Annotated in this window: 54 protein-coding genes (2 of these 54 running past the window's edge); 16 read left to right on the forward strand and 38 right to left on the reverse strand. The window is 61.0% G+C overall.

The window, feature by feature from the left end; genetic code table 11:
• Positions 1-242, reverse strand: partial view of a lysophospholipid acyltransferase family protein gene (locus P3T17_RS18785; protein ID WP_074266314.1) — the 5' end (the start) only. It extends 469 nt beyond the left edge of the window; the window shows 242 of its 711 coding nt (coding positions 1-242); its start codon is at positions 240-242; its stop codon lies beyond the left edge, outside the window.
• A gap of 457 nt (positions 243-699) precedes the next feature.
• On the opposite strand from P3T17_RS18785, the gene P3T17_RS18790 reads away from it, so the two are divergent.
• The 3 genes from P3T17_RS18790 (at position 700) to P3T17_RS18800 (ending at position 2,157) form a co-directional block, all read left to right on the forward strand.
• Positions 700-1,374, forward strand: coding sequence for a response regulator transcription factor (locus tag P3T17_RS18790; protein ID WP_429286098.1), 675 nt, complete (start codon positions 700-702; stop codon positions 1,372-1,374).
• Between the two features lie 145 nt (positions 1,375-1,519).
• Positions 1,520-1,789 (forward strand): DUF4148 domain-containing protein, encoded by a 270-nt coding sequence (locus P3T17_RS18795; protein ID WP_074266316.1) that lies wholly within the window; start codon positions 1,520-1,522, stop codon positions 1,787-1,789.
• A 92-nt stretch (positions 1,790-1,881) separates the two neighbouring features.
• Positions 1,882-2,157: a DUF4148 domain-containing protein gene (locus P3T17_RS18800; protein WP_429286099.1), complete on the forward strand. Its 276-nt coding sequence runs from the start codon at positions 1,882-1,884 to the stop codon at positions 2,155-2,157.
• A 173-nt stretch (positions 2,158-2,330) separates the two neighbouring features.
• On the opposite strand, the gene P3T17_RS18805 is transcribed toward P3T17_RS18800, so the two are convergent.
• The 5 genes from P3T17_RS18805 to P3T17_RS18825 form a co-directional block, all read right to left on the reverse strand.
• Positions 2,331-3,011 (reverse strand): response regulator transcription factor, encoded by a 681-nt coding sequence (locus tag P3T17_RS18805; RefSeq protein WP_429286100.1) that lies wholly within the window; start codon positions 3,009-3,011, stop codon positions 2,331-2,333.
• A 13-nt stretch (positions 3,012-3,024) separates the two neighbouring features.
• Positions 3,025-4,488, reverse strand: coding sequence for a sensor histidine kinase (locus tag P3T17_RS18810; protein WP_429408450.1), 1,464 nt, complete (start codon positions 4,486-4,488; stop codon positions 3,025-3,027).
• A 580-nt stretch (positions 4,489-5,068) separates the two neighbouring features.
• Positions 5,069-6,214, reverse strand: a complete 1,146-nt coding sequence (locus P3T17_RS18815; RefSeq protein ID WP_074266319.1) for a porin — start codon at positions 6,212-6,214, stop codon at positions 5,069-5,071.
• A gap of 338 nt (positions 6,215-6,552) precedes the next feature.
• Positions 6,553-6,864: a DUF4148 domain-containing protein gene (locus P3T17_RS18820; protein ID WP_429408452.1), complete on the reverse strand. Its 312-nt coding sequence runs from the start codon at positions 6,862-6,864 to the stop codon at positions 6,553-6,555.
• A gap of 260 nt (positions 6,865-7,124) precedes the next feature.
• Positions 7,125-7,427 carry a hypothetical protein gene (locus P3T17_RS18825; protein ID WP_429408454.1) on the reverse strand — a complete coding sequence of 101 codons (303 nt, stop codon included), beginning with the start codon at positions 7,425-7,427 and terminating at the stop codon, positions 7,125-7,127.
• 365 nt (positions 7,428-7,792) lie between these two features.
• On the opposite strand from P3T17_RS18825, the gene P3T17_RS18830 reads away from it, so the two are divergent.
• From P3T17_RS18830 to P3T17_RS18840, 3 genes are all read left to right on the forward strand, one after another.
• On the forward strand, positions 7,793-9,808 hold the full coding sequence (locus tag P3T17_RS18830; RefSeq protein WP_074266322.1) for a bifunctional DedA family/phosphatase PAP2 family protein: 2,016 nt from the start codon (positions 7,793-7,795) through the stop codon (positions 9,806-9,808).
• 111 nt (positions 9,809-9,919) lie between these two features.
• Entirely contained in the window at positions 9,920-10,966 is a 1,047-nt protein-coding gene (locus tag P3T17_RS18835; protein ID WP_429408456.1) for a VTT domain-containing protein, read from the forward strand.
• A 111-nt stretch (positions 10,967-11,077) separates the two neighbouring features.
• The gene (locus P3T17_RS18840) at positions 11,078-11,281 is read left to right on the forward strand and encodes a cold-shock protein (RefSeq protein WP_074266324.1); all 204 of its coding nucleotides are present in this window, start codon (positions 11,078-11,080) and stop codon (positions 11,279-11,281) included.
• 95 nt (positions 11,282-11,376) lie between these two features.
• On the opposite strand, the gene P3T17_RS18845 is transcribed toward P3T17_RS18840, so the two are convergent.
• Positions 11,377-11,991, reverse strand: coding sequence for an H-NS family nucleoid-associated regulatory protein (locus P3T17_RS18845; protein WP_429286105.1), 615 nt, complete (start codon positions 11,989-11,991; stop codon positions 11,377-11,379).
• A gap of 261 nt (positions 11,992-12,252) precedes the next feature.
• Here P3T17_RS18845 and P3T17_RS18850 point away from each other — a divergent pair, with 261 nt between their 5' ends.
• The gene (locus tag P3T17_RS18850) at positions 12,253-13,542 is read left to right on the forward strand and encodes an Nramp family divalent metal transporter (protein WP_429408458.1); all 1,290 of its coding nucleotides are present in this window, start codon (positions 12,253-12,255) and stop codon (positions 13,540-13,542) included.
• Positions 13,543-13,557: 15 nt separating this feature from the next.
• On the opposite strand, the gene P3T17_RS18855 is transcribed toward P3T17_RS18850, so the two are convergent.
• Together P3T17_RS18855 and P3T17_RS18860 are read right to left on the reverse strand one after the other, a co-directional pair.
• Positions 13,558-15,378 (reverse strand): diguanylate cyclase domain-containing protein, encoded by a 1,821-nt coding sequence (locus P3T17_RS18855; RefSeq protein ID WP_429408460.1) that lies wholly within the window; start codon positions 15,376-15,378, stop codon positions 13,558-13,560.
• Positions 15,379-15,885: 507 nt separating this feature from the next.
• The gene (locus tag P3T17_RS18860) at positions 15,886-16,827 is read right to left on the reverse strand and encodes a LysR substrate-binding domain-containing protein (RefSeq protein WP_429286199.1); all 942 of its coding nucleotides are present in this window, start codon (positions 16,825-16,827) and stop codon (positions 15,886-15,888) included.
• A 392-nt stretch (positions 16,828-17,219) separates the two neighbouring features.
• On the opposite strand from P3T17_RS18860, the gene P3T17_RS18865 reads away from it, so the two are divergent.
• Positions 17,220-18,806, forward strand: a complete 1,587-nt coding sequence (locus P3T17_RS18865) for an inorganic phosphate transporter (protein ID WP_074266328.1) — start codon at positions 17,220-17,222, stop codon at positions 18,804-18,806.
• Between the two features lie 109 nt (positions 18,807-18,915).
• On the opposite strand, the gene ppk2 is transcribed toward P3T17_RS18865, so the two are convergent.
• The gene (gene ppk2, locus P3T17_RS18870) at positions 18,916-19,842 is read right to left on the reverse strand and encodes a polyphosphate kinase 2 (RefSeq protein ID WP_074266329.1); all 927 of its coding nucleotides are present in this window, start codon (positions 19,840-19,842) and stop codon (positions 18,916-18,918) included.
• 307 nt (positions 19,843-20,149) lie between these two features.
• Here ppk2 and P3T17_RS18875 point away from each other — a divergent pair, with 307 nt between their 5' ends.
• The gene (locus P3T17_RS18875) at positions 20,150-21,196 is read left to right on the forward strand and encodes a S1C family serine protease (RefSeq protein WP_429408462.1); all 1,047 of its coding nucleotides are present in this window, start codon (positions 20,150-20,152) and stop codon (positions 21,194-21,196) included.
• A gap of 129 nt (positions 21,197-21,325) precedes the next feature.
• A complete protein-coding gene (locus P3T17_RS18880; RefSeq protein WP_429408464.1) occupies positions 21,326-21,595 on the forward strand; it encodes a hypothetical protein in 270 nt (89 codons plus the stop codon).
• Positions 21,596-21,686: 91 nt separating this feature from the next.
• Here the strand turns inward: P3T17_RS18880 and ggt are convergent, their stop codons facing one another.
• The 6 genes from ggt to P3T17_RS18910 all read right to left on the reverse strand — a co-directional run bounded on the left by ggt (position 21,687) and on the right by P3T17_RS18910 (position 28,441).
• Positions 21,687-23,411 (reverse strand): gamma-glutamyltransferase, encoded by a 1,725-nt coding sequence (ggt, locus tag P3T17_RS18885; RefSeq protein WP_429408466.1) that lies wholly within the window; start codon positions 23,409-23,411, stop codon positions 21,687-21,689.
• A 109-nt stretch (positions 23,412-23,520) separates the two neighbouring features.
• Positions 23,521-24,924: an MFS transporter gene (locus P3T17_RS18890; protein ID WP_429286110.1), complete on the reverse strand. Its 1,404-nt coding sequence runs from the start codon at positions 24,922-24,924 to the stop codon at positions 23,521-23,523.
• A 224-nt stretch (positions 24,925-25,148) separates the two neighbouring features.
• A complete protein-coding gene (locus P3T17_RS18895) occupies positions 25,149-25,913 on the reverse strand; it encodes an NTP transferase domain-containing protein (RefSeq protein WP_429408468.1) in 765 nt (254 codons plus the stop codon).
• A gap of 13 nt (positions 25,914-25,926) precedes the next feature.
• Entirely contained in the window at positions 25,927-26,943 is a 1,017-nt protein-coding gene (locus P3T17_RS18900) for a flippase-like domain-containing protein (RefSeq protein ID WP_429286112.1), read from the reverse strand.
• A complete protein-coding gene (locus P3T17_RS18905; RefSeq protein ID WP_429286113.1) occupies positions 26,940-27,761 on the reverse strand; it encodes a HalD/BesD family halogenase in 822 nt (273 codons plus the stop codon). Before P3T17_RS18905 ends, P3T17_RS18900 begins: the two co-directional genes overlap by 4 nt.
• A complete protein-coding gene (locus tag P3T17_RS18910; protein ID WP_429286114.1) occupies positions 27,758-28,441 on the reverse strand; it encodes a CDP-alcohol phosphatidyltransferase family protein in 684 nt (227 codons plus the stop codon). Before P3T17_RS18910 ends, P3T17_RS18905 begins: the two co-directional genes overlap by 4 nt.
• 227 nt (positions 28,442-28,668) lie before the next feature.
• Here P3T17_RS18910 and P3T17_RS18915 point away from each other — a divergent pair, with 227 nt between their 5' ends.
• The gene (locus P3T17_RS18915) at positions 28,669-29,109 is read left to right on the forward strand and encodes a hypothetical protein (protein WP_429286115.1); all 441 of its coding nucleotides are present in this window, start codon (positions 28,669-28,671) and stop codon (positions 29,107-29,109) included.
• Between the two features lie 51 nt (positions 29,110-29,160).
• On the opposite strand, the gene P3T17_RS18920 is transcribed toward P3T17_RS18915, so the two are convergent.
• Complete coding sequence (locus tag P3T17_RS18920; protein WP_429286116.1) at positions 29,161-29,697, reverse strand: hypothetical protein; 537 nt, start codon at positions 29,695-29,697, stop codon at positions 29,161-29,163.
• Between the two features lie 630 nt (positions 29,698-30,327).
• On the opposite strand from P3T17_RS18920, the gene P3T17_RS18925 reads away from it, so the two are divergent.
• The 3 genes from P3T17_RS18925 (at position 30,328) to P3T17_RS18935 (ending at position 32,798) form a co-directional block, all read left to right on the forward strand.
• Positions 30,328-31,485 carry a porin gene (locus tag P3T17_RS18925; RefSeq protein ID WP_429286117.1) on the forward strand — a complete coding sequence of 386 codons (1,158 nt, stop codon included), beginning with the start codon at positions 30,328-30,330 and terminating at the stop codon, positions 31,483-31,485.
• A 273-nt stretch (positions 31,486-31,758) separates the two neighbouring features.
• A complete protein-coding gene (locus P3T17_RS18930; protein WP_429286118.1) occupies positions 31,759-32,103 on the forward strand; it encodes a sugar ABC transporter ATPase in 345 nt (114 codons plus the stop codon).
• 176 nt (positions 32,104-32,279) lie between these two features.
• Positions 32,280-32,798 (forward strand): metal-dependent hydrolase, encoded by a 519-nt coding sequence (locus P3T17_RS18935; RefSeq protein WP_429408470.1) that lies wholly within the window; start codon positions 32,280-32,282, stop codon positions 32,796-32,798.
• Positions 32,799-32,831: 33 nt separating this feature from the next.
• Here P3T17_RS18935 and P3T17_RS18940 read toward each other — a convergent pair whose 3' ends face one another.
• From P3T17_RS18940 to P3T17_RS18990, 11 genes are all read right to left on the reverse strand, one after another.
• Entirely contained in the window at positions 32,832-34,037 is a 1,206-nt protein-coding gene (locus P3T17_RS18940) for a PLP-dependent aminotransferase family protein (RefSeq protein ID WP_429408472.1), read from the reverse strand.
• Positions 34,038-34,307: 270 nt separating this feature from the next.
• Complete coding sequence (locus P3T17_RS18945) at positions 34,308-35,480, reverse strand: NAD(P)/FAD-dependent oxidoreductase (RefSeq protein WP_429408473.1); 1,173 nt, start codon at positions 35,478-35,480, stop codon at positions 34,308-34,310.
• Positions 35,481-35,550: 70 nt separating this feature from the next.
• Positions 35,551-37,050, reverse strand: coding sequence for an L-piperidine-6-carboxylate dehydrogenase (amaB, locus tag P3T17_RS18950; RefSeq protein WP_074266357.1), 1,500 nt, complete (start codon positions 37,048-37,050; stop codon positions 35,551-35,553).
• Positions 37,051-37,384: 334 nt separating this feature from the next.
• Complete coding sequence (locus P3T17_RS18955) at positions 37,385-38,272, reverse strand: LysR family transcriptional regulator (RefSeq protein WP_074266358.1); 888 nt, start codon at positions 38,270-38,272, stop codon at positions 37,385-37,387.
• Positions 38,273-38,465: 193 nt separating this feature from the next.
• Positions 38,466-39,233, reverse strand: coding sequence for an alpha/beta fold hydrolase (locus P3T17_RS18960; protein ID WP_429408475.1), 768 nt, complete (start codon positions 39,231-39,233; stop codon positions 38,466-38,468).
• A 170-nt stretch (positions 39,234-39,403) separates the two neighbouring features.
• Positions 39,404-40,810 carry an MFS transporter gene (locus tag P3T17_RS18965; protein WP_429408476.1) on the reverse strand — a complete coding sequence of 469 codons (1,407 nt, stop codon included), beginning with the start codon at positions 40,808-40,810 and terminating at the stop codon, positions 39,404-39,406.
• Positions 40,811-41,078: 268 nt separating this feature from the next.
• The gene (locus tag P3T17_RS18970) at positions 41,079-41,885 is read right to left on the reverse strand and encodes an HpcH/HpaI aldolase/citrate lyase family protein (protein WP_429408478.1); all 807 of its coding nucleotides are present in this window, start codon (positions 41,883-41,885) and stop codon (positions 41,079-41,081) included.
• Positions 41,882-43,258: an MmgE/PrpD family protein gene (locus P3T17_RS18975; protein WP_429408480.1), complete on the reverse strand. Its 1,377-nt coding sequence runs from the start codon at positions 43,256-43,258 to the stop codon at positions 41,882-41,884. Before P3T17_RS18975 ends, P3T17_RS18970 begins: the two co-directional genes overlap by 4 nt.
• A gap of 10 nt (positions 43,259-43,268) precedes the next feature.
• Entirely contained in the window at positions 43,269-44,447 is a 1,179-nt protein-coding gene (locus P3T17_RS18980; RefSeq protein WP_429408481.1) for a CaiB/BaiF CoA transferase family protein, read from the reverse strand.
• 31 nt (positions 44,448-44,478) lie between these two features.
• The gene (locus tag P3T17_RS18985; RefSeq protein ID WP_429408483.1) at positions 44,479-45,642 is read right to left on the reverse strand and encodes an acyl-CoA dehydrogenase family protein; all 1,164 of its coding nucleotides are present in this window, start codon (positions 45,640-45,642) and stop codon (positions 44,479-44,481) included.
• A gap of 67 nt (positions 45,643-45,709) precedes the next feature.
• Entirely contained in the window at positions 45,710-46,552 is an 843-nt protein-coding gene (locus tag P3T17_RS18990; protein WP_429408485.1) for an FAS1-like dehydratase domain-containing protein, read from the reverse strand.
• 230 nt (positions 46,553-46,782) lie between these two features.
• Between P3T17_RS18990 and P3T17_RS18995 the strand changes: the two genes are divergently transcribed.
• The gene (locus P3T17_RS18995) at positions 46,783-47,568 is read left to right on the forward strand and encodes a 2OG-Fe(II) oxygenase (RefSeq protein ID WP_429408487.1); all 786 of its coding nucleotides are present in this window, start codon (positions 46,783-46,785) and stop codon (positions 47,566-47,568) included.
• Here the strand turns inward: P3T17_RS18995 and P3T17_RS19000 are convergent.
• Positions 47,553-48,479, reverse strand: a complete 927-nt coding sequence (locus P3T17_RS19000; RefSeq protein ID WP_429408489.1) for a LysR family transcriptional regulator — start codon at positions 48,477-48,479, stop codon at positions 47,553-47,555. The two genes, P3T17_RS18995 and P3T17_RS19000, sit on opposite strands and share 16 nt — an antisense overlap.
• 141 nt (positions 48,480-48,620) lie before the next feature.
• Between P3T17_RS19000 and P3T17_RS19005 the strand changes: the two genes are divergently transcribed.
• Positions 48,621-49,715, forward strand: coding sequence for a tartrate dehydrogenase (locus tag P3T17_RS19005; RefSeq protein WP_429408490.1), 1,095 nt, complete (start codon positions 48,621-48,623; stop codon positions 49,713-49,715).
• Positions 49,716-49,806: 91 nt separating this feature from the next.
• On the opposite strand, the gene P3T17_RS19010 is transcribed toward P3T17_RS19005, so the two are convergent.
• The 9 genes from P3T17_RS19010 to P3T17_RS19050 form a co-directional block, all read right to left on the reverse strand.
• Positions 49,807-50,208: a helix-turn-helix domain-containing protein gene (locus P3T17_RS19010; RefSeq protein WP_429408539.1), complete on the reverse strand. Its 402-nt coding sequence runs from the start codon at positions 50,206-50,208 to the stop codon at positions 49,807-49,809.
• A 32-nt stretch (positions 50,209-50,240) separates the two neighbouring features.
• The gene (locus tag P3T17_RS19015) at positions 50,241-51,395 is read right to left on the reverse strand and encodes an NAD(P)/FAD-dependent oxidoreductase (protein ID WP_429408492.1); all 1,155 of its coding nucleotides are present in this window, start codon (positions 51,393-51,395) and stop codon (positions 50,241-50,243) included.
• On the reverse strand, positions 51,392-52,768 hold the full coding sequence (locus tag P3T17_RS19020) for an FAD-dependent oxidoreductase (RefSeq protein WP_429408540.1): 1,377 nt from the start codon (positions 52,766-52,768) through the stop codon (positions 51,392-51,394). Before P3T17_RS19020 ends, P3T17_RS19015 begins: the two co-directional genes overlap by 4 nt.
• Positions 52,768-53,073, reverse strand: coding sequence for a (2Fe-2S)-binding protein (locus tag P3T17_RS19025; protein WP_074266368.1), 306 nt, complete (start codon positions 53,071-53,073; stop codon positions 52,768-52,770). Before P3T17_RS19025 ends, P3T17_RS19020 begins: the two co-directional genes overlap by 1 nt.
• Positions 53,070-53,864: an amino acid ABC transporter ATP-binding protein gene (locus tag P3T17_RS19030; protein WP_074266369.1), complete on the reverse strand. Its 795-nt coding sequence runs from the start codon at positions 53,862-53,864 to the stop codon at positions 53,070-53,072. Before P3T17_RS19030 ends, P3T17_RS19025 begins: the two co-directional genes overlap by 4 nt.
• A gap of 87 nt (positions 53,865-53,951) precedes the next feature.
• Positions 53,952-54,608: an amino acid ABC transporter permease gene (locus P3T17_RS19035; RefSeq protein ID WP_074266370.1), complete on the reverse strand. Its 657-nt coding sequence runs from the start codon at positions 54,606-54,608 to the stop codon at positions 53,952-53,954.
• A gap of 35 nt (positions 54,609-54,643) precedes the next feature.
• Positions 54,644-55,450 carry an ABC transporter substrate-binding protein gene (locus P3T17_RS19040; RefSeq protein ID WP_074266371.1) on the reverse strand — a complete coding sequence of 269 codons (807 nt, stop codon included), beginning with the start codon at positions 55,448-55,450 and terminating at the stop codon, positions 54,644-54,646.
• 82 nt (positions 55,451-55,532) lie between these two features.
• A complete protein-coding gene (locus P3T17_RS19045) occupies positions 55,533-56,810 on the reverse strand; it encodes an NAD(P)/FAD-dependent oxidoreductase (protein ID WP_429408494.1) in 1,278 nt (425 codons plus the stop codon).
• A 51-nt stretch (positions 56,811-56,861) separates the two neighbouring features.
• Positions 56,862-57,161, reverse strand: partial view of a haloacid dehalogenase type II gene (locus tag P3T17_RS19050; protein WP_074266373.1) — the 3' end only. 369 nt of this gene lie beyond the right edge of the window; only the last 300 of its 669 coding nucleotides appear in the window; its start codon lies off the right edge, out of view; the stop codon is at positions 56,862-56,864.

Here is a 57,161-nt window from a genome sequence, read left to right on the forward strand (position 1 = left end):
GATTCGTGACGGCACAACAGAATCGACGGCCCATCCGGAAGATGCTCAAGCCCTTCCACCGAACAGGTCACGCCGGGTAGCCAACGCATCCATGCAACCATTGCACGACACCATTGCGCTGCCAGCCAGTAGCGTCCGGACCTTCCCGCGAAAGGAAACAACACGAGGATGAACGCGGAATAGACCGTGCCGCTGCCGAGCAGGCAGACAATGAAAAACCATTTGAGGAACTTGGAGCGCATGAAAAACCGAGTGAATAATGAATGGAGCCGGAATGTGTTGCGTCGCCGCCCGTCCAGATTGCGTGCGAGCCCAAACGCGCGTGTGTGATGTCGCGCGCGGTGGTGTCGTGACTGAAACCTCGACGGCAGGCCATGCAGGCTGGCGGCCGCAGAACCGGTAGCAAGCTAGTCTGACACAAATTAAATCCGAGCCCACGCCTCGCGCGCATTCATTTCGGCTCGGAACACCTTCAAGCCATGGCGGCTCCCGCCTGTAGCGAGCCACTGCATAACGCCACACGTCGCGCCCGGCTCCGTTGCAAAACCATTAAAAACACTTAATCCATGTGGCGACGCCAGGTTACCAGCCGTCGGCGATGATGACCCTGTGATCTGTCCGATGGTCCTCCATGCACGCATTGTCAGCAGTGCGAATGCAGGGTCGACTCGTGCCTCCTTCTTCGTAAACTGATAAGCCATGCCTAAAGTGCTCTCTGTGGAAGACGATGAATTGATGATTCACGAGATTGTGAGCTCGCTCTCGGAGTCTGGCTATGAGGTCGACGTCGCACGCTGCGGGCGCGATGGCATCGCCAAAATCATGGCGTTCCCCTACGATCTCGTCACACTGGATCGCACGCTCCCTGACCTCGATGGCTTGACGATTCTCACGACCATGCGCGACGTAGGCATCGATACGCCCGTACTGCTCGTCAGTTCCATGTCGAATGTCGACGAACGCGTCAGGGGCTTAAGGGCCGGTGGCGACGACTATCTAACCAAGCCGTTCGCGCGCGAAGAAATGGCCGCTCGCGCCGAGGTGCTCCTGCGGCGCAAAACTCCGCAGCGCACGGCTGAAACCAGCCTTCAGGTGAGCGAACTGAAATTCGATCTGCTCAAGCATAGGGCCAGTCATCACGGTGAGGTGCTCGACCTCCAGCCAACCGAACTCAAATTGCTCGAATACATGATGCGCCATTCGGGCCAGGTGCTCACGCGCACGATGATCTTCGAGGGCGTATGGGGTTGCCGCTTTGATCCGGGCACCAATCTGATCGATGTTCATGTGGGGCGTTTGCGCAAGAAGCTCGGCGCTGCGGGAGAAGACCCGCAAATCCGCACGGTTAGAGGCTCCGGTTACATTCTCGGCTAAACATAGCTGCCGATTAAAAATCTCTTCACTTTCATGCTCGCGTTGCGATAGGCCCACCGCTCTATTCTGCTTCTTACCGAGACGCACATTGCGTTGTGCGGTACAGCCCGGACCTAAACCATCTCGTCCTCATAGAGGAGCAGTCATGAAAGCCATCAAGATCGCAGCTCTGCTGGGTATTCTCGCAACCAGCTCGGCCTTTGCCCAAAGCAACCCCGCCACAGCCGCTACATCCAACAACGCCCCGAGCACCGTGGCAATGTCGAACGCCGCGCCGCAAGACGCCGGAACGTGGGTTCCGCCGTCCCAGGCGATTGCACCGAAGACCCGTGCCCAGGTGTACGGCGAACTCGTGCAAGCCGAAAAAGACGGTCAGCTGAACTACCTGAACACGGTCGTCTACGCCCATCCGTAAGCGCGTCGCGGGATGCCGGCGTGCACCGGCTGGCATCCCGCGATGCAATCCGGCTTCACCCGGTTTTGCACTTTCTTAACAAGGAATCCGCCATGAAAACCCTCATGCTGGCAGCGCTCATCGGCCTCGCCGCAAGCAGCAGCGCATTTGCCCAGACCAACACGGGAGCAAACGATCCGCATGCGGCATCGAGCGACTCCAGCTTCACCACCGCAGCAGCAACGCCTGATCAAGCCGGCCAGTGGGTCGCACCTTATGGTCAACCGGTTGCGGGACGAACCCGCGCACAGGTGTATCAGAGACTCGTCACAGCCGAGCAGGACGGGCAACTCGCATATCTGGACCGCACCGTATATGCCCATCATTGAGCAATACGCGCCGGATGACCGGCCCGCTTCAGTGGGCAGACCCACGTAACGCGAACAGGTCAATCCGGCCACCTTAATTCTACGAGATGTTCAGTTATCCTTGTGATGCCCGCTTCGTGCGGCGCCGGGCTGGCCGCTCCTTCTCCTGCCCACGCGGCTTTGCCGTTTAATGTTCAACGCGAAGCCAACTGATAGCCGTAGCGGCTAATCGTCTCGACCCTCGCTCTAAACTCATTCAGTTCCAGCTTGCGCCTCAGACGCGACACCACGAGGTTGACGCTGGAAGGATCGACATCCTCCTTGTCCGGCCATGCATAGCGGATCAGCTGATCTCTCGCGACCGGCGCATTCACCTGACGCAGCAGACATTCAATCAGCAGATACTCGCGCTTGGTCATCAGCACGCGCTTGCCGTCTTCGACCAGATCGCGCGTGAGTGGATCCAGTCTTAGCTGGATTAGCGTGGCCGACGGTTGAGCCGAGCGCGCCACCGATGCCCGGTGAAGCGCCAGCATGCGCTCCTGCATCTCCAGAAACGAATACGGTTGCACGAAACAGGCGTCGGCCCCCGCGCGCAGCACCCTGGCACGATCTTGCGAACTGCCGCTGGCAAGCGCGACGATTACGGCCGGCGCACGTGGCAGCCGCGCCAGTTCGGGTAGCGCGTCGAAGAGCGAGGTCATCAGCGTGACGCCTACAGCGGAAATGACAATCGCATCGAATTCCTCATGCGAGGCAAGATAGAGCGCATAGCGGAGATTGTCCGCTGCCTGGACGCTATGCGCGCTTTCCCTGAATGCCTTATGTAGGTAAACCGTCTCCGCTTCGGAGGAAGAAACCAGCAGGATTCTCATCTATCGTTATGACCTACTGCAAGTTGTGTGGCCAGCAATCGATTGTGATTGTCGTTCCCCGGTCTTCACCACCAATGCGCAGCTCGAAGTCATGCAGCCGGATGATTGCCGAAACGATGCCAAGTCCAAGACCGGTTCCCGGTACGTGACGTGTCTGCTCGACACGGTAAAAACGGTTTAGCACTGCGTTACGCTCGCTCACGGGAATACCGGGACCGTTATCGGCAATCACGAGTTGCGGCCCCGACTGGCTCGACCAGAGATCGACGCTCACCTCGCCGCCGTTGGGCGCGAATTTGATCGCATTGTCGAGCAGGTTACTGAATGCCTCGAACAACAAGGCGCGGTCAGCATGCAATGGTCCGACAGCTGCCGTGCTGGACTTCAGAGTGATCGACTTCTCTTCGGCAAGCGGTTCATAGAGCTCGCACAGCTCGTCGACCAGCGTTTGCAACGAAATCACGTCGAAGCCGCTGCGCCGTTGCAGCGCTCCGATCTCCGAAATACGTAGCATCGCCCCGAAACGTTCGAGAATCGAGTCGGCCTCGACGCGCGCGTTAGCGAGCAGCGAGTCGGCCGCGCTGTCGCCCGTGGCCCGGACCCGCTCGGCGAGGTTGGCCAACTGCAGACGCAAACGCACCAGCGGCGTACGCAGATCGTGCGCAATGCCATCGCACGCGCCTTTGACTTCATTCATGAGGCGCTCGACTTCATCGAGCATGTGATTGACCAGGTGACACAGCATGTCCAGTTCGTCACGACCGCCGGTCGGCAAACGTTGCGCGAGATCCCCGTTGGCGATGCGGGTAGTCACGCGCCGCATGTCCGCCACACGGCGCATCTGACGCAGGCTCAGCAACAGGCCGGTGGCAAGACTGAGTCCGAGACACAACACGCCGCCGACGATCAGCACTTTCGTCAGTTCCTCCCGCACATGCCGCACGTCGGACAGGTTGCGTCCTATGACCAGCTTGACGCCGTTGTCGCGGAGTTCCCCTATCACGCGCACCGTGGGCATCGACGCGTTATCCGGCAGCTCGATCGTGCGTCCCATACTGGTGCTATGGGATTCGCCCGCTTTGTCGAGCTTCAGCCCGGGTGGCATCGTGGCAATGTCCCCCGCGATCCGATGACCGTCCGGAGCGAATACGCCGTAGTAATTGGTGTGCCGGATTTCGCGCTCGAGCCTTTGGTTGATGACGGAGGCAAGCTGATCGTCGGACTTCGAATCGAAGTAACGCATCTGCCAGCGAATCCCACTATCGGCTTCGCGTTCCATCGCCGCACCCACCGAGTATTCGAGAAACCCCAGCAAGGCCACGAAACACAGGGTAAAAATCGCTGCGTACGCCGACAGCCATCTAAATGTAGTGGTATGCCAGCGCTGCCCGGAACGGCGCCTGGCAGCCGTCTCCTGTTTATCGCTGGAGATCGCCTTCCCCCGTACTTTGCCAAAATCCAGAGTGGACACGGTCATCGGCCCCTCACTTGTAGATTTGTTGAAAGCGTGGACTTGATGGACATCCTCGCGACGCTAGCGGTCAGAAGGAAAATGGATTGAGCGTAAGACCACATAGTGAACATCCGAAAGTCATGCGCGTTTTCTGCTATCGATGTCGAAAGCTTCAACATCGCCAAAAACATTACAATCAGGATTCCATAGCTTACAGATTCTGCTATATTTAATTTATGAGGCGTCTCGTCTACGCTTGCCACGACGCGCCTGCATCAGCGTCCATGCGAAGCGCGTCGCCAGACAAAGCCCTGCCAATCTCCTGTTGCGCGCCACCAGGATATGGTCATACTGGTTACAGTCCTGGCATCATAGCCCCGCACGAATAAATACCAGGCCGCACCAAGATGAAAAACCCGTCACGTTTGTACACATTGCATGAAACATCAATGCAAATTCTTTACATTGAGCCAACTGCAGGCCATCAAATGACTCACGGGAGATTGCGTCGAAGGCCACCTAAGCACCAAATGCCGCAACAATGAAAAAGGCACACGCCGGATTCCGGCGTGTGCCTTTTATGCTGAAGCTAAAGTGGGACGTCTTAGAAGCGATGCGTCATCGCGATGCGATACACCATCTGGTTGCCGCTCGACGACTCGCTCGGCGATCCGAGAATGTTCGCATAATCAAAGTCCTGGCCAGTCTTGCCATCAGCATGCTGGTACGCCCCCTGCACGTAAACCGAAGTGCGTGCACTCAGATCGTAGTCGAGCATCAGCGATAGCTGGTTCCAGTTCGGATCCGAACTGCCCGTCACCGTTGAAACGTGCGCGCGCGTAAACGTATAGGCTGCGCCCAGCCAGAAGTCATGCGCAAAGAAGTACTGGCCGTTGAGTTCGATATTGTCGAACTTCCATGAGTTTTGTGTTCCGGGAGCCGGTTGCGTAACGAAGTATGCGTTGGAGGTCGGATTGTAGATATCCACGTGCGAATAGGCCAGCGAGACAATCGCCTTGTCGGCGAACTTGTACGAAAAGGCCGCATCGATGTTTTGCTGCGAGCTTCCAGTGAACACCACTGTCGCGCTCGGCGCCGCGCCACCGGCAGTCGCACCGCCGTTGTCGGTCTTCATATAAGCGGCAACTGCAGTGACCGGGCCCATCTGGTACTGGACCGCTGCGCTGTATACGCGATTGTCGGCGAACCCGCCCGCCTCGTTGCTAAAACCGTACAAGGCCTCGCCGGTGAAGCCCGCAACCGTGGGCGACACATACTTGACCGAGTTCTGGATACGGTAATCCCAGTCCGCGTTGTCGTTGTCGTACGGGTGCGAACCAAGGTCGCCCTCCCAATTGCCGGCCGCGGTGAGAGCACTCCACATATCGACGGTCGGATCGTACTGACGGCCCATCGTGATGGTTCCGTACTGCGCCGACGACAGGCCAACGTAAGCCTGACGTCCGAACAGCAGACCGCCTTGCCCCATCGTGCCGGTGTTGGTATTGAAGCCGTTTTCCAAACGAAAGATTGCGCTCAGGCCGCCGCCAAGGTCTTCGCTGCCTTTCAGGCCAAAGCGGCTCCCGGCCGTGTCGCCGCTCACCATCTGGTAGCCACGGTTGCCGGCGGCGTTGGTGGTGAAATCGAAACCCTCATCGATGAGGCCATAAAGCGTGACACTGCTTTGAGCATGCGCGACATTACACAGCGCAAGTGCGGACAACAATCCGGCCAAACATGGTTTCTTCATTTGCCTTGTACCTGATGAGTGAGGTGAGAGAGTCTGTTTTTTCCTTTGCCCTTCTGCGCTCTGCGGCGCTGTCACTGCTGGTTGCGGCAGCAACATGAAAGTGCAAGCAAAGTTTAAGTAGCCACTTTTCTTGACGAGACGGCACTAAAGAAAGTCAGACTTTCAACAAACGCAAGTACGAAAGGCAGCCGCTCCATCGCCTTTGGTGGAGCGGTCTCGAGTTTCCTTTTTTGAAAAAAATGGCTCGTTTTAGGCGCGCAAGTGTCGTACGACTGCGACAACATCCGTCAAAACAAGCTTCCCGGCTATTGCCGGACACGGTCATGCGCTGCGGGTCGCTATGGCGTCGCCGAGTATTGCGCGGTCGCCACACCGTTCGAAGCCGTGCAGTCCCGTCGATATTCCGCGTTCAGCTTCTTCTGGGCGGCCATGAGATCGGACGGATAGTAGTTGTCGTTAGCGCTCGGGTCATAGCCGACCGCTTCAAGCTCCGATAACTCGTTCATCAATTGCTTATGCGTCACCTCGGTTTTGAGGCGCGTGAACGGATAGTCGTTGCATTGCTGCGGTGTCAGTCCGGGGGATGCCCAGCTAGCCGCGCTGACGGTCAGCAAAACCGCTGCCGCTATTGCCTTTTCGAAGTGTTTCATTTGTGCCCTCCAGGGTTAGAGCCATTGAGCAGGCCTAACGCGAGAAGGACGTTCTTACGTTGGCCTGCTAAACAAGGACCTGCAGGACAAAGTTAATCTTCCCAGCACGTAAACGCCGTTTCGCCAAGATGAAGAATGATTTAGTGTCAACACGTCTGGACATATGAAACATAGATAAGAAAATTATTTATCAGTTATCCATATTAATAAGCGCCGCTGCGGGCTGCGATTTCTTCGTTCGGCTATGGCAGGTCTGGACGTCATCGGCCGCGTAAAATGTTGCATTGCGGGCCGGTGACGCATCGCGGGCCGCCCGACTGTCCGTCGGAATCGACGCTGCCTCCATATGATGAGTTAGTTATAGCGCGCGCCTGCGGCGTGCCGGGCTGCCCCGTTTCGCTATAGGGCATGTCTGTCGCATCTTGCGCGGTCTCGTTCGCGTTCTGCTCCAGGATCGCGCGCCCTCGCGCCTGCATGTCCGGGCGAATCTCCTGCCCGTTTGCTACGCTGGCCGCCAGCAGCAGCCCTGCGCCAGCCAACGGCAACACGATAAGTGTTTTCATCTCGACACTCCTTGCATCCTCAAGCGGGCTCGCAGCATGTCACCGTGGCCCGCTACCCGACTAACGACGCCTGTCGCCCTCCTCATTGCCGGAAGCGACAATGCAGTGCAACAAACGGGCGTCTGAAGTGGTGGATGCCGGTCCCAGACGCAGAGAATGCCCGCACCGCACCTCCGTTATAGGTCAAGTTCGCAAGACGTCAACGGACCGTCCCGCCAGCGCACACTCCCGCAGTCCAAGGCCGTCACATTGTTTGTCGACCGCATGCTTCGGTGCGGCATGACATCTGCTGAGGTTATATTCTGATATGACACGTTTTCCCGTTCGCATTCATTCGTCATAGTGCTGGACCGCCGGAGAGGTAGATGGAGCAAGCGTATGTTCACCTGTTGCACCTGCTCGGCGGCCACGCGGGATGGACGTTGGCGGTGGTGTTCCTGGCGGCGTTTCTGGAGTCGGTCGCGGTCATCGGCACCTTCGTCCCCGGTAGCACGGCCATGTTTCTGGCCGGAGCGCTAGTCGGCACAGGTGCGCTCAACCTCGGCTGGCTGTTCGCCTGCGCGTTCGTCGGCGCCATCGCCGGCGACGGTCTTAGTTATTGGATCGGCCACCGCTACCGCAATACCCTCGTCCAACTCTGGCCGTTCCGCACGCATCCGCAGATCCTGCAGACCGGCCACCAGTATTTCACGCAGCACGGCGCACGCAGCGTGGTGTTTGCCCGTTTCATCGCACCGGTGCGCGCCATCGTGCCAGTCGTCGCAGGCATGCTGGGAATGAGCCCAACGCGCTTCTACGCGATGAACGCACTGTCTGCCGTATTGTGGGCACCCGCGCATATTCTGCCGGGGGTCGTGTTCGGCGCATCCCTGCAACTGGCCGGCGCCGTCTCGTTTCGTCTGGTGGCCGTCATCGCGATTCTCGCCGCCATCGGGTGGTTGAGCTTTCAGGCCATGCGCCACATCGTCTTGCGCGCGCGGGCATGGGCCAACGCATCGCGTCGCGAGCTGGTCGCATGGGCCCGTTGTCACAACGGACGTGCAGCAACTTTTCTGGTGCAGGTGCTGGACCCCCAGAGGCCGGCGATGGGTATCGTCGCCATCATCTCCGTACTGGTGCTGTTGTTCGCTGGGATATTCTTCGGCGTGTTTCAAGGCGTGTCCAATGGCGCCCCGCTGGTTCAGATCGACATGTCGGTGTATCGATTCCTGCAATCGATCCATTCTCCCTGGGCCGACTCGCTAATATCAGGCCTCGCCACGCTAGGCAGCCTCCCTACGCTGGGCGCCGTTGTGGCGACCGTTATCGTCTGGATGACATACGAACGGCGTTGGCTCGCCGTCGCCTACTGGTTGGCGGCAGTCGCCTTTTCGCAATTGCTGATCTTCGCCATCCAGTTGACGGTGCGGCAGGTGTCGCCCGTTTCCACCGGCTTCGAAGCGTATGCCTTCCCTAGCAATCACGTGGCGGCAAGCGCGATCGTCTACGGTTTTCTCGCCTTCCTGCTGTCACGTCGCGTCGGCAAAATCCAAGGGATCCTCGTGACGACGGTCAGCGCAGCGATCGTCGTGGCGGTAGCATTCGCAGGGCTCTACGTCGGGCGCTTCGCGTTTTCCGATGCGGTGGGCGGGGCGGCGTTCGCGGCGATCTGGGTCGCCGTCGTTGCATTGACCGCCGTGTGGCGCAACCCTGACATGCCCACTCCGCGCGAGTTTATGCCCGCTGTGATGTTGCTCGTGATCTGCGCCAGCGCGGCACCCCAGATAGGACTTCACCGTTTGAGCACCGCACCGCCCAGCGAACAGCACCCTCCTCTCGAGGTCGTCACCGAAGCGCAATGGACCGACACGCTCTGGAAAACTTTTGCCTGCTACCGCTCCGACATGACAGGCGACCGGCGCGAGCCGATCACCGTGCAATGGTCGGCCAACCGAGAGCAGATCGAATCGCAACTGGCCGACCGCGGCTGGATGGAGGGCACGCAACTCTCGGTGCGCTCCATCCTCTCGCTGGTGGCCCCCGACCCCGAGGCGACCGCGTTACCCGTTTTGCCAAAGCTCAACAACGGCGAGCCCTCGACACTCGTCTTTACCCGTGCCCGCGAAGCGCGCGACGAACGCGACGTCTTACGCTTCTGGCCCACCACGTATGCCGTGCAACGCAAAAGCGGTGGACCCTCCGCGCAGATCTGGCTAGGCTCGCTGGTCCATGAGCGGTTACGGCGCCCATCGTGGCCGTTCAATGTGCTACGCCCCGACCGGCAAATCGATCCGCTGATCGCCGTCGAAGGACCGAAAGGTCCATGGCGCGAACTTGAAGTCTCCAGCGACGCCGGATGCGAAGGCGTGCGCGTGACGCTGATCGATTCAAACGTAAAATAAAAGCGTGTTGACGCCTGCCCGGGCATCCGGCTTGCGCCTACAACATTCCACGAACGCGGATGCAGCAACGCTGCTGCTGCGCCCTCAGCCGTGACTTCAGGAGCCGCGCAATTGATAGAGTTTCCGCAATCGGAGATTTCGACGTGGGGTGGCGCGGTCGTCTTTCTAAACGTGTTTCTGACCCGTCTCGGCGTGCCTCTGCCCGCGGTGCCCGTCCTGCTCTTCGCCGGTACCGCGATCGCAAGCGGTGCCCTGTCGTTCTGGTACGTATTGCCGGCAGCGGTGCTCGGTGCGTTGCTCGGCGATGGTATCTGGTTCACGGCGGGACGCCTGTATGGCCAGCGGTTGATTAACGCGCTCTCGCGGCTATCGATGTCTGCTGGTGCACGCGTGCGGACTACGCGTTCCCTGTTTGAGCGCTTTGGCGCGCCGATTGTGTCGGTGTCCAAATTCATTCCGGGTCTTGCCCTCGCCACCCCGCCGTTGATGGGAACAACGCGTGTCGACCCAAAGATATTCGCCGCATGGGATCTGCTAGGCGCTGTGATATGGGCAACGTTCTGGCTGCTCGGCGGCGCCCTGTTCCAGAAGCAGTTGGGTCTGTTCGTGCTAGCAGTCAGGGCACATGGCACCACAGTGATCGATCTGGTGCTGGCGGCGTCGCTCCTCTACTTCGTGCTTCGCTGCATCCAGCGCTGGCGCTTTAGACGCTGGCTCAAGCAGGTTCGGATTACCCAGGAACAGTTTGAGGCAACCCTGCATTCGGAGTCGCCGCCGATCGTTCTGGACGCACGGCCGGCGTCCGCGGTGCAGGACGATACCCATCGCATTCCGGGCGCCCGGCGGCTCGACGCGACTTCGGCGGCCGACATCGAAGAGGCTTTACCGGGAAAGCACCGCGTGGTGTATTGCGTGTGTCAGGACGAGGACACAGCCATGCGCATCAGGTTGCATATGCGCCGTAAAGGGTTTACGCGGATTCGCGCGCTCAAGGGCGGGCTCGATTCCTGGGCACGCCGTGGCTACGCCTTCGACCCGTTTCCTTCACGAGCCAGCGCGGCCGCCCTGGCAGCACGGGTGGAGAGTTTGCGCTCGGAGACAGAGGCCGTCACGCTGCGCGGTGTCGCGCCAAGGCGAGAAAGTTCCGGTAAACCGTAGCCTCCCTGGTTGTGGATTGTCATTTTACTGTGGTACAAAGACGCGTCGCGCTCCGTCAACCGTGGCGGCACGACGCCAACACAACACGTCTTTTTTGGAAAACTCAGGAAAATGGCAACAGGTACAGTGAAGTGGTTTAACGATGCAAAGGGCTTTGGTTTCATTACGCCGGACGGCGGCGGCGAAGACCTGTTCGCGCATTTTTCTGAAGTCCAGGGAAGTGGCTTCAAATCGCTGCAGGAAAACCAGAAGGTCAGCTTCGAAGTGAAGCAAGGCCCGAAGGGCAAGCAAGCGGCTAACATCACGCCGCTGTAAGCAGCCGGAACTCGCGTTCCCGCAGAACATTGGCCCGCCTTGGCGGGCCAATGTCGTTTTCAGGCACGAACTGTTGAACGTATCAACAGACGTTGTTACGCAGCGACCGCGCTCGACGCAGCCTTTTTAGCTGCCGGCCGACCCCGTGACGCTTTCTTTGCCACCGGCTTTTTCACGCTTGCTTTCTTCTTCGCGGCGGATTTTTTCGCCGGGGCTTTCGCGGTCACGGCTTTCTTAGCTACGGTCTTCTTCGCGGCGGCTCGCTTGCCGGGCGCTTTCTTTGCGGCCGCTTTTTTCGCCGATACCTTCTTTGCCGCAGTCGTCGCTTTGCTAGCGCCGCTGCCGTTCAATGCGATCTCAGCTGCGCCGTCAATGAGGAAACGGGTACGGTCCTTCACGTCCTTGATCCAGGCGGGCGGCCGTGCGTGACCGCTCCACGTTGCGCCGGTTTTAGGATCACGATACTTCGGTGGGAGCTTGCCCTTGGCGCCGGCGGCAGTCTTCGCAACGCCATTGGAAAGACGGCGCCCCGCTGCTTTAGCTTCACGCCTCGCCTTGGCACGGGCTTCGATATCCGCAGTCGTCAAGCCGTGCTTGATCATCAGTTCGCGGATCTGGTCGACGGCCGCTTGCGCGCGTTTGGCAAGCAAAGCTTCGGCTTGCGCCTGGAGTTTTTTCATACGCGCTTGAATCTGCTCGAGAGTGGCCATACTGCCTCCTTACGTGTGGACGATGGTCGCACTATGCCATGAGCACACAACAAAGCGCTATGGTTTCGCGCACAACGAGACAAGGCATTGCACTTATCGGCGCTGCATCGCTCAAAAAATATCCGCTTGCCGGGCGTTCAAATGTTTCATTAATAGAACTGATCATAGGTCATTCCTATTCGTCCGCCCAAACCCGTGGCACGAATAATGCTGCCCAGCAAAGGGCAACTGCGAACGAGCCGCCACCTTCAAGGAACCAACGTGCCCACTGAACCATTAGATCCAGAGCTTGTGGTCGAAGATGAGGCCGGCCGGTCGTGGACCAGGCGCCTGGGTCCGGGCCTCGTGACGGGCGCGGCCGACGACGACCCGAGCGGTATCGCAACGTACTCGCAGGCCGGCGCACAATTCGGCTTCGGTCTGCTGTGGACCATGCTGCTCACGTTCCCGCTGATGGTCGCGATTCAATCGATCAGCGCGCGCATGGGACGGGTTACCGGCCGCGGACTCGCCACCAATCTGCGCCGCCACTATCCTTCGCAGATCCTTTATGCCGCCGTGATGGTTCTGCTGATTGCCAATACGATCAATATTGCCGCCGACCTCGCGGCAATGGGTGCGGCAGCCAAACTCGTGCTCGGCGGTCCCGTGCCGGTTCACGTCGTTCTGCTGGGCACTTTTTCCCTTTTGCTACAGGTCTTTGTGCCATACGAGCGCTATGCCCGCATCCTTAAGTGGCTCACGCTCGTATTGCTTGCGTACGTTGCGATTGTGTTTGTCATTCCGGTCGACTGGAAGGCCGTTGGCCTAAGCATTGTCAAACCGCACATTCAGTTCTCCGGCCACTACCTGACCACCGTCGTTGCCGTGCTTGGCACCACGATCAGCCCTTATCTGTTTTTCTGGCAGGCCTCGCAGGAAGTAGAAGAGATTCGCTCCGAACCGGGCCAAGAGGCCTTGCTGCGTGCGCCGCAGCAGGCAGAGTCCCAACTCAGCCGCATCACCTTCGATACGTGGATTGGCATGGCGATGTCGAATGGCGTGGCGTTCTTCATCATTCTTGCCGCGGCGACGACCTTGCACGCACATCACATCCAGATCACCACTTCCGCCGACGCCGCAAGCGCTTTAAAACCGATTGCCGGTTCATTCGCATTCCTGCTGTTCAGCCTCGGCATTATCGGCACCGGCCTGCTCGCTCTTCCTGTGCTGGCAGGGTCTGCGGCTTACGCCGCTGCCGGCACGATGAAGTGGCGTAACAGTCTGGCGCTACAGGTTAGCCTTGCCAAGCAGTTTTATGCGGTGATCGCGATCGCGATTCTCGGCGGCGTCATACTCACCTTTGTCAATTTCGATCCGATCGACGCGCTTTACTGGAGCGCCGTTGTGAACGGGCTAGCAGCGGTACCCATCATGGTGCTGGTTATGCTCATGTCGGCGCGCCGGGACATCATGGGCGAGTTTATCGTGACCGGTCTGTTGCGCTGGGTGGGATGGATCGCGACTGCGGTGATGGCGTTAGCGGCACTGGGAATGTTCTGGCCGACGTAACTCTTTAGACAAATATCAGGCAAGCGACCCGAGACCTGCGTCGTCGCTCTCGGACACGTAGATCTGATTGCGGCCTCGCCGTTTGGCAACGTATAAGGCACGGTCTGCTGCCGCCACCAGACCACTCGCGTCGCGACCCTCGCGCGGCTGTTGTGCTGCGACGCCCAGGCTCACGGTCACTACCCCAGCGGGACTCGCCAGGTGCGGCACCTGCAACCCTTCAACCGCCAGACGGATACGCTCGGCAACCCGCCGTGCACCGTGCAGATCGGTGTCCTTAAGGACCAGCGCGAACTCTTCACCGCCATAGCGGGCCACGATATCCGAGGGACGCCGCGCCGACAGGGCAATCGCCTGCGCGATCGTCCGCAGACAGTCGTCGCCGCGCTGATGACCGTAGTGGTCGTTAAAACTCTTATAGGCGTCGATATCGATCATCACGACTGCCATAAAACTGGCGTCATTGGCCTCCGCGAGGTGCCGCCATTGATGCTCCAGTTCGCGGTCGAAATGCCGGCGGTTAAAGAGCCCCGTTAAACCATCGCGATAGGCTAGCCCCTGCAGTTCAAGACGTTCTTCTGCAAGACGTTGTTCGGCAGCTTTGCGTGCGGTGATGTCACGAGCCGTCGCCGTCAGCGTTTCAGGCTGCCCGGAAAACGGATCGATCACCGGACGAAGGTAGGTTTCGAGCCACAGGATCTGGCCGTCGGGTCGTCTGAAGCGGCTCACCTGCGACACCTCGCTCGCGCCGGCGGCCAGCTTTTCGATAGCCGTAGCCAGCGCGTCGCGATCGTCGGCAATCACCAGATCGGGAAAGTATTCGCCAATCAGCTCGTCGGGATCGCGACGCATGACCGTTTGAGCTCGCGGCGAAACATACGTTAGACGGCCATCGAGCGTCACGCTCATAACGATGTCGGTCGCGTTCTCCGCAAGGATCCGGTAGCGCCGCTCGCCCTCGCGCAACAGCCCTACCAGACGGCTGCGCGAAACTTGAGTCGCGCTGATCGGCAGCGCAATGCCTAACGCAGCCAGCAAAAACAGTTGCAGCGAAAAGATGCGCGCTTCCATGTTCGCATACGGATACATCCAGAGCGGTCCGATGCCGTGCATGGTGAACGCCACCGCAATGGCAAGACACAGCATCAGGCCGACCATGACGCTAGCGAGATCGGCCTGAAATGCCAGCAGCATGATTGGCAGCAACGCCCAGTAGAGCAAAGGGAACTGGTTTTGTGCAAAGACGCCGGTCGTTACCGCGCAAACCAGCAGGAGCAGTCCCAAGGTCTTTAGACCCCGCTCCCCACGCAACAGATGGGCACCCTCGCCGCTCCAGAGCACGAGCGCGCCAGGCGTAAAGATAGCCAGACTGAGTGCGTCCGAAACGAACCAGTTAGCGAAATTGGGCAGCAGATTGCCGCTCAGTTGCCCACGCAACAGCACGCTTGCCAGCACGCCGGACACGAGCGGCGCGAGTATCACGCCGCCGGCGATGAATCTGACGAGCGCTTTAGGCCGCAGCAGTTCGGCGATCGAAGTCACGCGTGGCGCAAAGCTAAAGGCAATCAGCACCTCGAGCGTATCGGCAAACGTGTAAGAGAGGGATACCGCAAGGCTCTCGCCAAGCAGATTGGCCGCCATATTGCCTGCTATGCCGCCGGCAAGCACCCAGTAGCGCTGGGCCGGCGCGGCCACCATCATCTGGCCCAGTAACAGCGCATTCGCAAGCCAGATGGCCGCAATTTCGCCTGCCATGCTTTTGAGTGCGCCACTCAGCATACAGGTGAGCATCGTCACCGCGAACGCAAGCAGCGTGGCGCGCAGTGTTGCGCTCACTCTTTGCCGACGTGTTGCATCCGGAAATCCCGGCGATTCTCCTGCTGGTTCTTCGCTTGACTGCCCCATACGCTTGCTCTCAGTTCTTCTTGTTGGCGTAGGCTCGCACGGAACTTCCAGCCGTTCCCCGACGCGCGGCCTTACCTTGTTCTTCAAGACGATCTTGCGATTCGTCCCCGCGGAGCCAGTGTATAGAGATTCGCGCGAATCCAGGGTGGGCACCTTGGGCTGAACGTGCAGAACACCGCAGAACGCGAGCTTTTAAGCGCAATGCTTAACTTACAGGAGCTTAATCAACCCGCTCGGACGACTTGAAGGGTGCCGGTTAGCGCGATTTTATGGAGAGCGCATTGTTCGCAGGCCTAAGCCGTTGGCTCAATCTTATGCGTGGTGGGTAGCCACCAGGCGTGGGCGAACAAAGCGAACAGGGCAGCCAAGGCGGCTAAAGCCCGCTAATGCGGCGTGGGCGACGCTCTCCATTAAAGATCGCCGTTGTCACATCGCGGCTTAATGTCCGCTGGCCAGCCGGTCCGGCGACGATGCCGACGGCTCCTGATTACGTGCGGTAGACCACATTTCGTGCTGCAGCCAGTCGCGAAACAAGGCCAGTTGCGGTAAGTCGTCCTGCTCGGGGCGTGTCACCAGCCAGTACGACTGGTGGCCATCGACGTGCACGTTCAGCACTTGCACGAGTTCGCCGTTTGCGAGTTCGCGCGCGATCATATGGCGGTCGGCGATCGTGATGCCAAGACCGTCGACGGCCGCGCGAATCGCCAGGTCGAGCAGATCGAATTCGTAGCCACCGGTCGTATCGACGCCGACAATTCCCGCTGCTTTTAGCCAGTGCTGCCAGGTCAGATAGCGTTGCTCGTCGCTCGCCAGCACGTGCAGCAACGTGAACTGATTCAGGTCGATGCCCTGTTGTCCCGCATGCCGCGCGAGCAGCGCCGGCGAGCAAACCGCAATATGCCGCTCACTCATCAGCAAGCGATTGTCGAAGCCCTCCCATTCACCGTCACCGAAACGGATGGCACAATCGAGCACGCCCGATTCGGCAAGCTTGTCCTCGACGCGCGTCGACAGACTCAGTTCGAGCTCCGGATGTTCGTCGCGCAGGCGTCCCAGACGTGGCATCAGCCAGCGGCTGGTAAAGGTGGGCGGCGCATTGATACGCAAACGGTTAAGGTGGGTCTTTTCCTGAATGCTGCGCACGGTCAGTTCGATCTTGTCGAACGATTGCTGCAGCGCTTGCAGCAACAGGCGCCCCGCCGCCGACAGCTCAAGATGGTGATGGCGGCGTTGCAGCAGGGATTCCCCGAGTTGCTCTTCCAGTTGACGCACTTGCCGGCTAACCGCGCTCTGCGTGACATTCAACAGTTCGGCGGCACGTGTGAAGCTGCCGGTGCGGCCAGCCACTTCAAAGGCTTTGAGCGCATTGAGCGCGGGCATTTTTCGTTTCAAGGGCGTCTCTGATCGGATGCGGCAAAGCGGAGTGACATTTTACGCGCTCGCCACGCTGGTCCTTTCGCCGCTCACGAGTGCGAAGAGATGCCGGCCACCGCACGCAACATTCAACCGTTCAATGGACAGACAAATTACTTCGTATGACGAATTGATTTGAAAAGGCACGCTTGCTCGTCCGCCAGGCGCCAGAATTTGTGTCGCAAATCGAAATAGTAGTTGAATTCCGTATGCGATTTTCCGATGGGGCCGCCTTACCAGGTAGGGCTTACGCCCTTTCGTTGCTTTCAAAGGGTCCGAAAGACACATCTCTGTCATAAACACGACATATTCGTAAACCAGCATGAAACGTTGACGCGACTACTTTTTGGGGCAACGCCATGCCGGAACTGTCTTACCCGCAAACGCCTGCCACGGGCGGCCGAAACCGCAACATTGGTATGATCATTTTCCTGATCGTGATCGCGATTGGTGCGGTGTACTGTGCCGCCCATCTGGTCAGCGATCTGCAGTCGGTTCAATCGCTCAGCTTTCTGCCTTACCTGTTGCTTGGCGTCGCATTGCTGATCGCGCTCGGTTTTGAGTTTGTCAACGGCTTTCACGATACCGCGAACGCCGTCGCTACCGTCATCTATACCCATTCGCTTGCGCCGAATTTCGCGGTGATCTGGTCGGGCACGTGGAATTTCCTCGGCGTCCTGACATCGACCGGCGCAGTCGCCTTCGGCGTGCTGCAGCTTCTGCCCGTCGAACTGATTTTGCAGGTCGGCAGCAGCGCGGGTTTCGCGATGGTGTTCGCACTGCTGATCGCGGCGATCATCTGGAACCTCGGGACGTGGTTCTTCGGCTTGCCCTCATCGAGCTCGCACACGCTGGTGGGATCGATCATCGGCGTCGGCCTGATGAACCAGCTGATGCACGGCTCCAGCGGCACGAGCGGCGTGGACTGGAACCAGGCGTTGGGCGTCGGCAAGTCGCTGGTGTTCTCGCCTATCGTCGGTTTCCTGCTATCGGGATTGCTGCTGATGGTCCTGAAAGCGGTCGTACGTGTGCCGGCCCTGTATGCCGAACCGAAGGGCAACGAGCCGCCGCCGTTCTGGATTCGCTGCCTGCTCATCCTGACCTGCACGGGCGTCTCGTTCGCGCACGGGTCGAATGACGGCCAGAAAGGCATGGGCCTCATCATGCTGATCCTGATCGGTACGGTGCCGACCGCCTACGCCTTGAACAAGGCCGTGACGCCTGCGGAAACGCAAACCTTCGTCGCCGTGTCGCAACAGGCCGCCGCGACGTTCGGCAAATACACCAATGGCGCACCGCCGTCGGCCCATCCGCGCGCCGACGTCGAAGCGTACGTGCAGACGCATAAATTGACGCCGGAGACGCTGCCTGCGCTCCAGCAGCTGACCACGCAGATTGGCCAGCAGGTTGGCACGTCCGGCTCGATGGCAGCGGTGCCGCAGGATGTCGTCGACAACGTGCGCAACAACATGTACGTCGTCTCCGAAGCGGTTCGCCTGATGGACAAGGCCAAGCAGCCCGACTTTGCCGCAGACGACGACAAGGTGATCGACAACTTCAAGAAGCAGATCGATCGCGCCACCAAATTTATCCCGACCTGGGTCAAGGTCGCAGTAGCGATCGCGCTCGGCCTGGGGACGATGGTGGGCTGGAAGCGCATTGTCGTGACGGTCGGCGAAAAAATCGGCAAGCAGCATCTGACCTACGGGCAAGGCGCGTCGGCGGAACTGGTGGCGATGCTGACGATTGGAGCGGCTGACGTCTACGGTCTGCCGGTGTCGACGACCCACGTGCTGTCGTCAGGCGTGGCCGGCACGATGGCAGCCAACGGTTCCGGCCTGCAATGGAGCACCGTGCGCAGCCTGCTGTTGGCATGGGTGCTGACGCTGCCGGTTTCGATCGCGCTGGCAGCGGGCTTGTATTGGGTGTTCCTGCACGTGTTCTGAAGCTTCAGCGGACGGGGTTGTGGCGGCACGACAGGCCGCCCATCCCGTCAGCCATAAAAAAGCGCGGCTCACGAGCCGCGCTTTTTTTGTCACATCGATCCACTCAAACTCAATACAGTTCAGGCACGATCATATTGGCCGGCACCGGTTGCCGGATGTACTCGCTGTTATGCACACGCTCCGGCAGGTTGATCGTCGGATGCTCGATCTCGTGGTACGGCACCTGGCTCAGCAAATGGTGAATGCAGTTCAGACGCGCGCGCTTCTTGTCGACGGCCTGCACGACCCACCACGGCGCTTCGGGAATATGCGAACGCTGCAGCATCACTTCCTTCGCGTGCGTATAAGCCTCCCAGCGGCGGCGGCTTTCCAGGTCCATCGGGCTCAGCTTCCACTGCTTGAGCGGATCGTGGATGCGGGTCTGAAAGCGGATTTCCTGCTCTTCGTCGGTGATCGAAAACCAGTACTTGATAATCTGCACGCCGCTGCGCACCAGCATCTTCTCGAACTCCGGCACCGAGCGGAAAAACTCCTCGTACTCTTCGTCGGTACAGAAGTTCATCACGCGCTCGACACCCGCCCGGTTGTACCAGCTGCGGTCAAACAGCACCATCTCGCCGCCAGCCGGCAGATGGGTTGCGTAGCGCTGAAAATACCACTGCGTGCGCTCGCGATTGTTCGGCGCCGGTAGTGCCGCAACCCGGCACACGCGCGGGTTCAGGCGCTGCGTGATGCGCTTGATCGCGCCACCCTTGCCTGCCGCATCGCGTCCCTCGAAAATCACTACCAGACGGTGCCCCGTCGCGACGATCCAGTCCTGCAGTTTGACCAGCTCCCCTTGCAGACGGAACAGCTCGCGGAAGTAATGCTTACGCGCCTCGCGATGCTCGGGTGAGAAGCCCGCTTCGCCGTCGCCGATGCGGTCGTCTACCTCCATCTCGAGCTCTTCGTCGTACGCGTCGATGAGATCCTCTTCAAAACGGCGCTGCCGTTCTGCCATCGATGCCGTATCGGCGCTGGGATCCTGCTCTTTCATCGCGACTCTCCTGAAACGGGGAATAGGTAGGCGCACCGCGCGAACCGCTGCGGCAACCGCCCGATTATCGAGTACCGAGGTGTCACTGTTATTACTGGGGCGACATGCGTAGCGCCTGAAGGGCCGCCACGGATGATTTCCGCTCATCCGGACACCGATCTGCGCGCGAACCGTCGTATGCGAACCATGATAACCAGTTTGGCCACCTTTAAATTGGCCTACGGCCAGTTTCTCACGCCCTTTCCCGTGCCTTGAAAACCGGCAGACAGCCCTGCAGTTACGCTCCCGCCTTGTCCGGAGCTTCACCATGGGAAGCCGTCCCCGTTTTATCGACGACCTGTCGCGCGCGGCGTCTGAGCCCGTTGCGCCTGGCGGGTCCACTGGCCCGTCCGCGCTATCCGACGACGCCCTGCTCGACGCCTACTCGCGCACCGTGATCGGCGCGCTGGAGCGCGTCCAGCAGGCAGTCGTCTTCATTTCCGTCGAACACCGAACCCCCGTCAACCCCGGTGGCCGCGGCACGCGCGGCGGCACCGGCTCAGGATTTCTGTTCACACCTGACGGCTACTTGCTGACCAATAGTCATGTCGTGCACGGTGCCGCGCAGATCCGCGTGACCCTCGCGGACGGCAGCCAGTTCGACGCCGATCTGGTCGGCGACGACCCCGGCAGCGACCTCGCCGTGCTGCGGATCGGCTCGGCCGAACCATTGCCGCACGTCGAACTCGGCGAATCCGGGCGGCTGCGGGTCGGTCAGATTGCGATCGCGGTTGGCAACCCGCTCGGCCTCCAGCAGACCGTCACGACCGGCGTGGTGTCCGCCCTCGGCCGCTCGCTGCGCTCGAACTCGGGCCGCATGATCTACGACGTGATCCAGACCGACGCGGCCTTGAATCCCGGCAATTCGGGCGGTCCACTGATCAACTCGGCGGGCCAGGTGATCGGCGTGAACACGGCCATCATCCCCGGAGCTCAGGCCATCTGCTTTGCCACCGCAATCGACACCGCCAAGTGGGTCATCATGCAGATCTTCGCGCATGGCCGCGTGCGCCGTGCGTATATCGGCGTAGCGGGCACCACGACGCCACTGTCGCGGCGTGTACAGCGCTACTTTGGATTGAACTCGGAGACCGGCGTGCGGGTGATGGAAATCGTCAAGGCGAGCCCGGCCGCGCTCGGTGGACTGCGCACGGACGACACGATCGTCGCGATCGATGCGCTGCCCGTCGACGGGGTCGATAGCCTGCAACGGGTGCTGGATGCGTCGCGCATCGACCGTCCAGTCAATATGACGGTGTTGCGCGGCGCGCAGCGGCTCGAGCTGACGCTGACGCCGGTCGAACAGGCGAGTTGAGATTGATGCGAAGAAACGCACCAGTGTCACGGCGATTTTCTATACTGAGGGAACCGACCCTCGAGCGCATTCAAACTGCATGGGATCGGCGCAGGTGCTTTAGCGCCAACGCCGACACAGGAGAGCGATGTGGCAAGCAACTATCAGGTGCGAGTCACGCGGAACACCGCCGACTACGACGACTCCGGCGTGCCGCGTGTGACGAAAACGCCAGCGCGCGTTGAAATTGCCGCATCGCGACGCGAACTGGTGTTTGCCGATCGCGACGCCCTGCAGCAATTTATCGACGCCTGCGTCAAAGCCCGCGAAGAGGCATTCGGCGTCACGTCGAACTCAGCCCTCTCGGAGGCCGATAAGGCCGCCTGGGCACGCTTCCTCGGGCGGTTTACGGAGTTGTAAGCGCATCGCGCGTCACTGCTCGAGCCGTATCGTGCTGCACCGCATGGCGGCGGTGCAGTGCTGAATGCGCGCCCGCCGCCATTTCAAACGCTCACTGAACCACTCGCGTCACACCGCGGCCACGCGGATCGGCAGCCGGCTCCGGCGTATCGCCATTGACCTTGATGACCTGGATATCGCCGCTGAAATCCTGGCCTTTCAACACGTAACCCTTAGCCTCGATCTGCTGCGCGAGATCGCCGGTAATCGGCTTGTACGGCTCCCAGAAGATCGTGTTAGGCGGCAACAACTGGTGATGAAAGCGCATCGCGGCGACTGCGTCGGGCAACGGCATGTTGAAGTCGTAGACGTTGTTGATCACCTGGAAGATCGACGTGAAGATGCGCGAGCCACCCGGCGTGCCGATCACCAGCGACACCTTGCCGTCCTTCGTCAGGATAGTCGGCGTCATCGACGAAAGCGGACGCTTCTTCGGCGCGATCGCATTCGCATCGCTGCCCACCACGCCAAACTGGTTCGCCACCCCCGGCTTGGCGGAGAAGTCGTCCATTTCATCGTTGAGCACGATCCCTGTGCCGTCCACCACGACGCCCGAGCCGAAATAGCCATTGAGCGTATAGGTGTTCGACACCGCGTTACCCCACTTGTCGATCACCGAGAAATGCGTGGTCTCGGCCTTCTCCGGCATCGAGGTGCCGAGTCCTGGCTGCACACTCTTTGTGTCCGATGGAGTCGTGGGGTTAACGTCGGCGGCGCGTTTGGCAAGGTACGCATCGTCGATCAACTGCGCCACCGGCACCTTGTAGAAATCAGGGTCGCCCATGTACTGGGCACGGTCGGCAAATACACGCTTTTCGATTTCCGCAATCAGGTGCACATACTGCGCCGAGTTGAGCGGCACGTCCTTGAAGTCAGGTGCGATATCCGCCTTCATCTTTAGCAATTGCACGAGACCGACACCGCCTGAGCTCGGCGGCGGCGCGGTGATCACGTGATAGCCGTTCCAGTCAGCCTGAACCGGCTCACGCCAGATGGCCTTGTATTGCTGCAGGTCCTGCTTCGTGATCAAGCCATGGCCGCGCATGGATGTGGCGATCAGGTCGGCGGTCTTGCCATCGTAGAAGTCTTTGGCACCCTGATTGGCAATACGCGTCAGCACGGCGGCAAGGTCCGCCTGCTTGAAGGTGACGCCCTGCTTGAGATTACCAAAGTAGGTATCGAAGTTGGTCTTGCCTGCAAAGTCTTTAGCGGCATCGTCACGACGCTGTTGCAACTGTTCGCTCACTTCGAAGCCGTCTGTAGCGTACTTGATGGCCGGAGCCAGCACCTGCTTCCACTTCAGCTTGCCGAAACGGCGCTGCGCTTCCCACATGCCTTCGACCGTGCCCGGCACACCCACCGCGCGATAACCGAACAGGCTCATGCCTTTGACGACCTCGCCCTTGTCGTCGAGATACATATTGCGTGTGGCCGCAAGCGGCGCCTTCTCGCGATAGTCGAGAAAGTACGGTTTGCCGTTGACATACAGCGTCATAAAGCCACCACCGCCAATGTTGCCAGCTTCCGGATACGTCACGGCAAGCGTAAAGGCAATCGCCACGGCGGCGTCGACGGCATTGCCGCCTTCCTTGAAGATCTGCTCGGCGGCATCGGCGCTGAACTTGTCGGCCACGGCAACGGCCGAAGCATCGAGAACGGTGGCTTGCTGAGGGGCCTTGGCATACGCCGGGGCGGTCTCGAGAAAACCGCTCGATACGGTAAAGAATGCGGCTGCTGCAAATGCACTCGCGGACAACTTTACTTTGCCTACTGACATTAACTGTCCTCCTTGACCATTCCCTGACTAAACAAAACCTCTGCCTTGGGCTTATAGCACGCTCCTCAACGTTTGCGAAGGCAAAACCTGTAGTCCTAACTTTGAACGCTTACGCGCGGCCCCGGCTACCCTTTGCGATCTCATCGCCACTACCCTGCGGCAGACGCGCTGTGACAGGAATCGAACCGACCGAGAACAAACCCACTACCAGAAACGCCGGCCAGAAGTCCGACCAAACAATCGCCGGATGACCCTGCAGATGGTGCGAAATCTCCAGCACGATACCGCCGATCGTCACGCCGAGCCCAAGCGAGATCTGCTGGATCACGCTCGCCACGCTAGTGGCACGGCCGATGTCGCGGGCAGGGATATCCGCATAAGCCAGCGTATTCAGCGAGGTGAACTGCAGCGACGGGAAGAAGCCGCCGAACAGCACGATGCACCAGATTGCCCAATGCGGCATGCCGGGGAAAAACAGTCCGTAGACCGCGATCGCCAAGCCCGCCAGGCCCGCATTGACCATCAGCACCTGGCGAAATCCGAAGCGCTCCAGCACCCGCGAGGCGGCCGCCTTCATGAAGAACGCGCCGAACGCTGAAGCACAGGTAATTGAACCTGACACGAAGGCCGTCATGCCAAGCCCTTCCTGCAACGCTAATGGCAGCAGAAACGGCACCGCGCCAAGACCAATGCGAAACAGCGAGCCACCCAGCACGCTTGCATGGAAGCTCGGAATGCGCAGCAGACGCAGATCGAGCACCGGCAGTTCAACACGGCTCGCATACAACCAGTACACGAGCAGCAACGCGGCGCCGGCCACGCACATACCGAGCGACAGACTGTTCGACACCAGTTCGCCGCCGACCAGCGACGCGCCCAGCATAAACAGCGAAGCGCCGGCCGCCGACAATACGAAACCGAACCAGTCGAGCCGTCCCGGATGCGCCTCGTGGACATTGGCGATGTGCTTGTTCGTGAGCCAGATGCCGAGCACGCCGATCGGAATGTTGATGAAAAAGATCAGGCGCCAATGCAGATACGTGGTGATGAACCCGCCGAGCGGCGGTCCAAGCACGGGGCCGAGCAACGCGGGTACCGTCAGGTAGTTCATGGCCCGGATGAACTCCGACTTCGGCAGCGAGCGGAAAATAATGATGCGTCCGACCGGCACCATCAACGCACCGCCAAGACCCTGCACGAAGCGCGCAAACACAAACGTGCCGAGCGAACTCGACGCAGCGCACATCAGCGAGCCGGTCATGAAGATGCCGATTGCCGTGCGAAACACCGTGCGTGAGCCGAAGCGGTCGGCCACCCAACCGCAGATGGGAATAAAGACGCCGAGGCCGATCACGTAACTCGTGATGGCAAGCTTAAGGGTAATGGGACTTTGGCCGAGGTCGCGCGCGAGGACGGGGAGCGACGTCACGATGACTGTGCCGTCCACGTTTTCCATGAACATCGCACATGCGACGATCAACGGAACGATGAATGCACCCAGGGCGAGAGGCATTGGCGAGACGACGGCTGACGAAACCGTCGGCGTAAAGGCGCAATTATCGCATTGCCCCGGCAACAGATGTTGTTAAGGAAGGTGATTTACACAGCACAGCATGCTGTGATGACCCCGCGCGGGATCTGTGCGAGATGGCTGAGGATGCAACGAAGCGTGCAGAAAAGAAATGTGCCGGCATCAGCCGGCACACTCACATCGCATAGAAAAGCGGGAAGCGGACCTTAACGCGGCGCCGTGACCAGCGGCTGCAATTGCGGCAGGATCTCGGTGCGGGCACGCACAACGTCATTCGGAAAGTCGATCTCGATCCACGGCGCGCCGGTCACGTCGGCAGTATCGAACACCTGGCTGCCCTCAAGCAGCAGATCGCGCACGGCCTCTTCGTGCGGCAGATTCGAGCGGCCGCTGTCGATGTAGCCCGCCACGATCTGCGCAAAGCGCTGCGCCGTTTGCTCGCGGAAACGGAAGAAACCGACCGACTCGCCAATCGTGTCGTATTCGAGGTTCACCGCGAGCTGCTTGCGCAACTCGACCGGCACGCCGTCTTTCAGACACAGCTTGACGGGCTCGTCGCCCGCTTCGAAATCACGGTCGATCAGCAGCCGGTTTGCCGTCTCGCCCGCCACCAGGGCATTCAGGATGCGCTCGTCATACAGCACGTCGGCGTCCATCAGCAAGACGTCGCCGCCGCGCGTCAATGCGTCCGCTACGGTGTGCACCGTCAGCACGCTGCCGAGGTCGAAACGCGGATTGATCACCGTCTCGACCGGGTGCGGCCAGTTGATGCGCTTCAGCTCTGCCGCGACCAGTTCCGGCTGGAAACCGAGCGCCAGCACGACGTCGGTCACGCCAGCGGTTTCGAGCATCTGCAGATGCCGCTCGAGCAGGCTCACGCCGTCGAACTGCAGCAGACACTTCGGGAACTGTTCACCAGGCGGAAGCTGGAGACGCAGGCCAAGGCCCGCAGCGAGAATAATGGCACGCATGCGCGGTCCCTTTCTAAAAGTAAGATTTGTCGACAGCCGGCACCTGCGTCGCGCGCCGACGCTGCCAGTTTCTTTCACTGAAATGCAAGTACAACAGGCCCGGCAAGCCAAGCAGGAGCTCACGGGCGCGCTTGGCAAGCGACAGCGCCAGCGCCGCCTCCGGCGGCAAGCCGACAAGCGGCGCGAGCAGCAGATAACCACCCTCCTGCACCCCAAGCGAACCGGGAATCGCAAACGCAGCGCCGCGAATTGCCTGACCCAGGCTTTCGAGCAGCAACGCGTCGATCCAGCCCACCGGATGACCGAGGAAGCGCAGCGCAAGCCACACTTCCACGGTGCCGACGATCCAGCCTACCAGGCTCAGCGCAAAACTCGCCAACACGCGGGCGCGGTCGCGATAGAGCGCCTGCACGGCACCATCGACGGCATCGGCGCGCATCGTGAGCGACGACCAGTCGCGCTTGCCGAACACCTTCGACACCACCCGCAAAAGCCGTCCAAACAGGCCGCGCCGCTGGGCGAAGAAGAACAGCGCAATCATTCCGGCGAGTATAGCGGTGGCAATAAAAGTTGCGGTGCGCAGATCGTGCAGCGCGCCTTGCGCCGCGTAGGCGCCGAACAGCAGCAGGCCGAGCACGGCAAAGACGATTTGCGCGAGCGCCTGCAGCGTGGTGCTGACCGTGATCGCGGCGGCCGCATCGCGCATGCGCATGCCGCGTTGCGACAGTTGCCGCACGATCACCACAGGGCCGCCAATCTGTCCGGCCGGCAACAGGCTGTTGACCGACTCGCCGGTCCAGCGCGCCAGCAGCGCATCGAGCGCGCTTACACCGTCGCGCCGGCGGTCGAACAGCACGGCGATCGCCGCCGAATCGAGCACCAGCGGCACGAGATGGAATGCGGCCACCAGCGCCAGGCCCCAACCCGCCACCATCAGCGTCGACGTAACGGAACCAAGGCCCTGCCAGGCGAGCAGCGCGACGAACAGCGCCACGCCGATCGTCAGCAGGATCACGGCCGCGCGAGTCATGCGCCGGCCCCTTTGCCTTTGACCATCTGACGGAACACCTGGCGGAAGCCGAAGTAGGCGATCGCGTCTTTCATGTTCGAGATGAAACGCCGCCACGGGCGCATGTTCGGATCGGTAACGTATTCGAACGTCAGCGAGACGCGGAATTCGTTGGCTCCAGCCGGCGTGATGCGGTGGCGCAGCTTGTCGCCGTCGAAAAACACCAGGCCGCCCGGCGGAATCTGCACCGAGCCGGGCACGTCCGGCACGTCCGGGTTGCGCGTATGCAGTTCGTAATCGAGACGGCACGACGACTCGTCGATCACGCCAAGCAGCAGCGTATAGCGACGGCCATCGTAGTAAGAGGTGTCGTAGTGCCAGCCAATATGATCGCCCGGCCGCATGTAGTAGTACAGCGCATAGGCGTGCGGATCGTCCGCCGGCGAAACCATCAGCTTGTCGCCACTCAACTGCTCCAGCCAGCCGATCAGCTCTTTCGAGCGATACAGCTCGGCAATGAACGGCGCGAGACGGTCGATCGTGTGACGGCTGACACTGCCGCCCTGCTTGTGCCCCGGCAGGTAATTGCGGTTCACCTCGTCGAGCAACGCGCGGGCGCTATGCACCAGTTGCGCCGTCACCTCGGGCGCCAGGAAGTCTTCCATGTAGAGGAAGGCGCCCTGATCGGCGAAGTCCTTGCGCAGACCGGCCGTGTCGAACTGGCGTGTACGGCAGGCGACTGCGCGATCCGCCTCGGGAGCGGCCGCGGGTGCTGGTGCGCCGGATACCTGCTGGAACGAAGCCTGGCTGACCACGTGCTCTTCGGCCTGCGTACTCATTGACTAACCTGCATCTGACTGGTCTCGGCCACGGGGCGTGCATTGCGACGCAGCGCGCGGCGATAGTCGACGATCACCCAGATGGCAAAAAGCGGCGCGCCGATCGAAGCAGCCACCACGAACGGCGTGATAATGCCCGTCAGCGTGACGAGTGGCAGCAGGTACAGCACGTCTTCGGTCTCGAAACCGGCCACCGATGCCTGTTTGGTGCCCGATTTTCCTTCCATGTCTTCAATCCGCATACGCAGGAAGAAAATCACGGCGACCGCCACTCCGGCCAGTCCTCCAAGGAACCCGCCCGGCAGGACCCGGCCGACTTCGTGCACCGGGCCAATGCCAAGGCCCAAGCCAACGAACAGCAGGACCGTCACGAGCGCGTCGCACGCCAGGTCGTAAAAATGACCGATCCGACTCGACTTGCCGCTGATGCGCGCGAGCTCGCCGTCCGTGTGGTCGACGAAATTCGACAGCACGATCAGCAGTGCGCCTGCATTGGCCCATACAAACCCGCCACGGGCCAAGCCCAGCGCGCCCGCGACGCCAATCAGGAGGCGCAGGGTGGTCAGGTGATTAGGGGTGACAAACGTGTTCACAAGCGGCGTCACGAGCCGGCGGGCAAGCCTCGCGTCCCACGTTTTTGGGACCGGAACGTTTTTTAGGGATATTGGTCGCGAATTCATAACCCGGAAATATATACGGTTACAGGAAATCCTGCTCTTCTCCGCAACAAAAATCCCTCTAACCGTTGACAGGAGCGGACTTCAGCACGAATCCCCGAACGTTGGTAAAGTGCGAATCCAGTTGCGCCTGTAACGCCGTGTAATCCAGATGCGCAACCCCGCGCGGCGGCCCTTCCAGCCTTGTCGTGCGGCGAATTTGCCATTTCGACCACGCTACCCCGAAGGCCATGAAGCACGTTTTTTCGACCGCCCTGCTCGTCTTGTCTGCGACAGCCCTGCCGCTTGCCGGCCACGCCGCCACGGCGCTCGACGCGTCGCTTGCCTGCAACGAATCTGGACATCAGTTCATCTCGGACCTCGCCCAGCAGCAACTGATCGAGGCAACGCCGATGCGCGTCGAAAGCAATTCGATCAATGCATTCAAGCCGGCTAAAGGCGCCGACCTGACCGCCTTCGGCTTTCACGTGTTCGCGGTGGTCGGCTTCGAGAAGGACGATCCGATGTTCCGTACCGGCGACGGCGAGCCGCTTGCCAATTCAGCTTACGGCGCCGTGGTGTGGGGCAGCGATTCGAGCGTGCAGGAGGCGGTCACGCAGGCCGGCAGCACGGCGGCAATCGTGCATCACGTCGCCCCGCACGTTACGGCAATTTTCTGCAAGCGGAATTGAGAACGGGTGCGAGCGCCGCGCCCGGAGATCTCACCCCGGTTTGGCGCGGACTCAGCCCGGACGCCGAAAGCCGTCTGCCACCCACGCGGTCGCGTTTGCTTTGCCTAGCTTGAAGTTAGGCGCCACTTTCACCTGCGCGAGCTGCTCGCCAAAAGCGTCGAACGCGGTCAACAACGCGTAGGGATCATCTTCGCTCGGCACGATGTCGAGCGTGACCGCCAGTTCCCCGTCGCCCGACGGCGAATCCACTGTGACCCGTTTGTGCAGCATGGCGTGCAGCTGCTGCTCATGGCGGCGCAATACCTCCGACGCCGTCTTCACCAACGTATTGAAAGCACCCGTATCGAGCGGCTTCGGGTTCTTCTTGTCACGTCCCATCGTCCATGGTCCGACCAGCGCAGGCTCCGCCTCGCCGTCCTTGATCATTTCCACCGCCCAGCCGTCGTCGTCTTCGTTCTTGATGACGCGCGCCGTCCACCCGTCATCGCGCCACAAACGCGCTTCGCGCTGAATCTCGGGCACTTCGGGGAGGTCTTCCGTCGCGGAATCGGCAGCGGTGTCGGGCGAAGGAAGGGACTTGTCGGTCATTGCAGGGTCGCTCAGGTTTGGAACAGGTTCATCAGCACAAGGCTCAGGGTTCGATTCTACCTGTCCGCGCGACCGCCAAGGACGGCCTACGCCTTTCAGCCAAGGTGGCTGATTCTTTCCATTTATAGAAAAATGTTTTTCGAAATTACCAGGAACTTATAATCGAATTCAATACGGAATAAAAAAACGCGGCCCGAAGGCCGCGTATAAACAGATGAAAAAGACACCCTCGGTCAAAGGGTGCGCTTAATTGTAAATCGAGTAACCCGGCGTAATCGCAACAACAAATGGAATAATCTCTTTCGCGAAACTTAAGAATCGGAATCCTGTCGTTCGGCCAACAGTCCGTAAGGCGCTGAGCCGCCAGGGACGGGCGTCGCGCATGTGCAACATCAAAACAGTTGACAACATCGTGACGCCCAATAAATCAAACAGAAATTCACTTTATTTACTTGCACTTACGTCTGATCAAACGCGCCATTCCTGATTCGGAAAAGCATTGTTGCGCCATACAACGTAAATCAATGGATTAGACGGAATACACTTCGCTGCGAATCACTAGGCGGCCGGCGGCGTCGGCATTAAGCCCTATATCGCGATTCTCTACGGACTGTCTCGGAGTTAAAAAGCATGAAAAAAACCCTCATCATCGCGGGCATCATGGGCGCGTTCGCCATCAACGCCCACGCACAAAGCAGCGTCACGTTGTACGGCACGCTGGATGCCGGTGTGGTCTACACGAACAACCAGGGTGGCCACAACAACTGGCAACAAGGTAGCGGCACGGTGTCGGATACGTACTTCGGCCTGCGCGGCAGCGAAGACCTCGGCGGCGGCCTGCATGCCATCTTCACGTTGGAAGACGGCTTCAACATTAACAACGGCCAGTTCAACGAAAGCAACACGTTGTTCAACCGTCAAGCTTTCGTCGGTCTGCAAAGCGACCAGTACGGTACGCTGACCCTCGGCCGTCAATATGACTCCGTGGTCGACTACCTCGGTCCGCTGTCGGAAGCAGGTTCGGGCTACGGCAACAACCTCGCCGCCCACCCGTTCGACAACGACAACCTCGACAACTCGTTCTCGATCAAGAACGCAGTCAAGTACCAGAGCGCGAACTACGCCGGTTTCCACTTCGGCGGCTTGTACGGCTTCAGCAACGACGCTGGCCAGTTCGCGAACAACCGCGCATATAGCGCCGGCGCTTCGTACACCAACGGCCCGTTGAATGTTGCAGCTGCCTACCTGCAGATGAACAACTCACTGGGCAGCTCGAACTCGGGCGGTGCAGTGTCGGCAGGCGCAGGCAACGATGCCAACCTGACGGCAGCAACGCAGCGCACGTATGGCGTGGGCGCGAATTACTCGTTCGGTCCGGCTACGGTTGGTCTGCTGTACACGCACACACAGGACGACAACCTGATCGCCGGCGACCAGAACGGCGTGGGCTTCACGGTGCCGACGGGTACGAACCTGCACCTCGACAACTATGAAGTCAACGGCAAGTACGCTCTGACTCCGGCGCTGAGCCTGAACGCGGCGTACACGTTCACGAACGGCCATGCGACGGGCGGCACGAGCGATGGCGATCCGAAGTGGCAAACCGTTTCGCTGCAGGCTGACTACTCGCTCAGCAAGCGCACTGACTTCTACCTGGAAGGTGTGTACCAGCATGCGTCGGGCTCGTTGGGCGATGGCAGCGCGAACGTGGCTATGATCAACACGCTGTCGCCGTCGTCGACCGGCAACCAGGTGGCAGCGACCGTCGGTCTGCGTCACCGCTTCTAATGAAGCTGCGGACCGGATCGAACGATCCGGTCTGTTGACACTGCTGAACAACGCACGCGTGACACGATCACGCGTGCGTTTTTTTATGGGCGCGCGAAATGTACAAGTGTCGAACCGTCATGCATACGCAGGTATACTCGATGCAGCCGCCTTCCACGCTGCAGGCCTCATCGGGCGCTCGCCGCGGTTGACCGGCGGCTTCGTCGCGGAGCACCACGTTCTCCGCCCATGGCCCAGTTCCCGCGCCCGACCGGGAGCGCCGACGATCCGATTATGAAAAAACTTCTTCTGTTACTCGTTCCCACTGCACTCACGCTTGCGGCCTGTGGCTCGTCCGGCCCCACGCGCGATGCGTCGCAACCGCTGGTGTTCGTGACGTCGCAACGCACCACCTCCGACATTACAGAATGCCTGGAGAGCCGTCTTTCGCGCGTACGGGCATCGTCCGTGGGCGGAGCGACCGAACTGGCCGTTGGATCGGATTCCAACACTTCGTACTTCGTTACACTTACGCCTGCCAGTGCCGGGTCCGTCATCAAGGTGATGCGGCCGGCCAACTCGCCGGACGATCCGCCGGAACCGGAAATGCGCTTCGATATCGCGCGCTGCGCGACTTAAGCAGCGGGCATCGCGTCTGCGCTTTGCGCGGCGCTCGCCGCTTGACGAATGTGAGTGAGTCTCTCGCGCCGCGCCTGCACTGCACGCGCGGCGCTGTCTTTTTGCGCGGGCATCTGCGAATATAACGGCCCTTCGTATTCGTAATCAGACGGCGCACGTGGCGCCGCGCACTTCCGATGGCATCGAACAAAGCACATCACGCTACCGGCTTCGCGGCCGGTGTTATCTCCGCGGCTATCGTCGCGCGCAGTGGCGCGGGCGGCCCGTTTCATCTGTGGGTGTTGTCGAGTTTTATCGCCGCCGTGGCCGGCGGTACGGCGCCCGACTGGATGGAAGTGGCATGGTGGTCGCGCAAGCGGCGCCTGTGGATCGCTCACCGCACCGTCACGCATTGGGGCATTGGGTGGGTCGTGTTGCTGGTGTTGTCGTATCGTTGGCTTGGGCTACCGCATCCGTTTGCGGCAATTGCGTTTGGCTTTGCTTGCGGCGGCTTGATGCATTTACTCGCGGATTGGCCTAACCCGCTTGGCGTGCCATGGATTGCAGGCCGTCACTCGCTTAACTGGTGGAATAGCGGGCACTGCGATCTGCTGGTGGTCGGAGCTTCGTGGATCGCCGCGTGGTTTGTGGCTGGCCATGTCTGGCTACATGGCGTGCATGGGTTTGCGTTGTTGCAGCATTTGCGGGCGGGTTAGGGTATCGACGACGCGCACGCCCCGTCGCAATCGTCACGCCCCGCCAAACGCGTCAAGCGCCCGCTTCAACCGCAGCACACCTTCTTCGATATCGCTCACGCCCGGCGCCGCAAACGACAACCGCAGCGACGCCAGGTCAACGTTGTCCTTATAAAACGCGACGCCAGGCACAAACATCACGTTCTGTTCGATACACGCCTTCAGATAAGCGGACGCATCGAATCCACCGCGGAGCCGCCCCCATACGAACATCCCGCCCGCTGGACGATGAAACGCAATCTCATCTTTCAGATGTGTCTGGAGACCATCGCACAGCGTCCTGCATTTCAATGCGTAGGCCGCGATGATCTGCGGCAGATGCACTTCAAGCGCGCCGCTCGCGAGATATTCCGCTGCAATCACCTGAGTCAGGGACGAGGTGCACAGATCCACAGTCTGCTTGGCGACCGTACAGCGCCGCAGAATCTCCGCATGTGCCACAGTCCAGCCCACTCGCAAACCCGGCGCCACGATCTTCGACAAACTCGAAAAGTGCACGAGCCAATCGCGCGAGCCGGGCACCTGGGCACTCAACGCGAGCAGCGAGGGCACCGCCTCACCGGCAAACCGCAGATCCCCGTATGGGTCATCTTCAATGACGAGAAACTGATGCCGCGCCGCCAGCTTCAGCAATGCAATGCGGCGGTCATGGGAAAGCGTCGCGCCGGTCGGATTTGCGAATGTGGGCACCGTGTAAAGCAGCTTCGGCGCGCGCTTGAGCGTGCCCGCTTCGAGTAGCGCGGTCAACGCAACCACGTCGAGGCCGTCCTGATCGACCGGGATCGTAATCACCTCGGCTTGCTGCAACTTGAGCGCCTGCAGCGTCGCCGGATAAGCCGGCTGTTCGACCAGTACGATGTCACCAGGGCCCACCATTACGCGCAGCAGCAGATCGAAGCCCTGCTGCGAGCCCGTGGTCACCAGCAATTCCTGCGGAGTACATGGCGTGCCGCGCCGCGTCATCAGTCTGGCAAGCTCATCTTTGAGGACCGGCAAGCCGTCGGTTGGACCATATTGCAAACACAGCGCGCTCTGTTCTGAAGCGCGTGCTGTCGCTGCATCAAGACCTGCCCGATCGAACAGATCGCTCGCCGGATAGCCGCCTGCAAACGAGATCATGCCCGGCTGTCCCAGGTACTTGAACAGCTCGCGAATCGGCGAGCCAGACGGTGCTTCGAACGGTGGAGTGAACGAGAACATGGTGTCGAAACGGTAGACCGCGGGCTCGTGGCCAGCAGTTAAGTGAGTGGGGCAAAAGGTTCGCCCTTAAGAACTCGGGGCGCTCCATGAGCCAACGCCAACGTAGATTGTGGTCAGCAACCCCACGCGCGGCAAACGATATCTAATCACTACGTTTTGAGTTTTCGGAATCACTCGGCGCAAAAAAACCCGGCGCGAGGCCGGGTTCAGCTAACGCATTCCCAAAGGCGCGGGCAACATGACGCACAACGCAGTTGCACTTGTCCGCACCTAGACAACATTCTTTTCGACGATCGGCCGGTTCTCCAGCACGCGCTCAAAATTGAGCGACGACAGATCGAGCGTCGTATAACGCCCGTTCAGAATCAGCTCACTGACGCCGCGCCCGGTGGCCGGCCCTTGCTGCAAGCCATGACCGCTAAACCCGTTGGCGAAGATACAGTTATCGACATCAGGGTGATGGCCGATGATCGCGTTCTGATCCAGCACGTTATATTCGTAGTAGCCCGACCAGCAATTCTGCACGCGCAGCGCTTCAAATTGCGGCACGCGATGCGCCAGCGTCGGCCAGATCACCTCATCGAACAACGCGTGGTCGACTTCGTCGAGCGGCAGATCGTCCGGATCGTTATCCGCACTCGGCGACGTCCCGCAGATAAACGACTTGCCTTCAGGCCGAAAATAGACGCCGGTCGGATCGATCAGCAACGGACAGTGTTCCAGTTGCGCAGGCGAACTGACGTTGAAAATACTGCGGCGGCGCGCGAATATCGGAATGTCGATGCCGATCATCTGAGCGATCTTGCGCGACCACGCTCCCGCCGCATTCACCACCACGTCGCAGGGGAAAGTCTCGCTGCCCGCCGTCACCACTTGCGTGACACGCTTGCCGTCGCGATCCAATGCTGTCACCGCATCGGCCATGTAGCGTGCGCCCAGCGCCTGCGCCTTCTTGCGCAAAGCCTGCACGAGGCCATAGCCATCGAACCAGCCCTCGCCGCTTTCCCCATAAGCGCCCGCCACCAGATCCTCGGTATTGAGCCACGGGAAACGTGCCTGCAATGCCGCTTTCTCGAGCAGACTGATGTCGGCGCCAAGGCTTTTCTGCAGCGCGTGATTCTCGCGCAAGGTGCGCTCGCCGGCCGGCGTGGCAAGGAACAGGTAGCCGCCTTCATGCAGATCGATCGAAGGTTTTGCACCGTCGATCTCCAGACGCTCGCCGATTGAACGCAAGAACTCGATGCCGAACAGCGACATCTGGATCGAGAGCGGTGTCGAGAACTGCTGACGGATCGACGCCGCCGACAACGCCGACGACGAGCGCGCATAGGTCGGATCGCGCTCGATCACGGTGACGCTCACGGTCGGGTCCGAAGCCCGCAAGAAATACGCAATCGAGCTGCCGATCACGCCACCGCCGATGATTACGACTTTCGCACTCACGACAAGGCTCCATCGAAAGCAGGCGCTGACCGCACGAACCGTGCGGTCAGCCGGGACATCAGCCGGAAAATCAGCCGATATTGAAGTCGATACCCTGCGCGAGCGGCAGCGCCGACGAGTAATTGACCGTGTTGGTCGCGCGGCGCATATAGGCCTTCCACGCATCCGAACCCGATTCGCGTCCGCCGCCGGTTTCCTTCTCGCCGCCAAACGCGCCGCCGATTTCCGCGCCGCTCGGTCCGATGTTCACATTGGCAATCCCGCAATCGCTGCCAGCAGCGGACAGGAAACGCTCTGCTTCACGCAGATCCGTGGTGAACACGCACGAGGACAGGCCATGCACCGCAGCGTTGTTCGCGTCGACCGCATCCGCGAAGTCCGAGTAGCGCAGCACGTAGAGAATCGGCGCGAAGGTTTCCTTCAGCACAACCGCCGTTTGCGACGGCATTTCGACGAGCGCCGGGCGCACGTAATAGCCGCTTTCGTAGCCCTTCACCTCGACGCGCTCGCCGCCGAACACCTTGCCGCCTTCCGCGACCGCCTGCTGCAGCGCTTCCTGCATACGGTTGAACGACTGCTTGTCGATCAGCGGACCCATCAGCGTGCCCTTCTCTAGCGGGTTGCCGATCGGCACCTTGCTGTAAAGCTGCTTCAGACGCTCGATGGTCTTGTCATACACGCTGTCGTGCACGAACAGGCGGCGCAGGGACGTGCAGCGCTGGCCCGCCGTGCCGACCGCGGAGAACAGGATGCCGCGCATGGCCAGTTCATGATCGGCGCTTTGCGCGACGATGCCGGCGTTGTTGCCGCCCAGTTCCAATAGCGAGCGGCCAAAGCGCTTCGCCACTTCGACGCCAACCGTACGGCCCATTTCAGTGCTGCCGGTAGCGCTGACGATCGACGCACGCGGATCGGCAACGAGTTTCGCGCCCACGTCGCGGCCACCGTTGATCAACGCGGTGAGGCCTTCGGGCGCATCGCCGAATTCCTTCAGCGCTTCGGCGAGAATCTGGTTGACGGCCAGCGCGGTGAGCGGGGTCTTTTCGGACGGCTTCCAGATCACGGCGTTGCCGCACACCAGCGCCAGCGCGGCATTCCACGACCAGACGGCGGCTGGGAAGTTGAACGCGGAGATCACGACGCAGGTGCCCATGGGATGCCACGATTCGGCCATGCGGTGGCCCGGACGCTCCGAGGCGATGGTCAGGCCGTATAGCTGACGCGACAGGCCGACCGCGAAGTCGCAAATATCGATCATTTCCTGCACTTCGCCGAGACCTTCCTGGAGGATCTTGCCGGTTTCGAGCGTAATGATGCTGCCCAGCGCCTGCTTTTTCTCGCGCAGACGGTTGCCCAGCAGGCGTACCAGTTCGCCGCGGCGCGGCGCCGGCACATTGCGCCAGACGTTGAACGCGTGCTTGGCATTGGCGAGCGCCGCGTCGACGTCGGCGACGGTATGGCTGGCCACGCGGCCGATGAGCTCGCCGGAGATTGGCGAATGAACCGCGATGTCGCCGGCTTGCGCCGCCTGGGCGATGCCGAGATCGGCGAGGATGGTCGAAGCGTTCATAACAGGAATCCCTTAAATTTCCAATGCGAAACAAGAGTAAGTTCGGAAACTATACACGCGGGGGTTTATGGCGGCAAGCGCAATTGCGGCGGGGTCTGCGGCTCAGGTCACGGGCGCATCAGTCCGCGCCGCCTGGAGGCTTGCAGCATATAGGATAGGCGGATTTCCGGGGACCCGCTCGCGGCGGTGCGTAGCCTTTCTATCAGGACAATTTCGTTTCCTATACGAAATATTCTCGATCCGGAAACGTGTCTAGGTCGCGGCTGCCTCGCGCGCCCAGCGGACATGTCTTCGAACGCCGCTTCGAGCCTTCGGGCGCCTTCGAGTGCATACCTCAATTGCCCGCCATCAACCGGTCGACCAGTGCCCGCGCAAACGGCGGCAAATCCTTGACGCTGCGCACGCAGATCTTCAGCTTGCGCTCCGCCCACGCGTCGTTCAGGCGCACAAGGGCAATCTGCATGGTCTTTCCATGGCGCAGCGCGACAGACTCCGGCACGATGCCGATGCCCACACCTGCCTCGATCATCCGACAGGCCGCCTCGAAGTTGCCCACCTGAATGCGCAGTTTGAGCCTCACACCCAGCGTATCGGCCGCGCTCGTCACAAACGCGTGAATCGCGCTCGCGGTGGGCAAGCCGACGAAGTTGTCCTCGAGCGTCTGCGCGAAATCGACCGAACGCTCATGTGCGAGTGCGTGGTCTTTCGAGGTGACAAGGATCAACCGGTCGTCCCGATACGGCAGCATCTCCAGATGCTCGGCGTGCATGTTGCCTGCAACGATGCCGATGTCGGTCGCGCTATCCGCGACGCCTTTGACGATCTCGCCGCTCAGCACTTCGCGCAAGTCGATGTTGACATCGGGATGGTCGCGCAGGAAATGGCTCAGGACATTGGGTAGAAATTCGCTGATCGCCGTGGTGTTGGCCCAGATCCGCACATGGCCCTTGATGCCTTCGCCGTACTCCTGCATGTCGCCCGCCAGATGCTCGACTCGCTCGAGCACGAGCCGGGCGTGGTGGACGAACGCCTCGCCGGCTGGTGTCGGCGTCACCCCCTGGCTGGTTCGATAGAGCAGTTTGAAGCCGAGCTGCTCCTCCAGATTCTTGATCCGGTTGCTCGCCGCCGGTGCCGAAAGGTGGGAACGCTCCGCTGCGCGGGCAAGGTTCTTCGTGTCGGCAACGTTGATGATGAGCCGCAGGTCTACAAAGTCGAAATGCATGACGAAAGCCGATGGAGTGAGCGCCGGTGCGCCGACAACCACCTACAGGCGGACGGCAGCAACGCAAAGACCCATCTTAACCGGGCGCGAAACGGCGTTTCAATTAGCCGAATGGCTAGTCTCGGTACGGCCTGCGGGGCCATCGTCTCCCGCACGGCGCAGCGGCAGTCTGCGCCGACTCCCCTCGCTTCCCTCAGACAAACGCCATCAGTTTCTCTGCCAGCGCTTCCGGCGCGCTGACCATGGCATCGTGTCCCGTAGCAATCTCATCCCACGCCCAGTCCTGCTGCGCTTTCACAAAGTCACGGCTGCTTTGCAGAGGGGCGTACACGGGATCGACGCACTGGATGTAGACCTTCGGAAGCGCGCCACCCACCGGGCCCGTCAAAGCAATAGGATCGTCGAACGTCTTCAACGGATGCGGTGTGCAATACCGCTCTAGCAATGCGACCTGATCGGGCTCGAATACGCCGAATGCGCTCGCGGGCGGTACCGGGATGGTCAAGCCGTTACTGGTTTCCAGCGCCAGTTGCCTGCGCGCCGCGGCGATCTCCGGCGCGAGCCGCGAAAACGCCGTCTCCCCGTTAGACAGCACGACTGCGTCGAGAAACACCAGTTGACGGATACGCTGCGGCACGCGATCGGCAGCGCCAGCGATTGATATGCCGCCGAAGCTGTGCCCGACCAGAATCACATTGGAGAGGTCGTGCTGCTCGAGCACATCGACGACGTCCTGAATGAAGACCTGCAGATCGATTTGCGGCGACAGCAGATTGCTTCGCTCGCCGAGCCCGCTTAGCGTTGGCGTGAACACGCGATGCCCGTTCGAGCGGAGGATCTGTGCAACCGCGTCCCAACACCAGCCGCCGTGCCAGGCGCCGTGGACCAGCACGTAGGTGCCGGGCTTCGCGTGCGCCGACGTTGCCGTTGGCGCATTGGTAGGGGCGTCGGTCTGGGTCAAGGGCGTCTCCTTCGGAAGCTGCGGATGCGGGCCTCGCGTTGTGCGATGTGCCACGTGGGCGGAAGCCGTCGAACGCCGTGGGCTCCGCGCCAACCGAACCTACATTAAATCACGCGCCCTCTTCTCACGCATTGCCGACGATTACCCAAGGCAGGCCCCACAACCAAAACTCACACCCTCGCAGACTGCCGCGTCACACCACCAGCCGCCACTTCCGCGCCGCCTGCGCCATACATCTCCGTATCCGGGGAAATCTCTTCGAGCGTCTGCTGGCTGGTCTCGATGCGCAACGCGAGAATCGCCACGCTCATCAGCAACAACACACCGCCGACCATGGCAAGCACACCCGTCACGCCGAAATGGGTGTATAGCAGCAGCGCGACATAAGGCGTCGTCATCGAAGCCGCCCGCCCGCAGGTCCCGGCGATGCCAGTACCACGCAAGCGATGCGCCGTCGGAAACAACTCCGGGATATACCCGAACAGCCCCAGCGTGCAGACCGTATAAATCGCGGTGACGAGCGCGAACCCGACGAGTGAGATCGCCGCAGGCGCACGCATCTGCACATAGATCAGGGCCAGCACGATCGTCACGATGGAAAACAGCACGAGGCCGTTACGTCGTCCCATACGGTCGGTCACAAAGTAGCCGACCACGGCGCCAAACGGCGCGCCGAACGACATCAGCAGCACAAAGCCGAGCGACTGTACGATCGTCAACCCTTCCTTGACGAAGAACGTCGGCAGCCAGGCCACGAAACCGTACAGCGACATATTGATAGCCATACAGGTGAGTGCGGCCACCAGCGTGCGGCCGATCATCCCGCGCGCAAACAGCGCAGACAGCGGCGCCGCAGGCACTTCGTGGCTCACCACGCGCGCCACCGGCGGCAGCTTGCCGACGCGCACCTCGACCTCTCGCTCGATCGCCGAGACCGTCGCTTCGGCTTCGTCGAGCCGACCCACCGTTTCGAGCCAACGCGGCGACTCCGGCATGCGATGGCGCAGGAACCAGACAACGAGCGCGCCGACGCCGGCAATCGCAAACATATAGCGCCAGCCCAGATGAGGAATCACCCAGTAGCCGACCGCCGTCGCGCCGAGCAATCCTGAGTTGATGATCAGCGCCAGCAGCGACGTCCAGCGCCCGCGCGTGGCCGGCGGGACGAATTCGCACAGCGTGCCGGCCGCTACCACCAGTTCCGCGCCGAGCCCGACACCCATCAGGAAGCGCAGCAGAATCAGCCAATAGATGTTCGGCGCGAAGCACGCTGCGAGCGACGCGAGACCGAAGATAGCCAGATTCGCCTGATACGAATAGCGTCGGCCGAAGCGGTCGCCGAGATAACCCGACAGCCCCGCGCCGATCATCATGCCCATAAAGGTCGCGGAGATGAAGAACGAGCCGAGCCGCAAATCGGTGAAGCCCGTCTTGACCATCGCGGCGAGCGAGCCGTTGGCGAGGTAGATGTCGAACGCGTCGAGAAACGCGCCCGCGCCGATCAGGCCGAGGATCTTCCAGTGAAAACGACTGATAGGCAGGCGGTCGAGCCGCGCGCCGGAATTAACGGTAGCCAAGCTTTGTCTCCTGTGTCGACCGGGGTTAGCGCTTTGACAGTGACTCCGGTCCCATGCTCTTGCGGCGGGGTCCGCACGCTCTACGAAGCTTGCGCGGCCGTCTTGGGTGGCATGACAGCTCTAATGCAAGCCCCTGGGTGTCACGGCTTCGATCAGCCGTTTCCAGAGCAGACTAAGAGTGCAATAGCCGGCCCAAAGTGGGAATTCGCATTGTTGGAAGCCGGTATTTCGCTGAGGTTAATGAGGTGCAACAATCGGTGCTTTCGCCTCAACCCTGACCGAGAATCCGCCGTGCCTTCAGGATCACAGGCAAATCGACCATCTTGCCGTCGACGGCCACCGCTGCCCCCTTGCTCGCCTCCACGGCCTGCAACACCCGCGTGGCCCACGCCTGATCTGCGTCGCTCCACGCGTAAGCACGGTGCACCGCATCGATCTGCTTCGGATGGATGCACAGCTTGCCGCCAAAGCCAAAGCGGCGTCCACGCCGGGCATCGGCTTCGATGACGGCGGCATCGTCGATCGTGGTCGATACGCCGTCTACCGGCGCGCCAATCCCCGCTAGCCGCGAGGCCAGCACGATCTGCGAGCGGAACAGATGCAATTCCTCCCCATCGCCGTCGATACCCAGATCGATCTGGAAATCGAGCGTCCCGAACACGATGCGGCCCACGCGCGGCGCTGCGCACAAGACCGTCAGATTGGCAAAACCGCGGGCCGTTTCGACGATCGGCAGCACGCTCAACGCTGCATGCGCATGAGCCAGCACCGCGCTCACCTGCTCCTGCGTCTCCGCCTTCGGCAACACCACCCCGGCGATACCCGGATGCCCGGCGAGCGCAGCGACGTCGTCGGCGAACCAGCGCGTGTCGGAGCTGTTGATTCGCACCCATGCCGGCCGCGCGGCATTTGCGGCAGCGAGAACGGCCCCGCGCGCGGCAGGTTTCTCATCCGGCTGCACGGCATCTTCAAGGTCGAGGATCACGGCATCCGCGCCCGCTGCATGCGCCTTCTCAAACCGCTCGGGACGGTTGCCCGGTACGAACAGGTATGAACGCGGCAGCGCGGTGCTCATGCAGGCACCTCTTCTGCAAACACCGCTCCGACGCGGGCCTGCGATGCAATTTGCCAGGCGTGCTCGAGCAACTGCGACGCCTCTTCCTCAGAGGCTGCGCCGGAAAACGCCGCCAGTCGCTGCAGCTTGGTCGCAAGCTCGGAACGCGTCAGCGTATTGCCAGGGTCGCCCTTGGGCTCGTCCACACGACCGTGCAGCGTGCGGCCGTCCTGCGTCTCGACGGTGACCTTGCCGATCCAGCGCGCTGGATAAGCAGCGTCTACTTCAGCGTCGAAGGCCATCTCGACCTTGTCGCGGAAGGCGGCGATCGCGTCGTCGTCGAAGCCCTGTTCGAACTCGGTCACGCCCGCATAACCGTGATAAGCGACGAGGCCCAGCACCGTTCCCATGTTGAACTTCGCCTGGTGCACGGTGCGCGGATTGACGACGGGGCCCAGCACATCAATTGCGCCTTGATGCACGTGAGCGGTGACCTTCGCGATCTCCTGCGGTGCCAAGGTGTGTTGCTGAACCACCGAAAGCAGTGCGTCCGCCGCAGGATGCGTGTGCCTGCAAGCAGCGTGATACTTGAACGACGTTTCGGCGGTGGCCCAGCGGCTGCCCAGTCGGTCGACCAGACGCGCGGGATCCGCGTCGCTCGACATACCCGCTGCCATCCCTTGCGCACCTTCGAGAATGTGCGTCGCGCCCTTGAAGCCGTCGGCGGCGAGTTGGGCGGCCATCAGGCCGTTGGCCGCAGCCATCGCGGTATGCAGTTGTTTCGAATCCGCCGCATCGCGCAGGAATTCCCACAGGCCGCTCGCCTGGGTGCCTGCCGAGCCGAAGGCGTCCAGCATTTGCGCGGGCGTAAGACCGAGCAGCCGGCCCGCGGTGGCGGCGGCTGCGACCGTACCAGCCGTGCCGGTAGTATGAAAAACCTTGTAGTGCGAGCGGCCGAGAAACTCGCCTATGCGAATCCCAACCTCATAACCCACCACCGCTGCCGCGATGAATTCGCGCCCCGATGCGTGGTTCGCTTGCGCCAGCGCGAGCGCCACCGGGAACACGACGGTGGCCGGATGAAAAACCGAACCGTTGTGCACATCGTCCTGCTCGGCGAAATGCGAGGCTGCACCGTTCACCATTGCCGCGAAATACGGTGTCGCGCGACTGCGATCGATCAAGACTTCACATGGCCCCTCTGCAAGACCGCCGCCCGCCTGGCGGGCAAAACGTGCAATGGTCTCGACCGGCCGCGCGCCTTTACCGGCAAGCGCCGAGCCTAACCAGTCCACGTACAGATTGACGGTGCGTTCGACCACCGCGTGGGGAATGGAATCGAAGTCCAGTTGTGCGGCAAATGTCGCCAGCGTACGGCTCGGGTGATCGGTCATGGTGAAAGCCTCAGATGGTGCCGGCCACGCGCAGCGCATCGATCTGCGCGCTGTCGTAACCGAGTTCGCGCAAGATCGCGTCGGTGTGTTCGCCTAATGCCGGGACGGGGTCCATGCGCGGGTCAAAGCTGGTGGGTAAGCCCGGCGGCAACAAGGCTGGGATCATGCCGGCCGGCGTGCCGACCTCTTGCCAACGCTCGCGCGCAGCCAATTGCGGATGCACCCATACGTCGTTGAGCGTATTCATCTGCGCGTTGGCAATGCCGGCCGCTTCCAGGCGCTCGATCACTTGTGCCGCCGTCAACGGCGCGAATGCCTCGACAATCACCGCGCGCAGTGCCTCACGTGCAGACGTGCGTTTCGAATTCGATGCAAAGCGCGGATCGGTGGCAAGCTCGGGTTGCACAAGCACCTGCTCGCAAAACAGCTTCCATTCGCGCTCGTTCTGCAAGCCAAGCATCACAATCTTGCCGTCGCCCGCGGGGAACGGGCCATAGGGATAGATGGTCGCGTGCGCAGCGCCAGACAGCGGCGGGGGTGTTTGACCATCAATAGCGTAGTAGAGCGGATAACCCATCCACTCGACCATGCTCTCCAGCATCGACACATCGATGCGGCAACCGCGCCCCGTGCGTGCGCGCAGCAGCAACGCGCTGAGGATATTCGAATACGCGTACATGCCTGCCGCGATATCGGCGATCGAGCAACCGGCCTTGGCGGGCTCACCGGGTGAACCAGTGATCGACAGGAAGCCCGATTCGCTCTGGATCAGCAGGTCATAGGCCTTCTTGTCGCGATACGGACCGTCCGAGCCGTAGCCGGAAATATCGCACACGATCAGCTTCGGATATTTCCCGCTCAAGGTCTCGTAGCCGAGCCCAAGCCGGTCCGCTGCGCCCGGAGCGAGGTTTTGCACGAGCACATCCGCATCGGCGACCAGTGCGTCGAGAATCTTCGCGGCTTCCGGTTGCTTAAGATCGAGTGCGAGGCTCTCCTTCGACCGGTTGGTCCAGACGAAGTGCGAAGACAGACCGTGCACCCGTTCATCGTAGCCGCGCGCGAAATCGCCTACGCGCGGCCGCTCCACCTTGATCACGCGCGCGCCGAGATCGGCAAGCTGGCGTGTGCAAAACGGCGCCGCGATGGCGTGCTCGAGTGTGACGACCTTGATACCGTCGAGGGGTCTCATCTACACCTCACGTTCACAATCAGACAGAACATCAGAACGAACGCGGCAAGCCGAGAATATGCTCGGCCACGTACGAGAGAATCAGGTTCGTCGAAATCGGCGCAACCTGATACAGGCGCGTTTCGCGAAACTTGCGCTCTACGTCGTATTCGCATGCAAAACCAAAACCGCCGTGAAATTGCAGACACGCGTTCGCTGCCTCCCACGAGGCGTCCGCCGCCAGCAGTTTGGCCATGTTCGCCTGGGCACCGCACGGTTCATGCGCGTCGAAGCGGCGTGCGGCTTCGAAACGCATCAGGCTCGCAGCCTCGACATTGACGTACGAGCGCGCGATAGGAAACTGCACCCCCTGGTTCTGCCCAATCGGGCGACCGAAGACGACGCGCTCTTTCACATAAGCCGAAACCTTGTCGACGAACCAATACCCGTCGCCGATACACTCCGCTGCGATCAGCGTGCGTTCCGCATTCAGCCCATCGAGAATGTATTTAAAGCCCTGACCTTCTTCGCCGATCAGGTTTTCCGCGGGAATTTCGAGGTTGTCGAAGAACAGTTCGTTGGTCTCGTGATTGACCATGTTCAGGATCGGCTGCACGGTCAAACCGTGGCCGATCGCCTCGCGCAGATCGACGATAAAGATCGACATGCCCTCGGATTTCTTCTTTACGTCAGCAAGCGGCGTGGTGCGGGCAAGCAGGATCATGAGATCCGAATGCTGCACACGCGAAATCCACACCTTCTGTCCGTTGATCACGTAGCGGTCGCCGCGACGCTCGGCGGTGGTCTTGATCCTGGTGGTGTCCGTGCCGGTGGTGGGCTCGGTCACCCCCATCGATTGCAGACGCAAATCTCCGCTGGCGATCTGCGGCAGATACCTGAGTTTCTGCTCCGCCGAGCCGTGCCGCAGCAGCGTGCCCATGTTGTACATCTGCCCGTGACACGCGCCCGAGTTGCCGCCGGCCCGGTTGATTTCCTCCATGATGACCGACGCTTCAGTCAGACCGAGTCCCGAGCCGCCGTACTCCTGCGGAATCAGCGCGGCGAGCCAGCCCGCTTTGGTCAGAGCATCGACGAAGGCTTCGGGATAGCCGCGCGCCTCGTCGATCTTGCGAAAGTATTCACCGGAAAACTGCTGGCAGAGATCGCGTACAGCTTCGCGAATGTCCTGGAAAGAATCGGATTGCGTCGTTTGCATGGAAATGGCAGTTGGTGTTCGAGGGCAAGCGTTGAAGTTCGGCGGTGCGGCACAGCGGCGGCCCGAGTCAGGCTATTGCCGCCGTGGCGCGCATCGTCAGATAACCCTCGTGATCTTTGGCCCACAGATCGATCGTCTTGCCGTCGTCAGAGGGCTTGCCGCAAACAGTGAACGGGTGGTTCGCGAAGGTCGGACGTAGCGCCTTGAAAGCAAAACTTTGCAGCGTGGCGTCGGGTAACTCGCGGCGCACGAGGTCAACTAGCAGCGTCGCAATCAACGGGCCGTGCACGACCAGGTCCGGATAACCCTCAACCCCGGTCACGTAGGGGTAGTCGTAGTGAATGCGGTGGCTGTTGAAGGTCAGTGCCGAATAGCGGAACAGCAATACCGGGTCAGTTTGAATCGTGCGCCGCCACGTTTCGCCCTCCGGCGCAGGCGCCGCTTTTGGCGGAGGCGCATCGGGGTGCGGCGCGTCCCGATAGACGATGTCGTGCTCTTCCTCGATCTTCAGCTCGCCGCCAACCTCAACCGTATGCTGCACCGTGACGAACACGAGACGGCCCGAGCGGCCCGTCTTGTCCTCGATGTTGGCGATGGTCGAGGTGCGCACGGCACGCTCGCCCACTTTCAGCGGCTCATGGAACGTGAGACGCCCACCGGCCCACATCCGCCGCGGCAACGGCACGGGCGGGAGAAAACCGCCGCGCTTCGGATGACCGTCCGGCCCCTTCTCTGCCAGCGGCGATACCGGCAAGAAATACAGCCAATGCCACATTGGCGGGACCACATCGCCCGCTTCGGTCCGGTCCAGCGTTGCTGCCAACGCCGCCAGGGGAAAGGCGGTGATGGTGTCCTTGACGATCTCCTGCTTTTCGAGCCAGGCGTCGAGACTCTGGGGAGAAGCGGACATGGGCGGCACTCCGGATAAGCTAAACAGACTATTACTATGAACCTTATGGCACGTTTCGCGAAGTTCGCATTTCTGAAGCGAGTCTTTGGATTTGGTTAAGACCTGGCCTTTCAAATCCATGACTGCTGCCCGCCACAGGAGTTCCACCGAATTGGAAAGCAAGACCCGGGGTGTCCGGCGACGCGCATTTTCATACACTGGGTCTATTGAAGCAGAATCTGGAGCCTCGCATGAACACCGTTCTGAAGCACGTTCCCCAAAACGCGAACGTCACCGATACGACCATTGCTTTACTTGATGCATCGGACGCAGAGACGGCGCGCCGCATCGAGGCAGTTGACTGGTGGAACGTCGAGCAGAATCTCGACCAGCAAGGCAGCGCGATGATTCAAGGCCTTCTGTCGCCGCAGGCATGCGATGCGCTCAGCGCGCTGTATTCATGCGATGAGCTATATCGCAGCCGGGTTGTGATGGAGCGCCACGGTTTCGGTCGCGGCGAATACAAGTACTATGGCTATCCACTGCCCGATCTGATTGCTACGCTGCGCCGCTCGGTATATCCGCATCTGGTGCCGGTAGCGAACCGATGGAACACGCTCATGCATATCGACGCATGCTACCCCGCGCAGCACGCCGAATTCATCCGCCGTTGCCACGATGCCGGTCAGATACGGCCGACGCCGCTGATCCTTCAGTACGCGAAGGACGACTACAACTGTCTGCATCAGGATCTGTACGGCGAGCATGTGTTTCCGCTGCAGTTGGCTATCCTGCTCTCCGAGCCGGGAGAAGATTTCACCGGCGGCGAGTTTGTGCTGACCGAGCAGCGGCCGCGTATGCAATCGCGCGTTGCGGTGATGCCGTTACGTAAAGGCGATGCTGTTGTGTTCGCCGTGCATCATCACCCCGTGCAGGGAACACGCGGCAGTTACCGGGTCAACATGCGGCACGGCGTGAGCCGGCTGCTTTCAGGGCATCGCCACACGCTCGGAGTGATTTTTCATGACGCACTGTGAAGCGCCGCGCCGCCCTTCCACCCCTTGAACTCTTTCACCAGAAAGTCCACGCACGCCCGCACTTTTGCAGAACTCGCACGGCGTTCGGGATACACCGCCCATACGTTCGCGGCCTGGGACACCTGCGGCAACACCTGCACAAGCGTACCGTTCGCCAGCAACGGCGCGACGTCCCAGATCGAACGCAGTACGATGCCGTACCCGGCCACGGCCCATTGCACCGCGATCTCTCCGTGATTTGTCGAGAGCGGCCCAGTCACCTTCAACTGCGTCTCCTTGCCCTTGACGCTGAGCCGCCACACGCCTAACGGGTGATCGCGCTCCTTGATGACCAGACAGCGGTGCGCAACGAGGTCCGCTAATTCGCGCGGCTTGCCATGACGTTCCAGATACTCCGGCGACGCACACAACACCCGATGATTCGCCGCCAGCTTGCGCGCAATCAGATGCGGCGCGATCTCGTCGCCGATGCGCACGTCCAGATCGAAACCCTCCGCAGCAACATCGACGATCCGGTCGAGCAGGTCAAGCCGCACATTCAGTTGCGGATACGCAGCCGACAAGCGCGCCACCGCGGGCGCAACCACATGCCGGCCAAAGCCGAAGCTGCTGGAAATGCGCAACGTGCCGCTCGGGATGCGCTGAGTCGTGGAGACATCTTCGACCAGGTGCTCCACGTCATCGAGAATTTTCTCGGCCCAGGCGAAGACCTGCGCGCCCGCCTCGGTGATCGTCACGCGCCGCGTGGAGCGGTATAGCAAGCGCGTGCCGAGATCGGCTTCGAGCATGGCGACACGCTTGCTGACGAACGCGGGCGACACGCCCAGCAATTCCGCGGTGGCGCTGAAACTGGCATGCCGCGCAACAGCACAGAACACGCGAAGGTCGGCGAGATTGGGCGTTTTATTCACGATTCGTGGAAAGTGGATTAACCTGCAAAGGGCTGTTTCGCCTCGTCCGGATCAATAGAATGGATTCACTCGCGTGGCCTGCCGTCGCGCCGCGCATTGTCTCCCATCTACGGCCCAACGCCATTCATCCGGACGTTCGACATGACCCGCAAACAACATCGTATCGCCGTGATCCCCGGCGACGGCATCGGCCGTGAAGTAATGCCGGAAGCACTCCGCGTCCTCGACTCAGTCAATCGCCGCTTCGGCATCGAACTCTCGTACAAGCACATCGAGTGGGCCAGTTGCGACTACTACGCGCAAACCGGCCAGATGATGCCCGACGACTGGAAAACCCAGCTTGCCGGTTGCGATGCCATCCTGTTCGGCGCGGTCGGCTGGCCCGACACCGTGCCCGATCATATCTCGCTGTGGGGCTCGCTTCTCAAGTTCCGCCGCGAGTTCGACCAGTACGTCAATCTGCGTCCGGCACGCACGTTTGAAGGCGTGCGCTCGCCGCTCGCCGAACACAACGCGAAAGACATCGACTTCTTCGTCGTGCGCGAGAACACCGAGGGCGAGTATTCGTCGGTGGGCGGCAAGATGTTCGAGGGCACCGAGCGCGAGGTGGTGATGCAGCAGTCCATCTTCACGCGTCACGGCACCAACCGCGTATTGAAGTTCGCCTTCGATCTCGCGCAACGCCGCGCCCGGCGTCATGTGACGGTAGCAACCAAGAGCAACGGCATTTCCATCAGCATGCCTTGGTGGGACGAACGCGCCGCCGAAATCGCGGCCACGTACCCCGACATCACGTGGGACAAGCAGCATATCGACATCCTGTGCGCGCGTTTCGTGTTGCAGCCGCAGCGCTTCGATGTAGTGGTTGCGTCCAACCTGTTCGGCGACATTCTCTCGGATCTCGGTCCGGCCTGCACGGGCACGATCGGCATTGCCCCGTCCGCGAACCTGAATCCGGAGCGGCACTTCCCTTCGCTATTCGAACCGGTTCACGGCTCGGCGCCGGATATTGCAGGCAAGCATATCGCCAATCCGGTCGCGATGATCTGGTCCGCGGCGATGATGCTCGACTTCCTCGGCGAAGGTGCGGGCGCTGAGCACGATGCGCATGAAGCGATTGTGGCGGCGATCTCGGACGTGCTGAAGCAAGGACCGCGCACGCGCGATATGGGCGGGGAAGCGTCGACGGATGAGATTGGTGCGGCGATTGCGGAACGGATTGGTAACTACGTTTGATTGAGCCTGCAGCGAGGCCACCGCGTGCGGCCTCGCGTTAGCTACTCGCCAGCTATAGCTAGCCACCCGCCAGCTGTGCACCAACAGCACCCTAACTACGCGACGCCAGGTACGCGCTAGGCGTCGTGCCCACAGCACGCTTGAAATGCCGGCCGAGGTGGCTCTGATCGAAGAAGCCCACTTCCGTCGCCACGATCGACGGCGGCAACCCTCCACGCAAAAGACGCTGCGCGTGCCGGATTCTGACCTGGCAAACATAGCGATGCGGCGAGATCCCCATCTCCGCGCGAAATAGCGCTGCAAAGCGCGATACGCTCAACTCCGCCTTGGCAGCGAGTGTGGCGAGCGTCACAGGTTGGGAGAACGATGTTTCGATGAACTCGATCGCCCGTTCTATGGGCCTCGTCGCACGACGCGGTTGTGCGCGCGTCGTAGCCAGATCAAGACGAAGCGATGCGACCGGTGCCTTCTCGGTCACATCGTCCGCAAACATGCTTGCGTGATCGGTCAGCATGATCTCGATTCCTAAGCAGCTTGCTGTGCCCGTGTGGCCACGGTGGCAAAACGGCGAATATCGAACGGTTCCAGCGGCGTGCTGGTTGCGCCGGTGTCGATCAGTTCGGCCATCGTGTCGCCCACGCCCGGTCCGAGCTGAAAGCCATGTCCGCAAAAACCGAACGCGTAGTAAAGGCCGCTGACATTGCCGCTTGCGCCCATGACCGGACGATCATCGGGCATATAGCCTTCAATCCCGCTCCACACGCGGATAATATTGAGCTTCGCCAGCGCCGGCGCAAGGCGGTGCATCTGACGAAACTGCAGCATGGTGTTCTGCGGCAACACATAAGCGCGCCGCACGTCGGGGTAAGCCGGCCCCCGCGCACAACCGCCAATCACGATGTTGCCGCGCTTGACCTGGCGGAAATACAGCACTTCCTCGATATTCGGCGAGGACACGCCCACTACCGGACGGATTCCATAGGTGGTCGGTTCGGTCACGGCCATTTGCGGGCCATGCACGGCGATCGGCACCGGCTCGCCGAACTGTTCGCTCAACAGACTACCCCATGCCCCGGCAGTCACTAACAGCACCGGCGCATGAAACGTGCGGCCATCCGCACTGGTAGCGCGAAATTCCGCGCCTTCCTTTTCGACGGTCAAGATCTCCGTGTTCTCGATAATCTGCGCACCGAGACGTGCCGCGGCACGCCCGAATGCCGGCGCCGCGAGCCGCGGATTCGCATGACCGTCTTTCTCCGAATACGACGCACACAGCACTTCCGGGCCAAGGAACGGAAAGCGTGCCTTCATTTCAGCGCCGCGAAAGAGGTCCAGCTTTAAGCCGTACTGGCTGGCCTCTTTTGCATAGATTTCAAACTGGTCGGCCTGTTCGTCGCGATAGGCGATGCGAATGTGGCCCGACATCAGAAACTCTGCGTCGTGCTGGATCAGTTCCGGCAACTTGCCCCAGATCTCACGCGCACGATTCGCGAGCGGCAGTTGCGGCAAGAAACGCCCCTGGCGCCGCACATTGCCGAAGTTGACGCCGCTGGCCTGCTGTCCGACGAGGCCACGCTCGAGCAGAATCACCGAACGGCCGCGCTGGCGCAGGAAAAATGCGGTGGCTGCGCCCATGAAGCCGCCACCGACAATGATCACATCTGCTTGCGAGCGACTCATTCGACCTCCTCAACGGTAGCGATCGAAAGCGGCTTGACAGGCGCTTGCCCGCGCAAGCGGCCGACCAGTTCGACCGGCACAGCGGCCGCATCCGCGATGATTTCCGCTGCTGCATGGCCGCAATAGCGACCCTGGCAGCGTCCCATGCCGACCCGGCTGAAGGCTTTAGCGCGATTCGCTTCGCATGCGCCTTCTTCCCGGATCACACGGCGTAGTTCGCCAACGGTGATGCCTTCGCACCGGCACACCACTGTGTCGTCAGAGAGGCGCGCGGCTTGCGCAGCGGGCCACGGAAAAGCATCCACCAAGCCCTGGCGGAAACGATCCATCTTCTGTTGCTGGCGTTTCAGTTCGTCCAGCGTAGTGGCGTCAATATCGTGACCTAGGTCCTGCAATGCCGCGTAGGCGGCAAGACGGCCTGCCAGTTCCGCACCGTCTGCGCCGAGCACACGCGCACCGTCGCCTGCGAGATACACGCCCGCTTCCGAGCTGCGGCCCAGTTCGTCGATCTGCGGCAACCACTGGCGCGACTTGTCGTCGAAGCGGAACGCGCAGCGCGCGAGATCGGCGAGTTGCGTTTCAGGGCGCAGGTGATAGCCGAGCGCTACCGCATCGCAGGCGATCTGCTGTACCTGTCCTCTTGCATTTCGATAGCTCACGCCTTGCACGCCGGCGGCGTCAGAGCCCACGATTTCCAGTGGCTCGATGCCGTTCTCTACAACAACGCCCGCCTTCTTGAGTGAAGAGACGAGCGCGGCGCCCTTCTTCAATACATCGGGCCGCGCCAGCAGTTTCGGCAGCGCGCGCAGACGTTGCCCGAGCTTCGACGTATCGAGCACTGCCGCCACTTGAGCGCCGGCTTGCACATACTGACTCGCGACCAGGTACAGCAACGGTCCCGAGCCCATGAACACCACTTTGCGGCCAATCGAAACGGCTTGCGACTTCAACGCAATCTGCGACGCACCGAGGCTGTAAGTGCCCGCGAATTGCCAGCCTTTTACCGGCATCAGACGATCGGTCGCGCCTGGGCACAGGATCAACGCGTCATAAGGCAGTGAGCTTGCGTGCCCGTCACGAACGACATGCAGCTTGCGCTCGGCGACATTCCACGCGAGCGTTTCCGGCCGATAATCGAGTTGCGGACGCAAACGTTGAAACGTGTTGTGCAAATCCTCCGCGCGGGGAGCTTCAGTCCCATACAACTTCGCGTAAGGGCGAGAAAAATTCTCCGGCTGACGTCGATAAATCTGCCCGCCGTCGCGGCGGCCTTCATCAATGACGATCGGGCGGATGCCGGCAGCCAGCAGCGTCTGCGCACAACGCACACCCGCCGGCCCCGCACCGACGATAATCACGCGAGGTTGGCCCATCACAGGTTCGCCCATTGCTCCTCCGCTTGTGTCGTCAGGATATGCAGCCCCTCGCTGACCACGGTCGTGCAGGCACGCAGCCGCTCGCCGTCTGAGGTCCAGACCCAGCAGTCCTGGCAGGCGCCCATCAGGCAGAAGCCCGCCCGCACCTCATTGCCGAATTCCGATTGACGCACATGATCCACAGAGCAGAGCATCGCCACCAGCAGCGTGTCGCCTGCGAGCGCTTCTACCTCTTTACCGTCCACGCGAATCTTCACGCTCTTGCGTCCGGTCTCACCGAGCCGGATGAATCGTCCGTTCATGCTGTCGCTCCATGCGCGTGGCCATCGTTATTGGCGCCAGCGCTATCGTCTGTCGTCTCCATCCGGTTCGTGAGCACGTGACGCAGAAATTCGCGCGTGCGCGGCTCGCGCGGCGAGCACAGCACCTGCTGCGCGCTGCCTTCTTCGATAATCAGACCACCGTGCAGAAAGCACACCCGGTCGGCCACTTCGCGGGCAAAGCCCATTTCATGCGTGACCACCAGCATCGTCATGCCCTCGCGCGCGAGCGTGCGCATCACCGCGAGCACTTCGCCTACCAGTTCTGGATCGAGCGCGGAAGTCGGTTCGTCGAACAGAATCGCCTTCGGCTTCATGGCAAGCGAGCGCGCAATTGCCACACGTTGCTGCTGGCCACCCGAGAGCTGGTGCGGATACGCATGGAGCTTCTCGCCGAGCCCCACTTTGCCGAGCAATTCGATCGCCTCGCGATGCGCCTGCTGCTTCGGCTCGCCCTTCACATGAACAGGGCCTTCCATCACATTTTCGAGCGCAGTGCGATGCGGAAACAGATTGAAGCGCTGAAACACCATGCCCACTTGCGTACGCAAGCGGTTGATGTGGCGCGAGCGTTGCTCGACGCGCTGATCCATCAGCTTGATGTCACCGGTATCGTACGACTCGAGCGCGTTGATACAGCGCAGCAGAGTCGATTTCCCGGAACCCGATGCGCCGATCAGGCACACTACTTCGCCCTGCTTGATATTCAACGAAATGCCCTTCAGCACCGGAACGGCGCCGAAGCTCTTGTGCACATCAACGATCTCGATCATGGCATCCTCGCTTGAGGCCCGGCTTGCGACCTCGCTAGAGGCCTCGTTTAGCGTTCGTACAGCCTTCATGTCGCCTTCTTGTCGCGGTTACTTCGCCTTGTGCTTGCCGAAACGCTTTTCCAGATGACGCGTCAGGCTCATCAGCGGCAGACTCATCGCCAGGTACCCCAGCGCCACCAGCGTATAGACCGTCACGTTCTGAAACGTGGACGCCGCGATCAACTGACCTTCACGCGTCATCTCGGCAACGGTGATCGTCGAAGCCAGCGACGAGTCCTTCAACATCATGACCAGCGTATTCGCATACGGCGGCAACGCGACGCGCACGGCTTGCGGCAGGATCACGCGATACATCGTCTTCACGCGACCCATGCCGATCGACTGGGCCGCTTCGAACTGGCCAGGGTCGACGGCCTCGATGCCCGAGCGGATGATTTCCGCCACATAGGTCGAGTAACCGAAGCCCAGACCAATGATGCTCGCTTCGAGCGCCGTCATCTGAATGCCGACATCCGGCAGCACGAAGTAGATGTAAAACAGCAGCACGATCATCGGCAAACCGCGCACCACGTTGATCATCGCGCTGACCACCGTGACGACACCGGGATGGCGCGACATTTTCAACAACGCCCAGACGAGTCCGAGCACGGTGCTCAATACCAGACACCCCAGCGTGATGAGGATGCTCATCAGGGCGCCCGTGAACAGAATCGGGACAAAATCGGTTATATCGCGCCAATGCATACGGTGTGCTCTTCAGAATCGGGGTGGGTTCGCGTTCAGCTTGCGAGATTCCACTTCTTCAGGATCGCATTGAGCGAGCCGTCGGCCTTCATCTTCGTCAGAGCATCGTTGATCTTGGCGAGCAGTGCACCATTGCCCTTCTTCACGGCGATGGCGATGTCGAATTTCTCCATCGGCACGTAGTCGTTCACCACGCGCGCGCCGCGCAGGCCGCCCGACGCTTCCTGCGCCTTGAGAATCGGATAGTCGCTAAAGCCGGCGGTAATGCGGCCCAGCACCACGTCGCGCGTCATGTCGGCGGGGCTGTCGTACATCTTCACTTCCTTGAAAATGCCGAGCTTGACCAGTTGATCGCCGTAATCGGTGCCGGTGGGCGCGCCCACTACGGTGCCCTTCAGGTCCTGCACCGACTTGTAATCCGTCTTGTTCGAATCCTTGACGATGATGCCTTCGCCGAATGCGGTAACCGGTTGCGAGAAGTCGACTACTTCAGCGCGCTTCGGCGTCGGTGTCATGCCCGCCACGATGATGTCGATCTTGCCCGATACGGCCGACTGGATCAGCGCCGAAAACGGCACCGCATCGAACGAGACGTTGAAGCCTTCGCGCTTGCCGATTGCATCCACCACATCGGGCATCAGGCCTTCGATCTTCTGCGTCTTCACATCCATGAAGGTGGTCGGTGCGCTCGACGGCGGCGAACCCGCGGTCAGCGTCGGCGTATCGGCATGGCTCAGGCTTGCGCCGAACATCATGGAAAGGGCTACGCCAGCCTGAAGAGCGAAGCGTTGAACGGCTTGCAGGCGTGCTGCGGGGCGAAGCTCACGGGTAAAACGCAACATGGTCATCCTCGGAATGGTTGGTGAAAACCGTAGCAACGAGATGCGCTGCTACGGCAAACAACAGTACTGCCCCTGCATCGGTTCAATGCAGAATGTCCTGCAAACGGTAATACGCGCCCACCAGCGGCAGAAACCACGCATGGCCGAAATGGCCAGGAATGGCGGGCCACTCCAGCTTGCGCCATGGGTTGCTCGCGGCGGCGCCGAACATCACGTCGGCCATCAAGCGACCCATGTGCACCGACATCTGCACACCATGGCCGCTGTAGCCCATCGAGTAAAACAGTCCCTCATGCTGGCCCGCGCGCGGCAACCGGTCCGCCGTCATGTCGACGAGGCCGCCCCAGCAATAATCGAGGCCCACGTCGGCCAGTTTCGGAAAGTAGTTGGCGAGACCTGCACGCAGGATCTGGCCGCTCTTTTCGTCGGAACGCGGATTCGACATGGCAAAACGGGCGCGACCGCCGAACAGCAAACGGTTGTCGGCCGTCGCGCGAAAGTAGTTGCCGATGTTGCGTGTGGTCACATAAGCGCGGCGCTTCGGCACGATCTCGTCGAGTTGTGCGGTCGTCAAAGGTTCGGTGACGACGATAAAGCTGCCTACCGGCGCAATGCGGCGCCGGAACCACTGCAATGGGCCGATCTGCGAAGCGCCGGTAGCAACCAGTACGCGCCCGGCGCGGATCTTTCCGAACTCGGTGGCCACTTCGTAACGTTCGCCTTCGAGGCGCTTGAGGCCCGTCACCGGTGTGTACTCAAAAATGCGCGCGCCGTGTTTGACAGCGGCATTCGCAAGGCCCACGCCAAACTTGCCCATATGCATCTGCGCACCGTTGCGCTGCACGAGGCCACCGTAAAAACCATCGGAGCCGACTTCCTCGCGAATCCGTTCCGGAGGAATCAGTTCGACATCCGAATCGACATTGCGCAATAGCGATTCGTAGCTTTTGGCAAGCTTGTCGAAGTGCTGAGGCTTGGCCGCGAGCTTGATCTTGCCGCCGCGGAAAAAATCGCAATCGATCTTCTCTTCGCTGACGATCGACGCCACCGTCCCTACCGCACTCTCATACGCACGATAGAAATCGCGCGCATTGTCCGCACCGATACGCTCGGCCAGCGCCGCATAGTCGTGCGCGAGACCGGTGTTGCACTGGCCGCCGTTGCGGCCCGACGCTTCACCGGCTATGCGTCCGGCTTCCAGCACCGTCACCGGAATACCGCGCTTCGCCAACTCGAGTGCCGCAGACAGGCCGGTAAAGCCGCCGCCGATCACCACCACATCGGAGCCGCCTTCGAGCGGGCCTTGCTGCCCGTGCAGAAACGGCGGCGCAGTGTCGAGCCAGTACGAATCAAGCTTCATCGGGTTCCTTCGCGCTTGAGCGCGTCAGTGCATCAGTGCGTCAAACAAGGCCTAAAGACCGACGACGCCGGCCAGACCGCCGATGTCCTTGATCTCGGTGTAGTTGTAGAACGGCGTGGACGGTTCATGACCGCGCGCGACAAACACCTTGTTCTTGATGCCGAGATCGTTGGCCGACATCAGGTCGTAGCGCAGGCTCGACGACACATGCAGGATGTCTTCCGGGCCGCAGCCGAGGTTGTCCAGCATATATTCGAACGCTTGCAGACGCGGCTTGTACGCTTGTGCCATTTGCGCTGTGAACACAGCATGAAACGGTGCGCCGAGCTTGTCGACATTGCTCTGGATCTG

The sequence above is a fragment of the Paraburkholderia sp. GAS82 genome (assembly GCF_050436285.1).
Taxonomy (GTDB): Bacteria; Pseudomonadota; Gammaproteobacteria; order Burkholderiales; family Burkholderiaceae; genus Paraburkholderia; species Paraburkholderia phenazinium_B.

What these genes read in the sequence shown, in the direction of transcription:
- P3T17_RS18795 (WP_074266316.1), top strand. Translation starts at nt 1,520, where the DNA reads ATGAAAGCCATCAAGATCGCAGCTCTGCTGGGTATTCTCGCAACCAGC.
- P3T17_RS19035 (WP_074266370.1), bottom strand. Translation starts at nt 54,608, where the DNA reads ATGCATTGGCGCGATATAACCGATTTTGTCCCGATTCTGTTCACGGGC.
- P3T17_RS18955 (WP_074266358.1), bottom strand. Translation starts at nt 38,272, where the DNA reads ATGCATTTCGACTTTGTAGACCTGCGGCTCATCATCAACGTTGCCGAC.
- P3T17_RS18815 (WP_074266319.1), bottom strand. Translation starts at nt 6,214, where the DNA reads ATGAAGAAACCATGTTTGGCCGGATTGTTGTCCGCACTTGCGCTGTGT.
- P3T17_RS19005 (WP_429408490.1), top strand. Translation starts at nt 48,621, where the DNA reads ATGACCCGCAAACAACATCGTATCGCCGTGATCCCCGGCGACGGCATC.
- P3T17_RS18790 (WP_429286098.1), top strand. Translation starts at nt 700, where the DNA reads ATGCCTAAAGTGCTCTCTGTGGAAGACGATGAATTGATGATTCACGAG.
- P3T17_RS18980 (WP_429408481.1), bottom strand. Translation starts at nt 44,447, where the DNA reads ATGAGACCCCTCGACGGTATCAAGGTCGTCACACTCGAGCACGCCATC.
- P3T17_RS18930 (WP_429286118.1), top strand. Translation starts at nt 31,759, where the DNA reads ATGAAAAAACTTCTTCTGTTACTCGTTCCCACTGCACTCACGCTTGCG.
- P3T17_RS18915 (WP_429286115.1), top strand. Translation starts at nt 28,669, where the DNA reads ATGAAGCACGTTTTTTCGACCGCCCTGCTCGTCTTGTCTGCGACAGCC.
- P3T17_RS18975 (WP_429408480.1), bottom strand. Translation starts at nt 43,258, where the DNA reads ATGACCGATCACCCGAGCCGTACGCTGGCGACATTTGCCGCACAACTG.
- P3T17_RS18925 (WP_429286117.1), top strand. Translation starts at nt 30,328, where the DNA reads ATGAAAAAAACCCTCATCATCGCGGGCATCATGGGCGCGTTCGCCATC.
- P3T17_RS19015 (WP_429408492.1), bottom strand. Translation starts at nt 51,395, where the DNA reads ATGAGTCGCTCGCAAGCAGATGTGATCATTGTCGGTGGCGGCTTCATG.
- P3T17_RS18860 (WP_429286199.1), bottom strand. Translation starts at nt 16,827, where the DNA reads ATGCCCGCGCTCAATGCGCTCAAAGCCTTTGAAGTGGCTGGCCGCACC.
- P3T17_RS18970 (WP_429408478.1), bottom strand. Translation starts at nt 41,885, where the DNA reads ATGAGCACCGCGCTGCCGCGTTCATACCTGTTCGTACCGGGCAACCGT.
- P3T17_RS18800 (WP_429286099.1), top strand. Translation starts at nt 1,882, where the DNA reads ATGAAAACCCTCATGCTGGCAGCGCTCATCGGCCTCGCCGCAAGCAGC.
- P3T17_RS18910 (WP_429286114.1), bottom strand. Translation starts at nt 28,441, where the DNA reads ATGAATTCGCGACCAATATCCCTAAAAAACGTTCCGGTCCCAAAAACG.
- P3T17_RS18940 (WP_429408472.1), bottom strand. Translation starts at nt 34,037, where the DNA reads ATGTTCTCGTTCACTCCACCGTTCGAAGCACCGTCTGGCTCGCCGATT.
- P3T17_RS19030 (WP_074266369.1), bottom strand. Translation starts at nt 53,864, where the DNA reads ATGATCGAGATCGTTGATGTGCACAAGAGCTTCGGCGCCGTTCCGGTG.
- P3T17_RS19020 (WP_429408540.1), bottom strand. Translation starts at nt 52,768, where the DNA reads ATGGGCCAACCTCGCGTGATTATCGTCGGTGCGGGGCCGGCGGGTGTG.
- P3T17_RS18845 (WP_429286105.1), bottom strand. Translation starts at nt 11,991, where the DNA reads ATGGCCACTCTCGAGCAGATTCAAGCGCGTATGAAAAAACTCCAGGCG.
- P3T17_RS18805 (WP_429286100.1), bottom strand. Translation starts at nt 3,011, where the DNA reads ATGAGAATCCTGCTGGTTTCTTCCTCCGAAGCGGAGACGGTTTACCTA.
- ppk2 (WP_074266329.1), bottom strand. Translation starts at nt 19,842, where the DNA reads ATGAAAGAGCAGGATCCCAGCGCCGATACGGCATCGATGGCAGAACGG.
- ggt (WP_429408466.1), bottom strand. Translation starts at nt 23,411, where the DNA reads ATGTCAGTAGGCAAAGTAAAGTTGTCCGCGAGTGCATTTGCAGCAGCC.
- P3T17_RS18905 (WP_429286113.1), bottom strand. Translation starts at nt 27,761, where the DNA reads ATGAGTACGCAGGCCGAAGAGCACGTGGTCAGCCAGGCTTCGTTCCAG.
- P3T17_RS18840 (WP_074266324.1), top strand. Translation starts at nt 11,078, where the DNA reads ATGGCAACAGGTACAGTGAAGTGGTTTAACGATGCAAAGGGCTTTGGT.
- P3T17_RS18935 (WP_429408470.1), top strand. Translation starts at nt 32,280, where the DNA reads ATGGCATCGAACAAAGCACATCACGCTACCGGCTTCGCGGCCGGTGTT.
- P3T17_RS18995 (WP_429408487.1), top strand. Translation starts at nt 46,783, where the DNA reads ATGAACACCGTTCTGAAGCACGTTCCCCAAAACGCGAACGTCACCGAT.
- P3T17_RS18865 (WP_074266328.1), top strand. Translation starts at nt 17,220, where the DNA reads ATGCCGGAACTGTCTTACCCGCAAACGCCTGCCACGGGCGGCCGAAAC.
- P3T17_RS18830 (WP_074266322.1), top strand. Translation starts at nt 7,793, where the DNA reads ATGGAGCAAGCGTATGTTCACCTGTTGCACCTGCTCGGCGGCCACGCG.
- P3T17_RS19010 (WP_429408539.1), bottom strand. Translation starts at nt 50,208, where the DNA reads ATGTTTGCGGACGATGTGACCGAGAAGGCACCGGTCGCATCGCTTCGT.
- P3T17_RS18875 (WP_429408462.1), top strand. Translation starts at nt 20,150, where the DNA reads ATGGGAAGCCGTCCCCGTTTTATCGACGACCTGTCGCGCGCGGCGTCT.
- P3T17_RS18825 (WP_429408454.1), bottom strand. Translation starts at nt 7,427, where the DNA reads ATGAAAACACTTATCGTGTTGCCGTTGGCTGGCGCAGGGCTGCTGCTG.
- P3T17_RS18900 (WP_429286112.1), bottom strand. Translation starts at nt 26,943, where the DNA reads ATGACTCGCGCGGCCGTGATCCTGCTGACGATCGGCGTGGCGCTGTTC.
- amaB (WP_074266357.1), bottom strand. Translation starts at nt 37,050, where the DNA reads ATGAACGCTTCGACCATCCTCGCCGATCTCGGCATCGCCCAGGCGGCG.
- P3T17_RS19045 (WP_429408494.1), bottom strand. Translation starts at nt 56,810, where the DNA reads ATGAAGCTTGATTCGTACTGGCTCGACACTGCGCCGCCGTTTCTGCAC.
- P3T17_RS18985 (WP_429408483.1), bottom strand. Translation starts at nt 45,642, where the DNA reads ATGCAAACGACGCAATCCGATTCTTTCCAGGACATTCGCGAAGCTGTA.
- P3T17_RS18890 (WP_429286110.1), bottom strand. Translation starts at nt 24,924, where the DNA reads ATGCCTCTCGCCCTGGGTGCATTCATCGTTCCGTTGATCGTCGCATGT.
- P3T17_RS18920 (WP_429286116.1), bottom strand. Translation starts at nt 29,697, where the DNA reads ATGACCGACAAGTCCCTTCCTTCGCCCGACACCGCTGCCGATTCCGCG.
- P3T17_RS18895 (WP_429408468.1), bottom strand. Translation starts at nt 25,913, where the DNA reads ATGCGTGCCATTATTCTCGCTGCGGGCCTTGGCCTGCGTCTCCAGCTT.
- P3T17_RS18990 (WP_429408485.1), bottom strand. Translation starts at nt 46,552, where the DNA reads ATGTCCGCTTCTCCCCAGAGTCTCGACGCCTGGCTCGAAAAGCAGGAG.
- P3T17_RS19040 (WP_074266371.1), bottom strand. Translation starts at nt 55,450, where the DNA reads ATGTTGCGTTTTACCCGTGAGCTTCGCCCCGCAGCACGCCTGCAAGCC.
- P3T17_RS18820 (WP_429408452.1), bottom strand. Translation starts at nt 6,864, where the DNA reads ATGAAACACTTCGAAAAGGCAATAGCGGCAGCGGTTTTGCTGACCGTC.
- P3T17_RS18810 (WP_429408450.1), bottom strand. Translation starts at nt 4,488, where the DNA reads ATGACCGTGTCCACTCTGGATTTTGGCAAAGTACGGGGGAAGGCGATC.
- P3T17_RS19025 (WP_074266368.1), bottom strand. Translation starts at nt 53,073, where the DNA reads ATGAACGGACGATTCATCCGGCTCGGTGAGACCGGACGCAAGAGCGTG.